The organism is Streptomyces diacarni, from assembly GCF_003323715.1.
GTDB lineage: Bacteria > Actinomycetota > Actinomycetes > Streptomycetales > Streptomycetaceae > Streptomyces > Streptomyces diacarni.
In genome coordinates, this window is the sequence record NZ_QOIN01000046.1 from 344,791 (window position 1) to 401,725 (window position 56,935).

50 protein-coding genes (1 of these 50 cut by a window edge) are annotated in these 56,935 nt (G+C 72.0%); 20 read left to right on the forward strand and 30 right to left on the reverse strand.

Annotated elements, in window-relative coordinates:
* From narJ to DTL70_RS18415, 10 genes are all read right to left on the reverse strand, one after another.
* Positions 1–89: the beginning of a nitrate reductase molybdenum cofactor assembly chaperone gene (narJ, locus tag DTL70_RS18370; RefSeq protein WP_114023035.1), read on the reverse strand. 553 nt of this gene lie to the left of the window's left edge; 89 of the gene's 642 nt are visible here — the first part of the coding sequence; its start codon is at positions 87–89; its stop codon lies off the left edge, out of view.
* Positions 86–1,735, reverse strand: coding sequence for a nitrate reductase subunit beta (narH, locus tag DTL70_RS18375; protein ID WP_114023211.1), 1,650 nt, complete (start codon positions 1,733–1,735; stop codon positions 86–88). The genes narJ and narH overlap by 4 nt, the downstream gene beginning before the upstream one ends.
* Positions 1,736–1,894: 159 nt before the next feature.
* Positions 1,895–5,731, reverse strand: coding sequence for a nitrate reductase subunit alpha (locus DTL70_RS18380; RefSeq protein WP_245979450.1), 3,837 nt, complete (start codon positions 5,729–5,731; stop codon positions 1,895–1,897).
* A gap of 198 nt (positions 5,732–5,929) precedes the next feature.
* On the reverse strand, positions 5,930–7,234 hold the full coding sequence (locus DTL70_RS18385; RefSeq protein WP_114023036.1) for a PP2C family protein-serine/threonine phosphatase: 1,305 nt from the start codon (positions 7,232–7,234) through the stop codon (positions 5,930–5,932).
* Positions 7,235–7,631: 397 nt separating this feature from the next.
* Positions 7,632–8,153 carry an STAS domain-containing protein gene (locus tag DTL70_RS18390; protein WP_114023037.1) on the reverse strand — a complete coding sequence of 174 codons (522 nt, stop codon included), beginning with the start codon at positions 8,151–8,153 and terminating at the stop codon, positions 7,632–7,634.
* 215 nt (positions 8,154–8,368) lie between these two features.
* The gene (locus DTL70_RS18395; protein ID WP_114023038.1) at positions 8,369–9,460 is read right to left on the reverse strand and encodes a YihY/virulence factor BrkB family protein; all 1,092 of its coding nucleotides are present in this window, start codon (positions 9,458–9,460) and stop codon (positions 8,369–8,371) included.
* 267 nt (positions 9,461–9,727) lie between these two features.
* Entirely contained in the window at positions 9,728–10,324 is a 597-nt protein-coding gene (locus DTL70_RS33255) for a hypothetical protein (protein ID WP_147266791.1), read from the reverse strand.
* Complete coding sequence (locus DTL70_RS33585) at positions 10,308–11,459, reverse strand: DUF6286 domain-containing Asp23/Gls24 family envelope stress response protein (protein ID WP_181860979.1); 1,152 nt, start codon at positions 11,457–11,459, stop codon at positions 10,308–10,310. Before DTL70_RS33585 ends, DTL70_RS33255 begins: the two co-directional genes overlap by 17 nt.
* Positions 11,456–11,641, reverse strand: coding sequence for a hypothetical protein (locus DTL70_RS18410; protein ID WP_114023041.1), 186 nt, complete (start codon positions 11,639–11,641; stop codon positions 11,456–11,458). Before DTL70_RS18410 ends, DTL70_RS33585 begins: the two co-directional genes overlap by 4 nt.
* Before the next feature lie 124 nt (positions 11,642–11,765).
* Entirely contained in the window at positions 11,766–12,260 is a 495-nt protein-coding gene (locus DTL70_RS18415; protein ID WP_114023042.1) for an Asp23/Gls24 family envelope stress response protein, read from the reverse strand.
* Positions 12,261–12,432: 172 nt separating this feature from the next.
* On the opposite strand from DTL70_RS18415, the gene DTL70_RS18420 reads away from it, so the two are divergent.
* The 5 genes from DTL70_RS18420 to DTL70_RS18440 all read left to right on the forward strand — a co-directional run bounded on the left by DTL70_RS18420 (position 12,433) and on the right by DTL70_RS18440 (position 15,448).
* The gene (locus DTL70_RS18420; RefSeq protein ID WP_181860980.1) at positions 12,433–13,017 is read left to right on the forward strand and encodes an RNA polymerase sigma factor; all 585 of its coding nucleotides are present in this window, start codon (positions 12,433–12,435) and stop codon (positions 13,015–13,017) included.
* Positions 13,018–13,124: 107 nt separating this feature from the next.
* Entirely contained in the window at positions 13,125–13,856 is a 732-nt protein-coding gene (locus tag DTL70_RS18425; RefSeq protein WP_181860981.1) for an Asp23/Gls24 family envelope stress response protein, read from the forward strand.
* A complete protein-coding gene (locus DTL70_RS18430; protein WP_114023043.1) occupies positions 13,846–14,181 on the forward strand; it encodes an Asp23/Gls24 family envelope stress response protein in 336 nt (111 codons plus the stop codon). The genes DTL70_RS18425 and DTL70_RS18430 overlap by 11 nt, the downstream gene beginning before the upstream one ends.
* Positions 14,182–14,391: 210 nt before the next feature.
* Positions 14,392–14,820, forward strand: a complete 429-nt coding sequence (locus DTL70_RS18435; protein WP_114023044.1) for an ATP-binding protein — start codon at positions 14,392–14,394, stop codon at positions 14,818–14,820.
* A 112-nt stretch (positions 14,821–14,932) separates the two neighbouring features.
* Complete coding sequence (locus tag DTL70_RS18440; RefSeq protein ID WP_114023045.1) at positions 14,933–15,448, forward strand: VOC family protein; 516 nt, start codon at positions 14,933–14,935, stop codon at positions 15,446–15,448.
* 606 nt (positions 15,449–16,054) lie between these two features.
* On the opposite strand, the gene nrfD is transcribed toward DTL70_RS18440, so the two are convergent.
* The gene (nrfD, locus tag DTL70_RS18445) at positions 16,055–17,062 is read right to left on the reverse strand and encodes an NrfD/PsrC family molybdoenzyme membrane anchor subunit (RefSeq protein ID WP_114023046.1); all 1,008 of its coding nucleotides are present in this window, start codon (positions 17,060–17,062) and stop codon (positions 16,055–16,057) included.
* Positions 17,059–18,003, reverse strand: a complete 945-nt coding sequence (locus DTL70_RS18450) for a 4Fe-4S dicluster domain-containing protein (RefSeq protein ID WP_114023047.1) — start codon at positions 18,001–18,003, stop codon at positions 17,059–17,061. Before DTL70_RS18450 ends, nrfD begins: the two co-directional genes overlap by 4 nt.
* A gap of 123 nt (positions 18,004–18,126) precedes the next feature.
* On the opposite strand from DTL70_RS18450, the gene DTL70_RS33260 reads away from it, so the two are divergent.
* The gene (locus tag DTL70_RS33260; protein WP_147266792.1) at positions 18,127–18,366 is read left to right on the forward strand and encodes a hypothetical protein; all 240 of its coding nucleotides are present in this window, start codon (positions 18,127–18,129) and stop codon (positions 18,364–18,366) included.
* Here DTL70_RS33260 and fdh read toward each other — a convergent pair.
* Positions 18,312–21,578, reverse strand: a complete 3,267-nt coding sequence (fdh, locus tag DTL70_RS18455) for a formate dehydrogenase (RefSeq protein ID WP_114023048.1) — start codon at positions 21,576–21,578, stop codon at positions 18,312–18,314. The two genes, DTL70_RS33260 and fdh, sit on opposite strands and share 55 nt — an antisense overlap.
* Positions 21,579–21,629: 51 nt before the next feature.
* Positions 21,630–22,712: a non-homologous end joining protein Ku gene (gene ku, locus DTL70_RS18460; protein ID WP_114023049.1), complete on the reverse strand. Its 1,083-nt coding sequence runs from the start codon at positions 22,710–22,712 to the stop codon at positions 21,630–21,632.
* 337 nt (positions 22,713–23,049) lie between these two features.
* On the opposite strand from ku, the gene DTL70_RS18465 reads away from it, so the two are divergent.
* A complete protein-coding gene (locus DTL70_RS18465; RefSeq protein ID WP_114023050.1) occupies positions 23,050–24,129 on the forward strand; it encodes a polyprenyl synthetase family protein in 1,080 nt (359 codons plus the stop codon).
* Between the two features lie 153 nt (positions 24,130–24,282).
* Positions 24,283–25,854, forward strand: coding sequence for a CapA family protein (locus tag DTL70_RS18470; RefSeq protein WP_425470381.1), 1,572 nt, complete (start codon positions 24,283–24,285; stop codon positions 25,852–25,854).
* Positions 25,855–25,869: 15 nt separating this feature from the next.
* Here the strand turns inward: DTL70_RS18470 and DTL70_RS18475 are convergent, their stop codons facing one another.
* From DTL70_RS18475 to DTL70_RS18515, 9 genes are all read right to left on the reverse strand, one after another.
* A complete protein-coding gene (locus DTL70_RS18475; RefSeq protein WP_114023051.1) occupies positions 25,870–27,162 on the reverse strand; it encodes a S8 family peptidase in 1,293 nt (430 codons plus the stop codon).
* Positions 27,159–28,022, reverse strand: a complete 864-nt coding sequence (locus tag DTL70_RS18480) for a hypothetical protein (RefSeq protein ID WP_245979467.1) — start codon at positions 28,020–28,022, stop codon at positions 27,159–27,161. The genes DTL70_RS18475 and DTL70_RS18480 overlap by 4 nt, the downstream gene beginning before the upstream one ends.
* A gap of 519 nt (positions 28,023–28,541) precedes the next feature.
* Complete coding sequence (locus tag DTL70_RS18485) at positions 28,542–30,089, reverse strand: GntP family permease (RefSeq protein WP_114023052.1); 1,548 nt, start codon at positions 30,087–30,089, stop codon at positions 28,542–28,544.
* Positions 30,090–30,250: 161 nt separating this feature from the next.
* Positions 30,251–31,123: a glycoside hydrolase family 16 protein gene (locus DTL70_RS18490; RefSeq protein ID WP_114023053.1), complete on the reverse strand. Its 873-nt coding sequence runs from the start codon at positions 31,121–31,123 to the stop codon at positions 30,251–30,253.
* A gap of 315 nt (positions 31,124–31,438) precedes the next feature.
* Positions 31,439–32,434, reverse strand: coding sequence for a methylmalonyl Co-A mutase-associated GTPase MeaB (gene meaB, locus DTL70_RS18495; protein ID WP_114023054.1), 996 nt, complete (start codon positions 32,432–32,434; stop codon positions 31,439–31,441).
* Between the two features lie 4 nt (positions 32,435–32,438).
* Positions 32,439–34,784, reverse strand: a complete 2,346-nt coding sequence (scpA, locus tag DTL70_RS18500; RefSeq protein ID WP_245979451.1) for a methylmalonyl-CoA mutase — start codon at positions 34,782–34,784, stop codon at positions 32,439–32,441.
* On the reverse strand, positions 34,781–36,676 hold the full coding sequence (locus DTL70_RS18505) for a methylmalonyl-CoA mutase family protein (RefSeq protein ID WP_114023055.1): 1,896 nt from the start codon (positions 36,674–36,676) through the stop codon (positions 34,781–34,783). Before DTL70_RS18505 ends, scpA begins: the two co-directional genes overlap by 4 nt.
* A 216-nt stretch (positions 36,677–36,892) precedes the next feature.
* Positions 36,893–37,615, reverse strand: a complete 723-nt coding sequence (locus DTL70_RS18510; protein WP_114023056.1) for an endonuclease V — start codon at positions 37,613–37,615, stop codon at positions 36,893–36,895.
* Positions 37,616–37,637: 22 nt separating this feature from the next.
* Positions 37,638–38,153 carry a hypothetical protein gene (locus DTL70_RS18515; protein ID WP_114023057.1) on the reverse strand — a complete coding sequence of 172 codons (516 nt, stop codon included), beginning with the start codon at positions 38,151–38,153 and terminating at the stop codon, positions 37,638–37,640.
* A 226-nt stretch (positions 38,154–38,379) separates the two neighbouring features.
* Here DTL70_RS18515 and DTL70_RS18520 point away from each other — a divergent pair, with 226 nt between their 5' ends.
* Together DTL70_RS18520 and DTL70_RS18525 are read left to right on the forward strand one after the other, a co-directional pair.
* Positions 38,380–39,177, forward strand: coding sequence for a MerR family DNA-binding transcriptional regulator (locus DTL70_RS18520; RefSeq protein WP_114023058.1), 798 nt, complete (start codon positions 38,380–38,382; stop codon positions 39,175–39,177).
* A gap of 13 nt (positions 39,178–39,190) precedes the next feature.
* Positions 39,191–41,392, forward strand: a complete 2,202-nt coding sequence (locus tag DTL70_RS18525; protein WP_245979452.1) for a nucleotidyl transferase AbiEii/AbiGii toxin family protein — start codon at positions 39,191–39,193, stop codon at positions 41,390–41,392.
* A gap of 206 nt (positions 41,393–41,598) precedes the next feature.
* Here DTL70_RS18525 and DTL70_RS18530 read toward each other — a convergent pair whose 3' ends face one another.
* Both DTL70_RS18530 and DTL70_RS18535 read right to left on the reverse strand, forming a co-directional pair.
* Positions 41,599–42,081, reverse strand: a complete 483-nt coding sequence (locus DTL70_RS18530) for a MarR family winged helix-turn-helix transcriptional regulator (protein ID WP_114023059.1) — start codon at positions 42,079–42,081, stop codon at positions 41,599–41,601.
* Positions 42,082–42,156: 75 nt separating this feature from the next.
* The gene (locus tag DTL70_RS18535) at positions 42,157–42,591 is read right to left on the reverse strand and encodes an ATP-binding protein (RefSeq protein ID WP_114023060.1); all 435 of its coding nucleotides are present in this window, start codon (positions 42,589–42,591) and stop codon (positions 42,157–42,159) included.
* 187 nt (positions 42,592–42,778) lie between these two features.
* Between DTL70_RS18535 and DTL70_RS18540 the strand changes: the two genes are divergently transcribed.
* The 5 genes from DTL70_RS18540 to DTL70_RS18560 all read left to right on the forward strand — a co-directional run bounded on the left by DTL70_RS18540 (position 42,779) and on the right by DTL70_RS18560 (position 47,414).
* The gene (locus tag DTL70_RS18540; protein WP_114023061.1) at positions 42,779–43,624 is read left to right on the forward strand and encodes a helix-turn-helix domain-containing protein; all 846 of its coding nucleotides are present in this window, start codon (positions 42,779–42,781) and stop codon (positions 43,622–43,624) included.
* Entirely contained in the window at positions 43,621–43,869 is a 249-nt protein-coding gene (locus DTL70_RS18545) for a DUF397 domain-containing protein (RefSeq protein ID WP_114023062.1), read from the forward strand. Before DTL70_RS18540 ends, DTL70_RS18545 begins: the two co-directional genes overlap by 4 nt.
* A 108-nt stretch (positions 43,870–43,977) precedes the next feature.
* A complete protein-coding gene (gene paaI / locus DTL70_RS18550) occupies positions 43,978–44,430 on the forward strand; it encodes a hydroxyphenylacetyl-CoA thioesterase PaaI (RefSeq protein WP_114023063.1) in 453 nt (150 codons plus the stop codon).
* Positions 44,427–45,740, forward strand: coding sequence for a phenylacetate--CoA ligase PaaK (paaK, locus tag DTL70_RS18555; protein WP_114023064.1), 1,314 nt, complete (start codon positions 44,427–44,429; stop codon positions 45,738–45,740). Before paaI ends, paaK begins: the two co-directional genes overlap by 4 nt.
* Positions 45,741–45,821: 81 nt before the next feature.
* Positions 45,822–47,414, forward strand: coding sequence for a hypothetical protein (locus DTL70_RS18560; protein ID WP_147266793.1), 1,593 nt, complete (start codon positions 45,822–45,824; stop codon positions 47,412–47,414).
* 113 nt (positions 47,415–47,527) lie between these two features.
* Here DTL70_RS18560 and DTL70_RS18565 read toward each other — a convergent pair whose 3' ends face one another.
* Together DTL70_RS18565 and DTL70_RS18570 are read right to left on the reverse strand one after the other, a co-directional pair.
* Complete coding sequence (locus DTL70_RS18565) at positions 47,528–48,718, reverse strand: zinc-dependent alcohol dehydrogenase (protein WP_114023066.1); 1,191 nt, start codon at positions 48,716–48,718, stop codon at positions 47,528–47,530.
* A 76-nt stretch (positions 48,719–48,794) separates the two neighbouring features.
* Positions 48,795–49,715 carry an SDR family NAD(P)-dependent oxidoreductase gene (locus tag DTL70_RS18570; protein WP_114023067.1) on the reverse strand — a complete coding sequence of 307 codons (921 nt, stop codon included), beginning with the start codon at positions 49,713–49,715 and terminating at the stop codon, positions 48,795–48,797.
* A gap of 187 nt (positions 49,716–49,902) precedes the next feature.
* Here DTL70_RS18570 and DTL70_RS18575 point away from each other — a divergent pair, with 187 nt between their 5' ends.
* Both DTL70_RS18575 and DTL70_RS18580 read left to right on the forward strand, forming a co-directional pair.
* Positions 49,903–50,874: a TIGR03557 family F420-dependent LLM class oxidoreductase gene (locus tag DTL70_RS18575; protein WP_114023068.1), complete on the forward strand. Its 972-nt coding sequence runs from the start codon at positions 49,903–49,905 to the stop codon at positions 50,872–50,874.
* Between the two features lie 267 nt (positions 50,875–51,141).
* Positions 51,142–51,549: a RidA family protein gene (locus DTL70_RS18580; protein ID WP_114023069.1), complete on the forward strand. Its 408-nt coding sequence runs from the start codon at positions 51,142–51,144 to the stop codon at positions 51,547–51,549.
* 34 nt (positions 51,550–51,583) lie between these two features.
* On the opposite strand, the gene DTL70_RS18585 is transcribed toward DTL70_RS18580, so the two are convergent.
* Entirely contained in the window at positions 51,584–52,843 is a 1,260-nt protein-coding gene (locus tag DTL70_RS18585; protein ID WP_114023070.1) for a DUF1266 domain-containing protein, read from the reverse strand.
* Between the two features lie 203 nt (positions 52,844–53,046).
* The gene (locus DTL70_RS18590) at positions 53,047–53,928 is read right to left on the reverse strand and encodes a helix-turn-helix transcriptional regulator (RefSeq protein WP_114023071.1); all 882 of its coding nucleotides are present in this window, start codon (positions 53,926–53,928) and stop codon (positions 53,047–53,049) included.
* Positions 53,929–54,041: 113 nt separating this feature from the next.
* Here DTL70_RS18590 and DTL70_RS18595 point away from each other — a divergent pair, with 113 nt between their 5' ends.
* Together DTL70_RS18595 and DTL70_RS18600 are read left to right on the forward strand one after the other, a co-directional pair.
* Positions 54,042–54,749 (forward strand): SDR family NAD(P)-dependent oxidoreductase, encoded by a 708-nt coding sequence (locus DTL70_RS18595; protein ID WP_114023217.1) that lies wholly within the window; start codon positions 54,042–54,044, stop codon positions 54,747–54,749.
* Positions 54,746–55,363 carry a DsbA family oxidoreductase gene (locus tag DTL70_RS18600; RefSeq protein WP_220183633.1) on the forward strand — a complete coding sequence of 206 codons (618 nt, stop codon included), beginning with the start codon at positions 54,746–54,748 and terminating at the stop codon, positions 55,361–55,363. The genes DTL70_RS18595 and DTL70_RS18600 overlap by 4 nt, the downstream gene beginning before the upstream one ends.
* Positions 55,364–55,376: 13 nt before the next feature.
* Here DTL70_RS18600 and DTL70_RS34355 read toward each other — a convergent pair whose 3' ends face one another.
* A complete protein-coding gene (locus tag DTL70_RS34355) occupies positions 55,377–56,219 on the reverse strand; it encodes a phage holin family protein (RefSeq protein ID WP_114023073.1) in 843 nt (280 codons plus the stop codon).
* A gap of 170 nt (positions 56,220–56,389) precedes the next feature.
* Here DTL70_RS34355 and DTL70_RS18610 point away from each other — a divergent pair, with 170 nt between their 5' ends.
* The gene (locus tag DTL70_RS18610) at positions 56,390–56,929 is read left to right on the forward strand and encodes a TerD family protein (protein WP_114023074.1); all 540 of its coding nucleotides are present in this window, start codon (positions 56,390–56,392) and stop codon (positions 56,927–56,929) included.
* Positions 56,930–56,935: the final 6 nt, after the last annotated feature.

Here is a 56,935-nt window from a genome sequence, read left to right on the forward strand (position 1 = left end):
GTCTCGACGGTCAGCACCCTCTCCGGCCAGTTCTCGTCCGGGTAGCCCAGCAGCAGTGAGGCGGCCTGGTGGACCAGCGCGGTCGTCACGCGTGCTCGCCTCCCCGGCGGCGGGGGAAGAGCCCGGCTGGGCGCCCTCTGCCGTTCCAGTTGAGGAGGTTGACCCGCCCGGAGGTGGGGGAGTCCGCCGGAGCACCGGCGTCCGTGCCCGCGTCCGCGCCGGTACCGGCCTGCGCCGGGACGGGGGAGAGCGCGTGGAAGGCGTCGGCATGGCTCTCGTACATGCCGGGGCCGCCCTCGCCCTCCAACCCGCATCCGCTCGCGCCGGGGTCGGCCGGCACCTGCCCCGTGTAGCTGGTGGGGATGACGTACCGCTCGTCGTACTTGGCCAGCGCCAGCAGCCGGTACATCTCCTCCATCCGCCCGGCGTCCATGCCGACGGCTTCGGCCAGACGGGGATCGCGTTCCTCACCGAGGTTGATGCGGCGCATGTACGAGCGCATCGCCGCCAGCCGGCACAGCGACGCCTCGACGGGAACCGTGTCGCCCGCCGTGAAGAGGCCGGCCAGGTACTCCAGCGGGATGCGCAGCGAGTCGATGGCTCCGAACAGCGCCGCGGGGTCCTCACCGTCGTGGCCGTCGCGGCTGAGCGCCTCCACGATGGGTGAGAGCGGGGGCACGTACCAGACCATCGGCATCGTGCGGTACTCCGGATGCAGCGGCAGCGCCACCTTGTACTCGCTGATGAGGGCGCGCACGGGGGAGCGGCGCGCCGCCGTCACCCAGTCGTGCGGGATGCCCGACTCCTCCGCCGCCTTGGCCACGTGCGGGTCCCATGGGTCGAGGAAGCACTCCAGTTGCGCCTCGTACAGCTTTTGCGGGTCCTCCACGGACGCGGCCTCGCCCACCCGGTCGGCGTCGTAGAGCATCACCCCCAGGTAGCGCAGCCGTCCCACGCAGGTCTCCGAACAGACGGTCGGCTCCCCGGCCTCGATCCGCGGGTAGCACAGCGTGCACTTCTCGGCCTTGCCGGTGCGGTGGTTGAAGTACACCTTCTTGTACGGGCACCCCGACACGCACATCCGCCAGCCCCGGCAACGGTCTTGGTCGACCAGCACGATGCCGTCCTCGATGCGCTTGTAGAGCGCGCCGGAGGGACAGACGGCCACGCACGAGGGGTTGAGGCAGTGCTCGCAGATGCGCGGCAGATAGAACATGAACGCCTGCTCGTACTCCAGGCGTACCCGCTCGCCGGCCCGCTCCAGTTGCTGGAGCACCGGGTCGCCTGACAGCCGGCCGGGCCCGCCGCCGAGATCGTCGTCCCAGTTGGGCCCCCAGGTGATGTCCGTCTCCGCGCCGTCGATGAGGGAGCGGGGGCGTGCGGTGGGCAGGTCGTCGCCCAGCGGGGCGCTGGTCAGCGTCTCGTAGTCGTAGGTCCAGGGTTCGTAGTAGTCGGCCAGGGTGGGCAGCTCCGGGTTGGCGAACAGCCGTGCGAGGCGACGGGCGCGGCCTCCGGAGCGGGGGACGAGGCGGCCGTGCTTGAGTTTCCAGCCGCCCTTCCACCTGTCCTGGTCCTCGTGACCGCGCGGGTAGCCCAACCCCGGGCGTGTCTCCACATTGTTGAACCACGCGTACTCGGTACCGGCCCTGTTGGTCCACGTCTGCTTGCAGGTGACCGAGCAGGTATGGCAGCCGATGCACTTGTCGAGGTTCATCACCATGGCCACCTGAGCCATCACCCGGCCCGGCGGAGCGTTCTTCTTCCGGCGCTTGCTCTGCTGGTGCGTCTGCTGTGTCTGCTGCGTCTGGTGCGTTTCGTGCTCAAGACGCGTCTTGTGGGACTCTTCCGTCTCTTGTGTCCGGTGCTTCCGGGGTGTCTTCGCGGACATGATGGTTCAGTACTCCACGGGCTCGGTGCGGCGGCGAATGACGGTGACCGCGTCGCGCTGGTTACCGGTCGGTCCGTAGTAGTTGGGCGCGAATGAGAGCTGGGCGTAGCCGCCGATCAGATGGGTCGGCTTGATCAGCAACCTGGTCAACGCGTTGTGGACCCCGCCACGGCGCCCTGTGGACTGCGACTTGGGCACGTTCACCAGGCGTTCCTGCACGTGGTACATGAACACCGTGCCGGTCGGCATCCGGTGCGAGACGACCGCCCGCGCGCTCACCACGCCGTTGCCGTTGACGGCCTCGACCCAGTCGTTGTCGGCCACCCCGATCGTCTCCGCGTCCTCGACGCCCATCCAGATGACGGGGCCGCCGCGCGCCAGGGTCTGCATCAACAGGTTCTCCTGGTACTCGGAGTGGATGGACCACTTCGAATGCGGCGTCAGGTACCGGACGGTCACCGCGCGGGCCCCGCCCCCGCCCCCCGCGTCCGTCTGCTCGCCCAGCGCTGCCAGGTCGAGCGGTGGCCGGTAGACGGGCAGTTGCTCCCCCAGCTCGGCCATCCAGTCGTGGTCCAGGTAGAAGTGCTGGCGCCCCGTGAGGGTGTGCCAGGGCTTGCGGTGCTCGGTGTTGACCGTGAACGGGGAGTAGCGGCGGTCCGGGGCCTCCTTGCCCGACCACTCGAAGCTGGTGCCGACCTGCACGGGCCGCGCCTGGGTGTCGGAGAAGACCACCCGCCACTCGGTCACCGAAGCGGCCAGCTCGCCCAGCCCGCTCTGGTGGCCGCAGCGTTCGGCCAGCGCCGCCAAGCCCTCGGCGGCCAGCCGTCCGTTGGTCGTCCCGGACAGCGCCAGGATCGCCTCGCACAGCTTGACGTCGGTGTCCAGGGAAGGCCGCCCCTCGGCGGCACCCGTCCGCGCGGTGCCGCACCGGTCCGCCAGCCAGCGGCTCTCCGCCTCGGGACGCACGGTGACCCCCCGCACGGTCATGCCCCGGCTCTCCGCCAGCGGTCCGAGCGTGCCCAGTTTGTCGGCGATCGCGGTGTAGTCACGCTCGACGACCGTGAAATCGGGCAGGTTGCGCCCGGCGACCGGCAGTTCATCGCCCTCCCGCCAGTCGGGCGCCGTGCCGCCCGGTTGCGCGACCTCACCCTGGGTGTCGTGCTGGAGCGCGGTCGCTACCAGATCGTGCGCGGTGTCCAGACGGCCCTCGGCCAGTTCGCCGACGCGGGCGGCCAGACTGTGGAAGATCTCGAAGTCGGTGCGGGCCTGCCAGGGCGGACTGATGGCGGGCGAGAAGGCGTGCACGTACGGGTGCATGTCCGTGCTGGACAGGTCGTGCTTTTCATACCAGGTGGCGGCCGGTAGCACGAGGTCGGCGTGCAGCGTGGTCGACGTCATCCGGAAGTCCAGCGCCAGCAGCAGATCGAGCTTGCCGCGCGGCGCCTCCGCGCGCCACGCCACCTCGCGCGGCCGCTCGCCCGGCGGCGCCTCGCGCGCGCGGGCGTTGTCGGACGCGCCCAGCAGATGGCGCAGGAAGTACTCGTTGCCCTTCGCCGACGAGCCGATCAGATTGGCCCGCCACACGGTCAGCACCCGCGGCCAGTTGACGGGCGCGTCCGGGTCCTCGCAGGCGAAACCCAGCCTTCCCGCGGCCAGCTCGCCGGCCACCCAGGCCCCCGGTTCCGCACCGCTCTCCCGCACCCGCCGCCCCAGCTGAAGCGGGTTCGCCGCGAAGGTGGGGTACGAGGGCATCCATCCCAGCCGCGCGGACTGCGCCACCAGATCGACGGTGTGCCGCCCGGCGAACACGCCGCGTGCCGAGGGAGCGGCCAGCGCGTCCGCGCGGAAGCTCTCGTACCGCCACTGGTCGGTGTGCAGGAACCAGTACGGCGTGCCGGGCACCTGCCGGGACGGCCGCACCCAGTCGGCGGCCGACTGCAACTGCTGCCACCCCGTGTACGGACGCACCTTCTCCTGCCCCACGTAGTGCGCCCAGCCGCCCCCGTTGACGCCCTGGCACCCGGTGAACGTCAGCAGCGCCAGGAAGGAGCGGTAGATCGTGTCCGAGTGGAACCAGTGGTTCGTCCCGGCCCCCATGACGATCATGCAGCGGCCCCGGGTCTTCTCCGCCGTGGTGGCGAACTCCCGCGCCGCGCGTACCACCGCCCCCGCGGGGACGGACGTCAGCCGCTCCTGCCAGGCGGGGGTGCACGGCTGCTCCGCGTCCTCATAGTCCGCCGGCCACCGTCCCGGCAGGCCGGGGCGGTGCACACCGTAGCGGGCCAGCAGCAGGTCGAAGACGGTGGTGACGGTGCGGCCCGCCACGGTCGTCACAGGCACCGAGCGCCGTACGGCGCCCTGCTGAGCCGGGCCGTCACCCGGCTCGCTCTCGAAGCGCGGCAGCAGCGTCTCCACCGTCCGGCATCCGCCGGCGCGGTAGAGACTGAGCCGCGGCTCCACCTCGCCCAGGTCGAGGTTCCAGCGCCCCTCGTCGCGCGCGGACCACCTGTCGCCCAGCGTCCCGCCCGGGGCAACCGGCTGGTCCGTCCGGGCGTCCAACAGGACGGGCCGCCACCGGTCGGCGGGCTCGCCCGACGGGGTGTGATCGTCGCGCGGAGGGTGCCCGCCCGGCAAAGGAGGCTCGTCTCCTGGCGGGTGCGCGCCCGGCATCCTCCGCTCGCCGCACCGTGCCGGCCGCTCGTCGGCCGCCAAGTCGGCCGCGGTCACGAACTTGCCCGGCACATGGGTGCCGTCGGGCCGCTGCTCCATCTCCACCAGGAACGGCAGGTCGGTGAAGCGCTTGACGTAGTCGGTGAAGTACGGCACCTGGCGGCGCACGAAGAACTCCGTCAGCACCACGTGCCCCATGGCCATCGCCACCGCACCGTCGGTGCCCGGATGGGGGTGCAGCCACTCGTCGGCGAACTTCGTCGCGTCCGCGTAGTCGGGCGAGACGACCACGACCTTCTGCCCCCGGTAGCGGGCCTCCGCGATCCAGTGCGCGTCCGGGGTCCTGGTCACCGGGACGTTGGAGCCCCACAGCATCAGATACGCCGCGTCCCACCAGTCACCCGACTCGGGAACGTCCGTCTGGTCCCCGAAGACCTGCGGCGAGGCGATCGGCAGGTCCGCGTACCAGTCGTAGAACGAGACCATCGGCGCGCCGATCAACGACATGAAACGCGCACCCACCGCGTGCGAGGCCATCGACATCGCCAGAATCGGCGAGAAGCCCGCGACCCGGTCGGGACCGTAGGCGCCGATCGTGTGGACGTGCGCGGCCGCCGCGATCTCCAGTGCCTCGTCCCAGCCGATCCGCACCAGCCCGCCCTTGCCCCGCGCCGCCTGGTAGCGCCGCCGGCGTTCCGGGTCACCGGTGATCTCGGCCCAGGCGGCGACCGGGTCACCCAGCCGCTGTCTGGCCTCCCGGTACATCTCGACCAGCACCCCGCGGGCATGCGGGTAGCGCACCCGCGTGGGGGAGTAGGTGTACCAGGAGAACGAGGCTCCCCGCGGGCAACCGCGCGGCTCGTACTCGGGCCGGTCCGGACCGACCGAGGGGTAGTCGGTCTGCTGGGTCTCCCAGGTGATCAGCCCGTCCTTGACGTACACCTTCCACGAACACGACCCCGTGCAGTTGACCCCGTGAGTGGAGCGCACGACCTTGTCGTGTGCCCAGCGTTCCCGGTACGGACTGTCGTTGACCCGCTGCTCGGGGCGGTAGGCGGCACGCAGGTCCGCGGTCGTCTCCGTGCGTCGCAGGGAGGCCCCCGCTCTCAGCAGCCGGTCCGTCGCCGCCATGGCGGCCTGATCCGCTTTCTGACGCGCCTTCGGGCGTCCCATCGAAACCAACCCTCCCGGGGGCGTCGCGCCGACCTCGCGCGGACAGCCACCCTTCCGCCATCCGGAACTCCCCCGCTCCGGACGACAGCCTCTCCCTCTTTCCTGTCGAAAACGCGCGGTTTTTGGGTTGGTTGGAGAACACCTATACCGACTTTTCCGTGGCCTTTACAGTAATTGCGTCGTACATGCACCAGGGGTTCACTCGCCGTCATCCCCCGCCGACTGCACGGCAGGTACCGACAGGCGCTCCAGCGTGAGAATCGCGAGGTCGTCCTGCTGATGCGGGTGAGTGAAGGCCCGTACGTCTTCCCTGAGCGCCTGCGCCAGCCCCACCGCGGAGCCCTCTGACCGCCCCGCGGCCTCGCCCCTCCCACCCCCTCTCTGCGCCCCCTCCCCGGCCTTCTCTTGGGTCTCCTCGGTCTCGGAGGGCGTCGAACCGGCAGCCTTCGACTCTTCCACCAGGGCGGCGAGCCGCTCGGCCAACGGATAGAACAACCCGTCCCCGTCCCTGGCCTCCGACAGCCCGTCCGTGTACAGCAATAGCGTCGATTCCGGCGGAAAACTGAAACCGTCCGCCACACGGCCCTCGCTGACCAGCGACGCCAGACCCAACGGCACACCGATGTCACCCAGCTCGACCTGGACGGGAGCGCAGGAATCCCGCACCAGGAAGGGCGGCAGGTGACCGCAGTTGACGGCCTGCGCCGTCCCCTGGTCCACCGGGTCCACGCACACCACCAGCGCCGTCACGAACCGCTCCGGCTCACCCGACTGGCGGGCATAGGCGTTGTGCCGGACGACGGACATCTCCAACGCGTCCACCAGCCCGGCCGGCGTCGGCTCCCGGTGCGCCGCCTCACGGAAACCCCCCAGCACGGCGAACGCCACCCCCACCGCCGACAGCCCCTTCCCCTGCACGTCACCGATCAGCACCCGGGTGCCGTAGCGGGTGGCGGCCACGTCGTAGATGTCGCCACCGAAAAGCTTGTCCTCCTGTACCGGCTCGAAGATCCCGTCCACCCGCACCTGCGACGTCAGCTCCGGCAACGGATGCAGGATGTGCTGCTGGACGACGGCCGCCGTCGAGCGCAGCCGCAGCAGTTCGGTGTCCCGCGCGATACGCCAGCGACTGCCGTAGACCGCGAGTCCCGCGAAGACCAGCGTCAACGCCAACGTGATGCCGTCGTCCAAGTGATAGCCGGGCGACCGTGCGAGGGAAGCGGTCACCGCGGCCAGTGCCCACACGGAGGCCACCTGCGTCTGCCGCACCGTCCCCAGGCTCGCCGCGATCGCCGGCAGAAAGATCAACAACCCGATCAGCCGAACCTCGGACCCCGCCGCCAGACTCAGGACGAGCACCAGCAGGGTCAAGGCCGCCAGCCACGCAGCGAACACGCGCGTCGAAAGGGACTTCGGCCGCTGCTGCTCAACACTGCTCTGCGTCTGCAGCGCGGTCGGCCGAAGCCGGTCCACCACCTTGTGCTGCTGCCCCAGCTGCTCCATGGCCCGTTCCTAGCGTGAGACGCTCCGGTTGCGAGGTCCGGCCCCCATCCTCACCCGGACCCGGCCCGTCGCTCGTCGCGACACCGCGACACCCGTGCGATGCCGTGGTACCTGTGCGGTGCTGTGGCACTTGTGGGGTGCTGTGGCACTTGTGGGGTGCCGTGGCGCCCGTGCGAGGACCGTGCGGGGTGAGAGGGCGAGGGATCTGAGGTGCAACAGGGGAGGGGGCGAGGCGGGCGTACCACGAGGAGCGGGATTCGGGCCGGTGCCGCTCCGTGGAGGACGGGCCGGTCGAGGACAGCTCGGTCGAGGTGGCCGGACTCGTGGCTCTGCCGGGGGGCTCCGCCTGCGAGGGGCTCCGCCGGGGGAGCAGGGAAGGGGATGGAAGCCGCTGGGCTCAGGCCCGGGTGTCCGGGCCCCTGGAGTCCAGGCCCATCTGGTTCAGTGGAAGGTGCGGGTTCGCATCCTGCTGCCACGAAGTCTCCAGTGGCTCCGGGCTGTGCAGCGGAATGCCCGGGTCGACGCTGCCGACTGGCGGCCACTCCGGTCGCTGATCCGCGGGTAGCGTGCGCAGGGCTTCGCTGACACTGGTGAAGACCGGCAGTACCTCGGTGCTGCCCGTGAGGGCGAGCACCGCGGCCAGCCGTCGCCCCACGCAGGCGAGCAGGAGACTGCCCTCTCTTCTGTGCAGCAGCCAGCGCAGCGCGAGCAGGCAGTTGAGCCCTCGCGAATCGCAGAAGACCAGAGCGGTCACATCCAGCACCAGATGGCGATACCCCGAGGTGACCACGGCCCCGATGCGGTCCAGGTAGAACTCTTCCGATGCCCTGTCCAGTTCACCGCTGAACCGCAGTACCGCGCACTCGTCCTTAACGGTGAGCGGGGTGATGGTCAGACGGTCGTTCTCCCGCGACCTCACTCCGCCTCCGTCCCCCGGCAGAGTGCCGGTGCTCTGTGCGCGCCTGCCCGATCACAGACCCGCGCTCTCCGAGTATCCCAAACCCGACCATTCGAACAGGCCTCCCCGGAGTGGAGCCCGACAAACCCGGCAGCCAAGCCAGCGCGCATCAGACACCCCCACACTGCCGCGCACAAGCGAGCCGGTGAGGGAGGGGCTGTCCCCGCCCGCCGCTCTCAGTGCTCGCTCGGTACCACTTCTTGCGTACGTTTCCGTCGTTCCCGTCCACGGAGATCGTACGTCCCGCCGACCGCATGTGACGGCGCGTCGGCCGAGTCACTTTCCTGCGAGTCACGCTCCTCGGTGTCGCTCTCCCGAGGACCTCCACCTCCGTCGGACTTGCTCTCCCGTCGACCTTCGCCTCCGTCGGGCGGAGCCGTGCGCGCCGCCCGCATGCCCGTCTTGCCGTGTGGGCGGGTCAGTTCCGCCATGAACTGCGCACCGGCCAGCAGGGACAGGTTGGACAACCACAGCCAGATCAGGAAGACGACGATCCCCGCCAGTGAACCGTACAGCCTGCTGTACGCGCTCAACGACGCGTACAGGGTGAACCCCGCCGAGGCCACCAGCCACAGCAGCGCCGCCAAGATCCCGCCCGCGAGTCGGTAACGCCGCGCCAGGGGTGTCGCGGGGCCGGTGCGGAAGACCACCACGACCAGCAGCGTGACCAGGCACAACAGCACCGGCCACTTGAACAGCGCCCACACCACGGCGCCCGTGCCGCCCATTCCCATCCAGCGTCCGATCGTCTGCGCCACGGGCCCCGAAAGAGTGAGCACCAGCGCGCTGGCCACCAGCAGTCCCAGCGCGGCGAGCGCCGTCAGTACGATCCGGTGCGCCTTGCGCAACACCGGCCGCTGATCCTCCACCGCGTGCATCGCGTGCAGCGCCCGCCGGAACACCGCCAGGTAGCTCGACGCCGACCACATCGCGCTGACCCCGCCCACTATGACCACCGTCAGCGCCGCCGACCGCTCATCCGCCATGTTGCGCAACACCTGGTGCAGCGATTCACCGGCCTGTGCCGGCGCCCATGCCGTGATGTGCTCGATCAACTCGTCGGTGGCGGCCGGGCTGACCAACCCGATGAGCGAGACCGTCACCAGCAGTGCGGGAAGCAGCGCGAGGATCGCATAATAGGTGAGCGCGGCTGCCCAGTCCGACACGTCGTCGTTCCACATCGAGACGGGCGTGCGACGCAGTGCCGTCCGCCAGTCCCGGTGCGGCGGTGGCGTGGTTCCGCCGGTGGGTGGCTGGGGTCTTGCCATGCTTCCTCTCTCGCCTGTCGCTCGGGGCTGTGGTGGTGCGGGGCAGAGGGCGGTGGTGCCGGGGGGCGCGGGTGCGCCGCGCCGGTCGGCATCCGGGCCTGTCGGTCGGCGTCTGAGTTGCATCGCTGGGGCCGTCGTCGATCGGTCGACGATCGGCTGCCGAGGGGCTGCCGTCGTTGCTGCTCGGTGGTCGGGGGAGGGCTGGTGCGGATCCCCGGCCGGACGTATCCGCCGCCGGGGGTCGGCCGTTCGGGATGGCTGAGCTCGTTAGGCGGCGCGCTGGGAACGGTGTGAGCGTACGCTTATCCGGACGTCCGCTCTGACCGGACGGGGCGCTGCCGTGGAACGAGCCTGGGCGAGCGGTTCGTCGAACAATTGTCTGAGTACTGTCTCGGGTCGGGCACCGGGCTCCAACCGGAGATGGATGTGCGCTCGCAGCTCCCGCGCCCTCGCCCGCACCCGTACATGGGCGCCCGCTACCGAAGGCAAGGCGCGCACCTCACGCGTCAGCGCGTCCGCCAGGGCATGCGTCCGTACAGTGACTTCCGGGTGGGAAAGCGGAAGCACCCGCAATCCGCCTCGTCTGGCCTGGGCAAGAAGCCCCAGCAAGAGCGCCACGAGCAGCAACGCCGTGCCGGTGATGATCACAGGCGTCCACCACGCCCGCTCTCGCAGCTCATTCAGCCCCGGCCGATCCAGCAGCACCGATCCCGGTTCGGCAGTGGGCCACCAGGGCGGCAGGTGGTGGCCCACCCGGTCGGCAACCCAGGACGACGTACTCAGCAGCCACACGCCACCGGCAAGCAGCGCGACGCCGGTCAGGAGCAGCAGTGTCCTGTTGGTGGCCTTACGTGGACTGCTCATGCCCTGTTTCCTCCTCTCCTTCGTTTCCCTCGCCGCCGGCACTCCGGCCCGGGGCGTCGGCTTCCGTGGCGGAGTCGCCCGCCACATCCTGCGTCGTCGTGGTCGCCCTGCCAGAGTTTCCGCCCGGCGCGGCCTCGTCGCCCGGAAGCCCTGGACCGGCGGGGGCTGGGGTGGAGCCGCTGCCTGGCGCGGGGGGTGACCCGGCCGGGGTGGGGGTCTCCCCGGGCGGGCGCCAGTGGGGCTCGGGTCGGACGGTGACCCGTAGCCGTGGCGGGCGGGCCAGGCCACAGCCGCGCAAGGCTTCAGCGGCCGCGCCCCGCGCCGCCTCCCGCGCGGCCACCCGCTCGCCGAAGCTCACTGCCGCGCGGACCCGGACCCGGCGGCGCCCGCACCGGACCGCGACGCGGGCGACACCTTCCACCGTGGAGACCGCGTCCCGCACGAGGACCGCCACGGAGGAGCGCTCCAGCGTGACATGTGTCCGCTGCCCGGGAGGGGAGGCCGGCAGGAGCCGCCGCAGCCCGGGGGTGAGAGCCAGCCACGCCAGCCACAGTCCGGCCACGGCGGCCACCGCGCCACCGACGGTGACGGACGCGTCGCCCGGGCCGTGACCGGAGAGCCACTCGACAAGATCCCGGCGCCAAGGGGACGGGGAGCGGCCCGATGCGTGCACGGACACCACGTCGGCGAGCAGGACGGCGCACGCCAGCAGTCCCAGCAGAATGAGCAGAGCCATGGGCACGCTCCGCTGCGACCAAGGCCGTGCCGCCCGGCGCCGTGGAGCGGTGGACGGTTCCTCGGGCGTGTCGGCCGGCTGGCGCGTCAATCTGTCGGCCGCCGGGCGGCTCGCCAGGGTGCCCACCCGGACCCGGGCCTTGGTCACCGTCAGCCCCGTCAACCACGCGGTCCCTTGCGTCAGATGCTGCTGCACCCGGGAGCTGGTCTCCTCCAGTGCCGTCGGATAGGGCAGTGTGACGTCGACAGCGACGTGGGTGCGCTGCCCCTGAACGGAGGCTGACGTGCCCGTGACCTCGACCTGGCCCTCGGGCAGTGCTTCGGCGGCGGCCCGCTGGGCGATCCGTCGCACCGCGCGGTCGGCGACGGTGGTGGAGCCGCGTCGGCCGGGCTCGATCACCGGCGCCTCCGATCAGCGCCGCGCAGGAACTCCCGCCAGTCAAGGCCGTCGTCCACCATCCGGCCGACCGCGAACCCGATCGCTCCCAGCGCGGCCACCAGCAGAAAAGCCCCGAAGCCGCCGAACCACGCGGCGAACGCCAAGGCCATGCCGACCACCAGGCCGATCAACGCTCCGTTCACCCTTGTCTCCCCTCACCTCGTCCGTCAATCGCCCCGTATGTCCCGCCGACCGCCTCCAGACCGAGTCGCGGCGACCGTGAGACCGGGCCACGCGCCCGCCGCGAGAGGCAGGACGCCCGTCGGGTCACTCGACGCGGGTGTCCGAGCCGGTGTCTTCCTCCTCGGGCAGGTGGATGTCGTTGACGGCAACGTTGACCTCGACGACCTCCAGACCGGTGATGCGCTCCACCGCCGAGATCACGTTCTCCCGCACGTCACGGGCGACGTCCATGATCGGGACGCCGTACTCCAGCACCAGGTCGAGATCGATGGCGGTCTGCCGTTCACCGACCTCCACCTTGACGCCCCGCCCCACGTTGGGGCGGCCGCCGGGCACCCGGTCGCGGACTGCGCCGATCGTGCGGGACAGACCACCGCCCATGTCCCACACGCCGGGGATCTCCCGCGCGGCCATCCCCGAGATCTTGACGACCACGACATCCGCGATCGACGTCTTGCCGCGGGTGGGCGCGGGCTCCGCGGCGCCCGGGGCGCCACCGCTCACCGTCGTGGAGCCGGGCGTCTTCGCCTGGTTCAGCTTGCTCTCCGCCGGGTTGAGGGTCTTCTGCGGCGTGGTCATCGTTGCCTCCTCGATGAGTCGGGATCGTGCCTGTCTACTGCTTCCGACACACCGGGCGCCGATCCGTTACGCAGTTGGGGGAAGAAAATTTTTGAAAATCGCCGCCGTGACCGCGTAACGCGATCGGGAGCCGACGTGTCCAACCCGCAGAGGCGAGTGAAAGGAGCCGCCGTTGCCGGGGGATGAGAAGACGAGGTCGCCAGCGGACGCGGAGGGCGTGTTGCGCGACGCGCTGCTGGCCGTGCGGGCGGGGCAGGGTGATGAGGAGGCTTTCGAGGCCCTCGTACGCCGCTACGCGCCCGCGCTGCTGCGGCTCGCGACGCGGCTGCTCGGCAACCGAGCGGAGGCTGAGGACGCGGTGCAGGAATCATTGGTGAGCGCGTGGCGGAAGCTGCCGGAGTTCCGGCAACAGGCCGGCTTCCAGACGTGGATATACCGCATCGTGAGCAACCGCTGTCTCAACGTGCTGCGCAGTCGTAGGCCCCTCACCGGCCTGGACAGCATTCCCGAGCCCGCCGCGCCCGACCACCTGGTCTCCCCGGAGCGGTCGGCGGAGTCGCAGGCGGCGGCCAAGGCGCTGTTCGAGGCCCTGGCGCGGCTCTCGCCCGAGCAACGCGTGTGCTGGGTGCTCAGGGAGATGGACGGGCTGTCCCACGAGGAGATCGCGGAGACGGTCGGTATCCGCCCCGAGGCGGTTCGGGGACGGGTTTTCCGCGCGCGGCGCTGTCTGACGGAGGCGATGGGCGCATGGCGATAAACGACGGGACCTATCCGGCACACGGAGCAGACGGAATCCAGGACGGGCTCCTCCCGCAGGAGGGTACCGCTCCGGCAGGAGCGATCAGTCCGGCAGAAGTTCCCACCATGGGCGAAGAGGATGCCGCTATGGAGGAGATCGAGGACGAGGGGGTCGATGAGCGCCTGCCGTGCGGCCGGCTGCTCTCGGAGGTGTGGGAAGCGGATGACCAGGGGGCGGGTGATCCGCATCTGCGCGAGTGCCCGCACTGCTCCACGGCACGTGCGGAGCTCGGTCTGCTCGGTGACACGGTGCGGGACGTGCTGGCCTCGGAGCCGGACGACGGAGACGGGCGGGGCTGGGACACCACGGCGCTGACCGCGCGAGTCATGGACGTGGTGCGGCTGGAGCTGCGCCCCGGCCGCCCTCTTCCGCTGGGGGAGACGACCGAGGATCTGTGGATCATGGAGGCGGCGGCCGCGAAGACGGTGCGGGCAGCGGCCGAGTCACTGGAGGGGGTACACGCGGGCTCCTGCCGCATCGGCCCGCCGCCAGAGCAGTTCGTCCCGGCCCGGGCGCCGGAGGAGCGGCGCAGCCCGACCCACGTGCAGCTGGAGGTGGCCGTCTCCGATCTCGCTCCGCTGCGGGAGGTGGCCGACGGGGTGCGTGAGCAGGTGCGCATGGCGGTGGACCACGAACTGGGGATGGATGTCGCCGCCATCGATATCCGGATCACCGACATCTACGCCGACGAGGACGACGACGAGGAGATAGGCATGCCGGGCCGGGCGGATCACGGGAGGACTGGGTCGGGGCGGCCCCCGGTCGGTGGCTGGGAGGTGACCCTCGATGACCGGTGACGAGCGGGAACAGCGCGTCGCAGCCGCGGCGGCAGCCGCTCTCCAGGTTCCGGGTGTCGCCTTTCTGAAGCCTGGCCTGGCAGGCAGGCTGCGGGCCTCCGCCTCGGCTCTCGCCAGGACGGGGAAGGGTCCGGACCGTCGCCGGGCCGACCCGACGGCGGGCGTGCGGGTGCGCCAGGGCCCGCCGTGGACGGCGGAGGTGCACATCGTGCTGCAGCGCGGTCACCGGGCGTTGGACGTCACTCGCGCGGTGCGGTCCGCGGTGGCGGATTCCTTCGGCGAAACCCCGGTGCGTGTCACCGTCACGGTCTCCGGAATGGTCTGACCTCTCCCAGGCTCGCGCGGGTCGATGCATGAAGACGGAGGCGCCGGGTAACTGACCCTGCATCCGTTCGAGCGTTCAAGCGGGGCACCGCTCGGCGGGCGGCGCAGTAGCACGCTTTGCGTACTACTGCGCCGGGGAGAGGAAAGACCCCCACATTCGCGGGGGCCGGCCGTTTTCCACGGTGAGCGACCGCGAAGACGGGAGACAGACATGGATCAGGCAACAGCGCTTCAGGACGAGGAGGAGCGAACTCTTCCGGCGGCCATGGCACAGACCGCTTACGTGAGCGGCAGTTTCGAGGCCCGTCAGCTCACTCGGGAATTTCTCACCACTCTCGTGCCAGAACCCTCGCAGGAGACCACGGAGACGTTCCTGCTGGTGGTGTCCGAGTTGGTGACCAACGCGCTGCGGTACGGGAACGGCGTCACGGACTTCCAATTGGGAGCCACGCGCGACACCCTCACAGTCGACGTGGGGGATTCCAATTCCGCGCTTCCGCGGGAGCGGCCCCCGGGAAGCCTTGAGGGCGGGGAAAACGGAGGATTCGGCTGGCCCATCATCCGCCACCTGGCCCACGACATCACCATTCGGCTGCGTCGCAACAATGGGAAGATCATTCACGCGGGTATTCCGATGTGAGGAGGCGAAGAGCTCGCGGGAATCACCGCGGGCGGCGGCAGCGGCCACGGCCACGTCGCGCGAAGCCCGATGCGGCTCGGTGACGGCTACGCGGGTGAGGGTGGTACGGGAAATGCATGTCGTACGGGGAATCGACCATGTCGGAGTGACCGTTCCCGATATCGATGCCGCGACGGAATTCTTCGTTCGGGCGCTCGGGGCTGAGAAACTGTATGACACGCTGCCGCGGGAGGAAGGGCCCAAGAGGGGTGAGGAGACCGTGCGGCGCCTGGGGGTACCAGCGGGCACCGAGCAGGTGGCCATGCGGATGCTGCGTCTGCCGCACGGCCCAGGTCTGGAGCTGTTCGAATTCCGCGGTCCCCGCCGACGGGAAGCGGCGGTTCCGAGTGATCTGGGCTGGCAGCACCTGGCGTGCTACGTCGAGGATCTGCCCGCCGCTTGTGAGGCCGTGCGTGAGGCGGGCGGGACCGTGCCGGATGAGCCTCGTCCCCTGCCGGGCCCCGAGGCTGGTCCCCGCAACCGATTCCTCTACTGTCGCACCCCCTGGGGGAGCACTTTGGAGCTGCTGACCTACCCCGATCCCATGCCCTACGAGGAGACCACCGAGTTGCGTCGCTGGCATCCGTAGAGCTCTCAGGCGGCACGCACGGTTGGCTCGTGGGGGCGCACGCGTGCTCGCGGCGTGGTCGTCGGTCGTCGCCCCCCTCCGCGCTCCGCTCCAGCTGGGACCGGCCGGAGCGTGCCGGCCCCCGGCACGAGGTAAGGATGCATGAGCGCGCTTGAGGTCGACCCCGGCATGCTCCCTGGTGAGCCGGGTTCGGGCGGGTGGCTCCTGGTGGTGAACCCGGCCGGGGCAGGTCGCTCCTGGTTGTGAGTGCGGTTCGCGCAGGCGGCTCCTGGCCATCGGCCGACCCGGCCCGAGCAGGGCTTTGCCGGGTGTCAGCTGAGGTGGGGCGCACGGGAAGGGCTTTGGCGGGCGTCAGCTGGAGTCCGGAATGCGGACCCTTGTCGTCAGCCCGCAGGAGGCGGGCGGTCTTCCCCGTATCGGTTCAGATGCGTCGGCGGTCAGCCAGTCAGTCGGTCAGGCAGCCGACCAGCCGACCAGCCGACCAGCCGGCCAGCTGACCAGCCGACCAGCTCATCAGCCGAGAGCCGGCCAGTCGACCAATCGGACAGACGGGTGCCGGCCGGGTCGGGCGGCGGGCTCACCGGCTCAGCCGGTCGGTGAGCGGGGTCAGGTCGGATCGGTGGGTGGTGCGTGGTCGGTCGCCGGGGTGGACTGGGCGGCTTCGCGGGCGCGGAGCCGTTCCCGTTGCGGTACCACGGTGTACTTCGGATCGGCCAGTGTCGCGCGGCCCGCGTGGAAGACCCCCAGGCGGGTGCAGACCGATCCGGCCAGCAGGGCCGCCCCGCTCAGCGCTGCCAGGCCGCGGTTGCGGCCGCCTGTCGCGGCGCCGGCCAGTGCGCCGGCCGCGGTGAGCACCTTGGCGGAGCGCATCAGCCGTCCCGCGAGCCCCTCGCGGTACGTCTCGGCGACCATGCCCAGCCTGGACTCCATCCGGTGGGTCGCGGCGGCCTCCAGCGCGGCGCCGAAGAGGGCGGCGTGCCGCGCGGGCCGGTTCTCCCGCAGGGGTGCGGTCAGCAGCGCGGTGCCGGCCGCGGCGGCGGTGGCGGATCCGGCGAAGACGAAGGGCAGTTCGCGGTAGCCGTCGTGCCAGGCGGGCGTCGCGGTGTCGGAGGCCAGTACGGCCGTGTAGGTGGCGACGGCGGGTCCGAGCAACGCGGCGCCCGCGGTGGCGGTGTGCCCGGCGCGTGGCAGGACGCCTGTCATGTCCGAGATGGCGGCGGCGCCGGCCAGCGGCCCGTAGGCGGCCAGCAGCCAGGAGCCGACGCTCATCGGGGAGGTCGGTTTGAGAACGCGCAGCATGTTGGCGAATCTGGCGGGTTTGCCGAGGTCGTGGATGAGCGCTGCGGCGGAGCCCGCGATGGCCACCGTGGAGGTGATCTTCATGGAGCGCGCCATCACGGGCCGCTGTGTCGCCGTGGCTCCGGCGGCCAGCAGCGAGCCGGCTCCGGCGAGTCCGCCGAGGAAGAAGTAGCCGCCGATGTTGAGGGGTTTCCACTCGGGGGTGTTGAGGATGGGCTTGCCGTAGTAGGAGGTGAACTCCGCGTCGGGGACGACCGTTTGTTCGCCGCGGCGCTTGCGGCGCCGCTTGCCGCCGTTGAGCGGGGCCGTCGTCATAGCCGCCTCCTTGCGAACGGGCTGCGTGTGGTCTTCGGTTTGCCGCTTGTCGCGAAGGCGGCGGCGAGTCCGCCCAGCAGGGTGAGTGCGGCCGCGCCTGCCTGCTTCCACATGGCGGGCAGGTCGCGGGTGGTCACCACCGGATCGGGTGGGAGGCCGTAGACCTCGGGTTCGTCGAGCAGCAGGAAGAACGCGCCGTCGCCGCCCACGCCGTCGTCGGGGTCGTGGCCGTAGAGCCGGGCGTCGGGGACGCCCGCGCGGTGCAGTTCCTCGACCCTGGCTGCTGCTCGTTCGCGCAGCTCGTCCAGTGGGCCGTACTGGATCGACTCGGTGGGGCACGCCTTGGCGCAGGCGGGCGTCTGGCTTTCGCCGAGCCGGTCGTAGCACAGGGTGCACTTGAAGGCGCGGCCGTCGTCGGGGCGCTGTTCGATGACGCCGTAAGGGCAGGCGGGTACGCAGTAGCCGCAGCCGTTGCAGATGTCCTCTTGCACCACCACCGTGCCGAACTCGGTGCGGAAGAGTGAGCCGGTCGGGCAGACGTCGAGGCAGGCGGCGTGTGTGCAGTGCTTGCACACGTCGGAGGACATCAACCAGCGCAGTTCGGAGGAGCCGGAGCCTTGGGCGGCCAGGGCGAAGACGTCGGCGTCGTCCTCCGCCCCTTCGCTTTGGGGATTTCGAGAGCCGTCCCCTTGGTGCTGGTGCTCACCCTGGTGCCGGCCCTGGTGGGTCTTGGGCACGACCGGCTTGCTCTGTTCGATGAAGGCGACGTGTCTCCAGGTGGAGGCGCCGAGTCCCTGGGTGTTGTCGTAGCTCATCCCGGTCAGCTCCATGCCGTCTTCCGGGATGGCGTTCCACTCCTTGCAGGCCACCTCGCATGCCTTGCAGCCGATGCACACGGAGGTGTCGGTGAAGAAGCCGACGCGCTCGACGGTGGCCGTCACCTCACGCGTCCCCGTACCGCCGGCAGCGGCCGACCCTGTGCTATCGGCTGCGGCCACCCCAGCGCCCCCGCTGCTCGCGCCACTCCTGCTGCCTTCGGGGCCTCTGCGACCTTCGTGACCTCCGTGATCCTTGTGACCGCCATGGCCGCCGTGGCCGCTGCCCCCGGCGGCACCCGCGCCACCCCCGGCGGCACCCGCGCCACCCCCGGCGGCACCCGCCTTGCCACCAGCGGCACCCGCGGCGCCTCCAGCGGCCCCCGTACCGCCGTGACCGTCGTGACCGTCGTGACCGCCGTGACCGCCGTCCGTCATCCCCGTACCTCCGTCCCGGTGTGCTCGGTGATGCCTGCTCGTTCGCGGTAGTCCGAGAGGAGGGTCAGCAGTTCGGGGCCGCGTGGGCGGCGGCCCGGCCTGATGTCGGCGGTGAGGGCCTTGACTTCCTGGATGTGGACGTTCGGGTCCAGCGCGATGGAGGTGAGTTCGTTGGCGGCGTCGCCGCGTGCGTAGCCGTTGCGACCCCAGTGGTAGGGCAGTCCGATCTGGTGCACGGTGTGGCCGCCCACTCGCAGGGGGCGCATCCGTTCGGTGACCAGGACGCGTGCTTCCACGGCGCCGCGGGCGGTCACGACGGTGGCCCATCCCGTGTGTTCCAGGCCGCGCTCTGCGGCGAGTTGGGGGGAGATCTCGCAGAAGAACTCGGGCTGGAGTTCGGACAGGTACGGCGACCATCGGCTCATCCCGCCCGCGGTGAAGTGTTCGGTGAGCCGGTAGGTCGTCACCACGTAGGGGAAGACGCCGGTGCCCGCCTCGTGGCCGCTGGGGTGGTAGGCGTTGGCCGGGTGGGGGTGGGTCTCGCGGACGGGGCTGCGCTGCTGGTCGGGGTGGAGCGGGTTGTGGACGGGGGAGTCCTGTGGCTCGTAGTGGGTGGGCAGGGGGCCGTCCATCAGACCGGCCGGCGCGTAGAGCCAGCCCTTTCCGTCGCCCTGCATGATGAACGGGTCGATGCCCGAGAGCGCGTCGGGCCCGGTGGCCTCCGGGTCGGGCCGGTGGGAGGGCGGGCGGTCGGCGACGAAGTCCGGCACGTCGTAGCCGCTCCAGGTGGATCGCTCCGCGTCCCACCACACCAGGGCCTTGTTCGGGCTCCAGGGGGCGCCGTCGGGGTCGGCGGAGGCGCGGTTGTAGAGGGTGCGCCGGTTGGACGGCCAGGACCAGGCCCACTCGGCGGCGATCCAGTCCTGCTGGGTGTGCGGCTTCTTGCGAGCGGCCTGGTTGACGCCGTCCTTGTAGACGCCGCAGTAGATCCAGCAGCCGCAGGAGGTCGAGCCGTCGTCGCGCAGTTCCTGGTAGCGGGTCAGCGGACTGCCGTCGGCGTGGCGGCCGTTGATCTCGGCGAGCACCGCGTCAGCGACGGGCTCATCCAGCGGTCCGTCGACCGGGTAGTCCCAGGTCAGGTCGAGTACCGGCCGGTCGATCGGGTCGGTGGAGCCGCGTAGCTTCTCGCGGATGCGGCGGCCCAGGTGGTACATGAACCACAGGTCGCTGCGGGCTTCGCCGTCCGGTTCCTTGGCCGGGTAGTGCCACTGGAGCATCCGGTTGGTGTTGGTGAAGGAGCCGGCCTTCTCGGTGTGCGAGGCGGCGGGGAAGAAGAAGACCTCGGTGGCGTTCTCCTCGGTCTTCAGCTCGCCGGTCTCCGTCTCCGGGCCGTCTTTCCACCAGGTGGCCGACTCGATGAGGGAGAAGTCGCGCACCACCAGCCATTCGAGGTTGGCCATGCCCATGCGCTGCATCTTCGCGTTCGCGGAGCCGACCGCCGGGTTCTCGCCCATCAGGAAGTAGCCCTTGCACCGTCCCGCGAGCTGATCGAGGACGGTGTCGTAGGTGCTGTGCGAGCCGGTGAGCTTGGGCAGGTGGTCGAAGCAGTAGTCGTTCTCGGCGGTCGCGGCCTCGCCCCAGTAGGCCTTGAGCAGGCTGACGACGTAGTTGCGCATGTTGCCCCAGTAGCCCTTGTCGGTGCGCATGGCCTCGACGAAGGTGTCCAGGTCCTCCGCCTTGTGCGCGTGGGGCATCGGGATGTAGCCGGGCAGCAGGTTGAAGAGGGTGGGGATGTCGCTGGAGCCCTGGATGCTGGCGTGTCCGCGCAGTGCCTGGATGCCGCCGCCGGGCCGGCCGATGTTGCCGAGCAGGAGTTGCAGTACGCAGGCGGCGCGGATGTACTGCGCGCCGACGGTGTGCTGCGTCCAGCCGACGGCGTAGGCGAAGGCGGAGGTGCGGTCGGGGCCTGAGTTGTCCACCAGGGCGCGGCACACGCCCAGGAAGGTCTCGGGCGGGATACCGCAGGTCTCTTCGACCATCTCGGGCGTGTAGCGGGCGTAGTGGCGCTTGAGGATCTGGAAGACGCAGCGCGGGTGTTGCAGCGTACGGTCGTGTGTCCGGTTTCCGGAGACGGGGGCGCCGCCGGAGCCGTGCGATTCGGAGCCGCCCGCGGTGGCCACCGAGCGGCCCTGGCGGGTGCGCTCCTCGTAGAGCGCGTCGCGCTCTCCGGAGGCGGCCTGGACGACGTCGCCTTCGTACTGCCAGCTGGCGGTGTCGTAGTGCCCGGTCTCCTGGTTGAGTCCGGAGAAGACGCCGTCGAGGTCCTCGGTGTCGCAGAACTCCTCGCCGACGAGGGTGGAGGCGTTGGTGTAGTCGAGCACGTACTGGCGGAAGTCCGCCTCGTGGGACAGCACGTAGTTGATGATGCCGCCGAGGAAGGCGATGTCGGTGCCGGCCCGGATCGGCACGTGCAGATCGGCCAGCGCACTCGTCCGGGTGAAGCGCGGGTCGACGTGGATGATCGTGGCGCCGCGTGCCTTGGCCTCCATCACCCACTGGAAGCCGACCGGGTGTGCCTCGGCGAAGTTGGAGCCCTCGATGACGATGCAGTCGGCGTGCTGGAGGTCCTGGAGGAAGGTGGTGGCGCCGCCCCGCCCGAACGAGGTGCCGAGCCCGGCGACGGTGGAGCTGTGGCAGACCCGCGCCTGGTTCTCGATCTGCACTACGCCGAGGGCCGTGAGCAGCTTCTTGATGAGGTAGTTCTCCTCGTTGTCCAGCGCCGCGCCGCCCAGCGCCGCGAGGCCCATGGTGCGGTTGACGCGGACGCCGTCGCGTTCGTCTTCCCAGCCCTGGCGGCGCGTGCGGAGGACACGGTCGGCCACCATGTCCATGGCCGTCTCCAGGTCGAGCCGCTCCCAGTCGGTGCCGTGGGGGCGCCGGTAGAGCACCTCGTGGCGGCGGGCGTCACCCGTGGTCAGCTGGAGCGTGGCCGCGCCCTTGGGACAGAGCCTGCCCCTGCTGACGGGGGAGTCGGGATCGCCCTCGATCTGGACGACCTGTTCGTCCTTGACGTACACGTCCTGGCCGCAGCCGACGGCGCAGTAGGGGCAGATCGATTTGACGACACGGTCGGCGGAATGGGTGCGCGGCCGCAGGGAACGGGTGTACGAGGAGGAGGCGGCCGCGCCTCTGCCCGTCGGATCGCCGCTGCCCATGGCCTGCCGGTACACGGGCCAGTCCTTGATCCAGGTACGTACGCCCATTCCACGTCCTCTCAGCGGGTCGGCCTCATGCGGGGGCTCTGATGTACGGGCTCAGGCGGCTTTGCCGGAGCTGCCGCTGCCGGTATGCGCTTCGAGTGCTTCGAGCAGTTGTTCGCGGGTCATCTTCGAGCGGCCCTTCACGCCCTGGTCGCCTGCGCGCCGGTACAGCTCGTCCTTGCTCAGATCACGGAGCGGGGGAGTGTTCCTCGAAGCGCCTGCCCGGCTCCGCCCCTTCGAGGCGCCAGTCCCGCTCTTGGACCCGCTCTCCCGCCTCTTCGCAGGACGCGTGCGGTCCCCGGTGGCGGGTTTCCGGCGGCCGCTTCCGGTCTTCCGGCCTCCGCCGCCCCCCTTCCCGGAACGGGCCCGTTCGATGCTGCGGTTGAGAGCCTCGCTGAGGTCCACCACGTTGGTGGCCTCCGGAGGGCCCTCCTCGGGGGTGAGTTCCTCGCCCCCGGCCTTGGCCTCGACCAGCGCACGCACCCGGGCCTCGTAGCTGTCGCTGTAGTCCTCGGGGTGGAAGGCGGTGCTCATGCTGTCGATGAGCTGCCGCGCGGTCTTCAGCTCCTTGCTGTCCGACCGCTGACGTCCTGGCAGCCCGGACAGCTCCTCCTCGGGGTCGCGGACCTCGTCCGCCCAGTGCAGGGTGTGCAGGGCCAGGACGTTCTCGCCGGCGCGGAGGGCGACCAGGTACTCCTTGCTGTGCATCACGAAGGTGGCGATGCCCGTCTTCGCGGAGGATTCCAGAGCGGCACGGAGCAGTTCGTACGGCTTGCGGTACTTCTCGTCGCCGGGCGAGAGGTAGTAGGAGCGCACGTAGTAGACCGGATCGACCTCGTCCGCTTCCACGAAGCCGCTCACGTCGATGACCTGGGACTTGCCGGGGGCGATCTCCTCCAGCTCCTCCCGCTCGACGGTGACGTACTCGCCGTCGGCGATCTCGTAGCCCTTGACGATGTCGTCGAAGCCGACGCTCTTTCCGGTGCGTTCGTTCACCCGCTTGTTGCGCACCCGGTCGTTGGTGCCGCGCTGCAACTGGTGGAAGTGGGTGGTGTGGTCCTCGGTGGCGGCGTACATCCGTACCGGGACCGTGACCAGCCCGAAGGTGATCACTCCGCTCCAGACCGGGCGTGCCATCGCTTCTCCTGCTCCTGAGTGGCCCCGGGCCGAAGGGATCCCGGGCCCGGGGCGAGCGCGCTCCCACTGTCGCCCGAGGTGCGCTCCGCCGCATCCCGGGCCGTGCGTTCGTGTGCCCGGGTTTCACGCCCCCGGCGCCTCACACCCCTCATTTCGACGCACCGATCCGCCGGGCCGCGCCCCTGCGCCCCGCGTGCTTCGTACGGAATCGGTGCCGTGGGAGTCGAGGGTCCCTCGGTGGGGAAAGCCGATTACTGAGAGCACACCGTTCCCGCACGCTTCGCATCCGCCCGGCGACCCGGGTGTCCGGCACGGAGAGATCAGGAGGCGCTCCGGTATGACGACTGAGGAACTCTCCGACACGCACGGTCTGCCCGCCGCCCCGTCCCTGCTGTCCACCGCACACGAGCGGATCGAGCCGCTGCTGCGGGAGGCGGTCGGCGCGCTGCAGCCCGAACTGCGCCGCGTGTGCGGCTACCACTTCGGCTGGAGCCAGCCGGACGGCAGCCCCACCTACGGTGTCGCCCCCGAGCCCCCGCTGCGCGCGGCCCTGACGCTGTGCGCGGCGGGCGCGAGCGAGTCCGGACGGGACGGCTCCGCCACGCACTCCACGGACGCGGCACTGCCCGGGGCCGCGGCCGTGGAACTGGTGCACAACTGGGCGGCCCTGCACGACGACGTGATGGACGGTGAGGCGCTCCGGCACGGGCGCTCCGCCGTGTGGGCCGTCTACGGCACCGGCTGGGCCGTGCTGGCGGGGGACGCGCTCCTGGGCGCTGCCACCCGCCGCGTGCTGCCCACAGGGGCCGACCCCGAGGCGGAGGGCGCCGTGCTGCGGCTGCTGACCCGCACCACCTCGCGGCTGGTCAGCGGCCGGTCGGCCGAACTCGCGCTGCGGCGCCGCGCGCCCGAGGGCATCAGCGTGGAGGAGTACGCCGTGGTGGCCGGCGCGCGCCGCAGTTCGCTGCTGGAGTGCGCGCTGGCCGGTGGCGCGCTGCTGGCGGGGGCGGACGAGCGGGTGGTCGAGGCGCTGACGCGCGCGGGACACCACCTGGGTGTCGCGGCGCAGGTGGCCCGCGACATCGAGGACCTGTGGTCGGGGACGGCGCTGAGCGGACGGCCCGTCATGAGCGGGCTGCGGGAGGGCGGCCCGAGCCTTCCGCTGATCGCGGCGCTGCGCGCGGGCAACCCCGCGGCGCGGACGCTCGCCCAGTCGCTGGGCGGCGGCCCCGCCTGCCCGCCGCCCCCGGACGAGCTGGCCGCTCTCATCGACCACGCGGGCGGGCGCGCCGCCGCCGACGAGATATCGGCCTGGCAGCTGACGGAAGCGCTCACCCAACTGGACAAGGCCGCGCTGCCAGCCGCCACCCACGCCGCTCTCAGGGCGCTGTTCCGTCACACGGTCGCCCGGGGCTGAGGGGGCGCTTCCCGGAGCGTCGTTACGGAGCCCGGGTGCTCCCTGTGGGCCGGTCGGGGGACAGGCGCTGTGTCGCTGCCGGGGAGCGAGGGCGAGTCGTCATCCAGTGCGTTTATCGCACTTGTATGACTGGCTCACCCCGCAGGAGCACTCATGCGCACAGACGTCCCCTCTGGTCGCGGCTTCGGTCGCCGCCTCGGCCGCCGTCGGGCCCCGCGCGACGCCCGCCTCGCCCCGCCGACCCGCTTCTTGCCTCCGCTTCGCCTCTTCCTCCGCTCGGTCCTCGTCGCCCGCGCCCGCCTCTTCCGGCGCGCCCGCCTCGCCCCGCCCATGCACCTCGTCCCGTGCGTCCGACCCGAGGCGCGCGTCCGCACCGCCGTACACGTCCGTCCCGCCGTACACGTCCGTCCCGCCGCACACGCCCGTCCCGACGCGCACGTCCGCCCGGAGGCGCGCGTCCGGCCCGAGGCGCGCATCCACCCCGAAACGCGCGTCCGCCCCACTCGCGGTCGTACCCGCGGACGCGGACTCCTCGCCGCTGTCGCCGTCACCGCGCTGCTCGGCGGCGTCGCCGGATGTGGAACGGCCGAGGACGGCGCGCGCGCCGGGTCGGCGGGGGACGGGGGGCGCGCGGAGCGCGGCGACGGACAGCAGGCCCGGCACGAGCGGGGGCAGGGCGACGCGGACGGCTTCTCCCTGGTGGCCACCGGCGACCTGCTCGTGCACGACTCGATCATCCGGCAGGCGCGCGCTGATGCGGGCGGCTCGGGCTACGACTTCGGCCACATGATCGACGCGGCGAAACCGATGGTGAAGAAGGCCGACCTGGCGATCTGCCACATGGAGACGGTCTACGGGCCCGACGGCGGACCGTTCTCCGGGTACCCGCTCTTCAAGACACCGCCGCAGCTGGCGCGCTCCGTCAAGAACGTGGGCTACGACTCGTGTTCGACCGGCTCCAACCACACGCTGGACGACAGCAGTGACGGTGTGCACCGCACGCTGGGGGCCATGGACTCGGCCGGGCTCCAGCACGTGGGCTCCGCCCGTTCGGCCCGCGAACGCGGGCGGCCCGCCGTGCTGCGGGCCGGTGGCGCCAAGGTCGCCCAACTCGCCTACACCTACGGCACCAACGGAATCTCCGTGCCCGAGAGCAAGCCCTGGCTCGTCAACCTGATCGAGCCCCAGCGCATCATCCGGGACGCCCGTGCGGCACGGCGGGCGGGCGCCGACGTGGTCGTCGTCAGCATGCACTGGGGTACCGAGTGGCAGCAGGAGCCCGACCAGCTCCAGCGGTCCATGGCCGAGACGCTGACCGCCTCCCGCTCCCACGGCCGCCGGGACGTCGATCTGATCCTCGGCACCCACGCTCATGTGCCGCAGGCGTACGAGAAGGTCAACGGCACCTGGGTCGTCTACGGCATGGGCGACCAGATCGCGGGCAAGATGAACGACCCCCGCGGGTCCATGGGCACTGCGGCGCGCTTCCACTTCGTCCCGCCCGGCCGCACCTCCGACCGGGGACACAGGGGTGCCTGGACGGTCGACAAGGCCTCCTTCACCCCCTTCCTGATGCGGTCCTCGCCCCGCTACACGCTCGTCAACCTCGCGTCCGGCAGCAGCAGGTCGGCCGGTGACCCCGCGCAGGACAAGGCCTACGACACCATCCGCGAGGCCGTCTTCAGCCGGGGCGCCAAGAAGGACGGCCTGCGCATGGTGTCGTAACGGCCCGGCCCGGGCCTACGCCGGGCCGGAGTGTCCCGGGCCGGGGCCTGCCGGACCCCCCGTGGACGTGGGCAGACCCGGGACGGCGACGGGTCCGGCGGGTCCTCCGGGTCCTATGGGACCGGCGGGTCCTCCGGGGCCCGCGGGTCCCGCGACGGTGGCGGCGCGGCGGCGTCCGGCGCGGCCGAGGAGGACCGCCCCCACGACCATCACCAGGCCGACACCGCCCCCGACGAGGCCGATCGTCAACTCGGTGGTGTCCAGCGGCGGGTGCTGGGTCGGTTCCACACCGTTCGGCGGGGTGAGGAACGTCTTGCCCTGGTACTTGGCGGGAGCGGCGCCGTCGGCCGGCGGGTCGGAGACGGCCCGTACGGCCGCCGCCGCGTTGACCACTCCGTGGCCCACCAGCGGGTTGTACCCACCCGGCGGGTGCGCCGCCGTGCTGGTGAGGATGGCGCGCACCTGGGACGGCTTGAGCTCGGCGTCCTTGCCCAGCATCAGGGCCACGACCCCCGAGGTGAGCGCCGCTGCGGGCGAGGTGCCGTTGACGGGCGCGTAACCGCCGGTGTTCTTGGCGCTGACGATGCCGAAACCGGGAGCGGCGATCGTGTTGTACGTCCTGACGGTCGAGAACTCGGCGCGGCTGCCACCCTTCTCGACGGCGGCCACGGTGATCACGCTGGGGTAACCCGCCGGGTAGGACGAGTCGTTGAACATGTCGCCCTCGTTGCCGGCCGAGGCGATCACGGGCACGCCCTTGTGGGCCGCGTGTGCGAGTGCCGTGGTCTCCTGCTCGTTGAAGCTGGAGCCGAAGGTCTCGCCACCCAGCGACATCGAGATCACGTCGGCGCCGTGGTCGACCGCGTAGGTGATGCCCTGGGCCACCGGGCTCGGCCCGTTCGTCAGGTCCCCGTCGTTGTCCTTCTTGTTGTCGATGACCCGCACCGACAGGATGCTCGCTTGGGGAGCGACCTTCAGCACGTCGGAGGCCATGGCCGTACCGTGCTCGCCCCACCGCGGATCGCCGGAGTGGAGGCCGTCCTTGACGTAGTCGGGGCCCGTGGTCACCTTCCCGGCGACGGCCGGATGGTCCTTGACGAGGCCGCTGTCGAGCACGGCGACCTTCACGCCCTTGCCCCGGGTCGTCTTCTGCGCCGAGGACAGGCCCAGCGCCTCCGACTCCCAACTCGCAGGCGTCTTGGCCTGGGCCGGGGTCGCCGAGCCGACGCACAGCAGCGCGCTGATGCCCGCGGCGGCGAAGGATGTGCCGATGCGCAGGCCGGCCCTTCGGACCTTCGGGTGTGTCATGAGGGCTTCGTCTCCTCGAGCAGCAGGTTCTCCAGGTGCTGGTCCAGGTCCGAGGCGAGCGTCTTGGCCGCCTCCCGCCACGGCAGCCGGTCCGACTTGGCGTCGAACGTGCGCCTGCCCCACTCGCCCGGCAGGTGGCCCGCCTTCCGCCCGTCGACCGAACCGGCCGAGGCGGCGATGGCGTAGGGCATGTAGAGCGTGTCGGTGGTCTGCATGCCGTCCGTGCCGTTGCGCCGGCTGTCCTTCCAGTCCTCGGCGAGCGTGTCGGGCACGGCGAACGCCTTGACGCCCTGGCTGGGCACGTCCTTGTCCCGCTGCTCGCTGAAGAAGCCCTCCATCCCCTTCTCCGGGTCGTCGACCTTCGGCAGGACGAGGACGGCGACGGTCGCCACGAGGTTGCCCGTCGCATCGACGTAGGTGGCGCGCAACGCGGCCTCGCAGCCCCGCTTGTCGGCCTCCGCCGCCAGGTCGCCCGTCAACGCGTCCCCGCAGCCGGTCTCCTGGGCGATGCCGAGGCGGTGCCACTCGGCCAGCTTCGGGTCGGCCGGATCGGACTGCGCGTCGGCCTTCGGGCCGAGGGTCTTGGGGAAGATCTTGTCGACGGGTTCGTTCCGCCACAGGGCGGGCCCGTACGCGGTGCGGTTGGAGACGTTCTGGCTCGCGTTGGAGTAGGTGTGGGCGGTCAACCCGCCGCCCGCGAGGAGGGCGAGACCGCCGACGACGCCGAGGAAGACGGTCAGGCAGGTGCGGCCGGTGCTCTTCTTCGGCCCCGGCCCCGGCGGCATGCCCGCGCCCGGCGTGCCCGCACCTGGCACGCCCGCGCCCGGCATCCCGGGGCCCGGCACCCCCTGCCCTGGCAAGCCTTGTCCGGGAAACCCTTGTCCGGGAAAGCCCTGCCCGGGAAACCCCTGCCCGGGCATTCCCGGCCCCGGCGCGCCCGCTCCCGCTCCCGGCGCGCCGGGCCCCGGTACGCCGACTCCCGGAGCGCCCGGAGCGCCCGGCTGTCCCGGTGGGGGACCTGGCGGCATCGGCGGGGGCGCGCCGGGCGGTGGCGGGACGGGTGGTCGATGCCCGTACGACCCGGGGCTGCCGGGACTGTCGGGCGGGCTCGGGTAGGACATGGCTCCCCTCCTCGGTGTGCGGCGCACGCGCGTGCGCGGGCAGCGGGAGGACGCGAACCCCTGGAGAACGACCGTTCCCTCGCCGGTGCGTAGGAGACCCTACCGGTCACCGACGGGGGCAAGGCGCTCGATCCCCGTCTCGCTTCTGTCACAGAAGAGCAGGTCAGAACAGTTCCGGACATGGCAGGCCCAGTAGAGGGCGGCGAAGACGTACATGCCGGCCACCGCGACGCAGAGGCTGACATGAACGTCGACCTCTCACATCACGAGACTCACCGTCTGTATCAGTCCCAGCGCGATCACGGACGCGCCGGAGACGGTCAGCGTGACCGTCTTGAGCGTGCCCCGCGTCGTCTGTCCGAGCAGCGTCTGCAACAGCCAGAAGGTGTTGCTCGTGGCGTGGATGGCGAACAGTGAGCCAGCACCGGCCGCGAGGGCGATCAATACCGGCTGCACGTCCAGGCTGGGCGCCACGGGGGCGAGGATGCCCGCTGCCGTGATGGCGGAGGTGGTGACCGAACCGATCGCCATGTGCAGGACGGCGGCGATCAGCCACACCAGCGCGAGCGGTGCCCACGTGCCGGCCGAGAACGAGTCCTTGACCAGGTCACCGAGCCCCACGGCTTCCACGACGGCGGCCAGCGAGCCGCCGACCCCGGTCAGTACCAGGATCTGGCCGCTGGTGCGGAAGCCCTGCCCGAACGCGTCTCCGATCGCCCCGGCGGGCAGGCGGCGCCGTGCGACGAGACAGGCCAGGATCAGCCCCGTCAGCAGCCCGACGACCGGGTCGCCGAGGAAGTCGACGACGGGTGAGTCCCAGCCGGCGACCTGGGCGAAGGCGCCGGTCGCGATCAGGACGAGGGCCAGCAGCAGCGGTGTGAGCGAGAGCCCCAACGGCGGTGCGGTGCCGTCACCGTGCGCGGTACCGGCGTCGCCGTCCGCCGCCACTGCGTCACCAACGCCCGCGCCACCACCCCCGGTGGCGCCCTCACGTGGGGCCGCGCCGTCACTCACCCCCGCGCCCTCGTGCACCGCGATGTCCCCGTGGACCGCGATGTCCCCGTGCACCGCGGCGCCGTCGTGGGCGACGGTCCCGTCATGGGCGGCGGCACCGTCATGAACGACTGTGCCGCCCTCGACGACCGCGCCGCCTTCAGCGACCGCGCTCTCGTCCCGGTGCGGGTTCCAGAAGCCGCGCTTGACCAGTGCGCTGAACAGCAGCAGGGTCAGCAGGATCGTCACGGCCGCCAGGGGGAAGCCGTAGAGGAGCATGATGCCCAGCGGGATGTCCAGCAGTCCCGCGAGGGCCAGTGCGCCGATGCCGGGCACCGACAGCGCGATGCCGACCTCGACGCCCAGCGCCATGGCGGCCGCCATCCGGGCGAGTCCGCCGGGACCGATGCGGCTGCCCAGTGACCGGGCGAGCGGGGCGGTCATCACGAGCAGTACGTCGGCGAAGATGGACTGCAGGACGGTGCCCATCGTGATGGCGAAGGAGTAGGGCAGCCGCTTGGGGCCCAGCGTCCGCAGCAGCAGGGTGACCAGTTTCTCGATGGCGCCGAGCGCGGAGAGCAGGGTGCCCAGCAGCACGCCGAGGACGATGAGGAGCCCCACCTCGGCCATCAGGTCGCCGAAGCCCTTGTTGACCGTCTTCAGGGTGCGTTCGGCGCCCAGGCCGCCGGCGAGGCCGAGGTAGACGGCGCCGAGCACGAGCGCCAGCGCGGGGTTGACCTTCGCTTTGAGGATGAGCACGACCACCGCCGCGATGGCGAGGGCCGTGTGCACCAATGGTGCCGGGTTGTCCATCGTTCGTCTCCCGTCCGACCTGCGGAAACCCGATGTTCCGCAGCCGGATCATGGTCAACGCGGCACGCCCTGAGGGGAATGGGGGTCTCACGATGTGGCCCGCACCCCTGCCGGACGGGAGGTCGGCCGGGGCGCGGGCATGGGTGCGCTCGTCGTGCGGGTCAGTCGCCGGCGGTGACGTGCACGTAGTCGACGGTCATCTGCTGCGGGAAGTTCGTCGAGCCGTCCGGGTCGCCGGGCCAGTAGCCTCCCACGGCGAGGTTGAGGATGAGGAAGAACGGCTTGTCGAACACCCACGGGTTGCCGCCGACGTCGGCGGGCGTACGTGTCTGGTAGACGTTCCCGTCCACCGACCAGCTGATGGCGCCGGGGGACCAGTCGATGGCGAAGACGTGGAAGTCGTCGGCGAAGGCCGCGCCGTCCGGAGTTGAGTACGCGGCGCCGATGCCGCCCGAGCCGGAGTAGCCGGGGCCGTGCACGGTGCCGTGCACCGTGTTCGGCTCGAAGCCGACGTTCTCCATCACGTCGATCTCGCCGCAGGCGGGCCATCCGGCGCTTCCGATGTCGTCACCGAGCATCCAGAAGGCCGGCCACATGCCCTGGCCCCGCGGCACTTTGACGCGCGCTTCCACGTGTCCGTGGGTCTGGGTGAACTTGCCCGCGGTGTTCAGCCGTGCCGAGGTGTACTCGCATGTGCCGTACCAGCACTGGTAGTCGCCGGGGTTCTCTTTGCGCGCGGTGATGACGAGGTTGCCGTTGCCGTCGAGTGCGGCGTTGTCGGCGCCGGGGGTGTAGTACTGCCGTTCGTGGTTGTCGACGTTGTCGCCGGTCTCGGTCTGCCACTTGCCGCTGTCGGCGGGGGAGCCGGCGGGGCCGTCGAAGTCGTCGGAGAAGACGACCGCTTGGGTGCCGCTGCCGGGGTGTGCGGTGTCCGCGGCGCCGGCCGATGCGGTGGTGGGCAGCAGTGCGGCGGTCGTGCAGCACAGCAGGGTCGCTCCGCACACCGCTGTGCGGAGCCGCCAGGGAAGTCTCATGTCAGCCCGTCCTTTCGTGGGGGATGGACGTAGGCGTGCCCATGACAAGAGGGCAAGAAAGAACAAGACATCAACGAGAGTGCGCGTAACGCGTCCGCTGAGCCCCGGGCTTTCTTGATGACTTGTTGTAAGCCCGCTCGAACGAGCCGTCAAGGCTTTGGTCCAGACCGATACGTGTTCAAGAGGTGGCGACAGATGTGAGGGGCGCGCCGGCCGTGCACCCGTAAGGCCCGCTCGTGCACCCGTAAGGCCCGCCTGTGCACCCGTCACCACCCGTGCGGCCGTCTTCCAGGACCGCGAGAGGCGCACCGGGGCTCAGTCGGCGGGGCGCCGGCCGAAGGTTTCGACGATCCGCTGGGCGGCGCGTGTGGCCGTCAGGGAGCCTTCGCGGACGCGCTCTTCCAGCAGCGGGGCGAGGCGCCGCACCTCGGGGTGCTGTTCGAGGCGTCCCAGCAGGTCGTCGCGGACCATGGACCACACCCATTCGACCTGCTGGTCGCGGCGTTTCGCGGCCAGCTCCCCGGTGGACTCCTGGACGGCGCGGTGCCGCTCGACGCGCTCCCACACCTCGTCGAGTCCGGTGCCCTCCCGCCCGCTGCACGTGAGCACCGGCGGGGTCCAGGAGGCGTCGGCCGACCGCATCAGCCGCAGCGCGCCCGCCAGTTCGCGGGCGGCGGAGCGGGCGTCGCGCTCGTGAGGTCCGTCGGCCTTGTTGACGGCCAGTACGTCGGCGAGCTCCAGCACGCCCTTCTTGATGCCCTGGAGCTGGTCGCCTGTGCGGGTGAGGGTGAGCAGCAGGAACGAGTCCACCATCTGGGCCACGGTCGCCTCGGACTGGCCGACGCCGACGGTCTCGACGAGGACGACGTCGTAGCCCGCCGCCTCCATCACGATCATCGTCTCGCGGGTGGCCTTGGCGACGCCACCGAGTGTGCCCGCGGTGGGGGAGGGGCGGACGAACGCGTCCGGGTTGACGGCGAGCCGCTCCATCCTCGTCTTGTCGCCCAGGATGGAGCCGCCGGTCCGGGTGGAGGAGGGGTCGACGGCGAGGACCGCCACCCGGTGGCCGCGCTCGGTCAGCAGGGTGCCCAGCGCGTCGATGAACGTCGACTTGCCGACACCGGGTACTCCGCTGATGCCGACGCGCCGGGCGCCGCCCGCGTGCGGCAGCAGCGCCGTCAGCAACTGCTGCGCCAGTTCCCGGTGGTCGGCCCTGCGGGACTCCACCAGCGTGATGGCCCGCGCGATGTACGCGCGGGACCCTGCCAGTACGCCCTTGGCGTAGTCGTCGGGGTCGATGGTCCGGGGCACGCGCTCAGCCCTCACCCTCCGCAGCGCCCTGGGAGCCCGTCACGCCTTCACTCGACTCGGCCGGCGCGCCGGGCTCGGCCAACGCGTCGTGACCGAGCGAGGCGGCCAGCTTGCCCAGCAGGTCGTACGCGGCCTCGGGGATGACCGTGCCGGGTGGGAAGACCGCCGTCGCGCCGGCCTCGTGCAGCGGTTCGACGTCGGCGGGCGGGATCACGCCGCCGACGACGACCATGATGTCGTCGCGTCCGGCCGCCGCGAGTTCCTCCCGCAGCGCCGGTACGAGGGTGAGGTGTCCGGCCGCCAGCGAGGAGACGCCCACGATGTGCGCGTCCGCCTCGACGGCCTGCCGTGCCACTTCGGCCGGGGTCTGGAAGAGGGGGCCGACGTCGACGTCGAAGCCCAGGTCGGCGAACGCGGTGGCGATCACCTTCTGGCCCCGGTCGTGCCCGTCCTGGCCCATCTTGGCCACCAGCAGCCGCGGCCTGCGGCCTTCCGCCTCCTCGAAGGCGTCCACCAACTCCCGGGTGCGGCCCAGGGACGACGACACTCCTGCCTCCTCGCGGTACACACCGGAGATCGTACGGATCTGACCCGAGTGGCGCCCGTAGACCTGCTCCAGCGCCTCGGAGATCTCCCCGACGGTCGCCATGGCGCGTGCCGCGTCCACGGCCAGGGCCAGCAGGTTGTTCTCCAGACCTGGCCCGGACGCCGCTCCTGCGGCCCTCGTGAGGGCCTCCAGCGCGGCGCGGCAGGCGCCCTCGTCGCGTTCTTCCCGCAGCCGCCGCAGCTTGGCCACCTGCTGGGCGCGGACCGAGGAGTTGTCGACCTTGAGGACGTCGATCTGCTCGTCGCTCGCCGCCCGGTACTTGTTGACGCCGATGACCGGCTGCCGCCCCGAGTCGATCCGGGCCTGGGTGCGGGCCGCGGCCTCCTCCACGCGCAGCTTCGGAATGCCCGCGTCGATGGCCTTGGCCATGCCGCCCGCGGCCTCGACCTCCTCGATGTGCTGCCAGGCGCGCGCCGCCAGGTCGTGGGTGAGCTGCTCCACGTAGGCGCTGCCGCCCCATGGGTCGATCACCCGGCAGGTGCCCGACTCCTGCTGGAGCAGCAGCTGGGTGTTGCGGGCGATGCGCGCGGAGAAGTCGGTGGGCAGCGCGAGGGCCTCGTCCAGCGCGTTGGTGTGCAGCGACTGGGTGTGGCCCTGCGTGGCGGCCATCGCCTCGACACACGTACGGGTGACGTTGTTGAAGACGTCCTGCGCTGTCAGCGACCAGCCCGAGGTCTGCGAGTGGGTGCGCAGCGACAGCGACTTGGGGTTCTTCGGCTCGTACTTGTTCACGAGCTTCGCCCACAGCAGCCGCGCCGCGCGCAGCTTGGCGACCTCCATGAAGAAGTTCATGCCGATCGCCCAGAAGAACGAGAGGCGGGGGGCGAACGCGTCGACGTCCATGCCCGCCTCCAGCCCGGCGCGCAGGTACTCCACACCGTCCGCCAGCGTGTACGCCAGCTCCAGGTCGGCCGTCGCGCCGGCCTCCTGGATGTGGTAGCCGGAGATGGAGATGGAGTTGTAGCGCGGCATCTTCTGCGAGGTGTAGGCGAAGATGTCGGAGATGATCCGCATGGAGGGCTGCGGCGGATAGATGTAGGTGTTGCGGACCATGAACTCCTTGAGGATGTCGTTCTGTATGGTCCCGGCCAGCTTCTCGGGCGGTACGCCCTGCTCCTCGGCGGCGACGATGTAGAGCGCCAGCACCGGCAGGACGGCGCCGTTCATCGTCATCGAGACGGTCATCCGGTCCAGTGGGATGCCGTCGAAGAGCTGCCGCATGTCGTAGAGCGAGTCGATCGCCACGCCCGCCATGCCGACGTCGCCCGTCACGCGCGGGTGGTCGCTGTCGTAGCCGCGGTGGGTGGGCAGGTCGAAGGCGACCGAGAGGCCCTTCTGTCCGGCCGCCAGGTTGCGGCGGTAGAAGGCGTTGGACTCCTCGGCCGTGGAGAAGCCCGCGTACTGGCGGATCGTCCACGGCTGGTTGACGTACATCGTCGGGTACGGGCCGCGCAGGTAGGGGGCGACGCCCGGGTACGTGCCCAGGAAGTCGAGGCCGCGGCGGTCCTCGTCGGTGTAGAGGGGCTTGACGGCGATGCCCTCGGGGGTGTGCCACGCCAGGTCCTCGACGGAGTGCCCGGTGCGCTCCTTGACGGCCTCCCGCCACCGCTCGCCGTCCTGCTCGCGCTCCCCGCCGGACCCGAGCTCGGCGCCGGGCTGCGCGGCGGACTCGGCTTCGAGGCCGACGGTGGTGAAGTCGGGGATCGCGGAGGGCTCCTCCGCGCCTGTCGTCTGCCGGCTCATGCGTCGACCCCCATGCGGTCGAGGAGGGAGGTGAGGGCGGCGACGGCGTCACCGCCCGCGTGGACGAACTCGTCGACACCGGCGGCCCGGTACGCCTCGCGCCGCTGAGCGTCGGGTTTCCCCGCGAGGAGCACCCGCGCCGCACCCGCCTGCTTGAGCGCGGTGGCGACCTGCGCCGCCTCCTCGGCGTACAGCGTGTCGCTGGAGCACAGGCACGCCACCGTGGCGCCGCTGGCGGTGAACGCGTCGGCCACAGAGGCGGCGTCCACCGTCACCGGATCGTGTACCGGCTGGATGCCGCCCGCCTGGGCGAGGTTGGCGACGAAGGAGACGCGCGCCGTGTGCGCCGCGGCGGGGCCGAGCGCGGCCAAAAAGAGCTTCGGGCGCGCTCCGGTGGTCTCCAGGTGGTGATCCGAGCGGACGCGCAGCGCCTCGTACGCGTCGTCCCTGCGCACCCGCGGCAGTCCGCCGCCGGGAGGCTGCGGTGCGGGCTCGCGGGCGACGGGCCGCTCGTCCAGCAGCGGGAACTCGCTGACGCCGGTGACCGGTTCGCGGCGCCGGGCCAGTGCGGTGGTGCGCAGCTCCCAGCTCTCGCGCAGCCGCTGCTCGACCAGTCCGTCGCGCAGCGCGGCGGCCATGCCCCCGGCGCCCTCGATCTCCTGGAAGTGCGCCCACGCGGTGTGCGCCAGCTCGTCGGTGAGCGTCTCCACGTACCAGGAGCCGCCCGCCGGGTCGATCACCCCGGCCAGGTGGGACTCCTCCAGCAGGATGGCGGAGGTGTTGCGGGCGATGCGCCGGGCGAAGGCGTCGGGCAGCCCCAGCGCGTCGTCGAACGGCAGTACGGTGACCGCGTCGGCGCCGCCGACTCCGGCGGCCAGCGTGGCAACCGTCGTGCGCAGCATGTTCACCCACGGGTCGCGGCGGGTCATCATCACCGGCGAAGTCACCGCGTGCTGCCGCTGCGCCCCGGCGGGCGCCGGTGCGCCGCAGGCCTGCGCCACGCGCGCCCACAGCCTGCGCGCGGCCCGCAGCGTGGCGATGGTGGTGAACTGGTCGGCGGTGGCCGCGTACCGGAACTCCAGCTGTTCGCACGCCTGTGCCACGCTCAGCCCCGCCCGCGTCATGTCGCGCAGGTAGGCCACCCCGGTGGCCAGCGCGCACGCCAGTTCCCGCGCGGGGGAGCCGCCGGCCTCGTGGTAGGGGAGCGTGTCCACCACGTACGTGCGCAGCCCGGGCGCGTCCCCGGCGCACCCCGCCGCCAGCTCGGCGGCCTCCCGGCGCAGCTCGGGCACCGTGTCGTGGGCGCCGGTACGGGCGGTGTGCCCCAGCGGGTCGGCGCCCAGCACGCTGCCGGGCGCGGGCTCGGCACCCTCGGTCAGCTGCCCGCGCAGCCGCAGCAGTTCGGTGGCCGCGGGCCCGAACGCGGCACCCGGTTCCAGCACGACGGGTGCCAGGTCGAGGTAGACACCCTCCAGGGCGCGCGCCAGCCCGGCGACGGGCAGCCCGGCGGCGCCCACGGTCAGCCACAGTGAGGTGACCCCGCTCGCAAGGTCGTCGAGTACGGCATCGCGGGTGCCCTCGATGTCGGCGCGGGTGTGCCGCTGCCGTACGTCCCACCCCCGGGCCGTGTTCCCCTCGGCGCGGGCGCCGCGGGTGAAGGGGGCGAACCCCGGCAGCCCGGCGGGTCCTCCCGCGTCGCTGCGGGTGTAGAGGGGGTGCACCCTGATGTCGTCGGCGAGCGTCGTGGTGAGGGCGGACTCGGGCGCGGCGTCGTCGAAGGCCGCCGCTCCCGTCTTGCGCAGAACCCCGGCGACGAGCTGCTGCCACTGCTCGTGCGTCGCGTCCGGGAAGTCCTGAGCGAGGGAGAGCCCTTCTTCAGGCGGGACCGTCATGGCCGCAGATTAGGTGAGCCAACTCGCGAGTAGCAGGGGGCACGGGTGTGACCTTGCACTCTCCCGTCCAACGGAGCACGCCCCCGGTCACCCCTGGGCGCGTCCCCGTTCGCACTGCTGGGCCCTTTGCAGCCGGTATCCGGCGCGCTGCGTGAGCGCGTGTGGGGCCGCTTCCGCAGTCGCCGCCCCGCCATGCGGCCCCCTCACCCCTGTCCGTCACCCCTGGCCGGAGGCCGCCAGGTGGCGGCCCGCGAGGTGGTCGGCCCTGCGGGTGGTCTCCGGCTGGCGGTAGGTGGGGGCCAGCCGGAGGGTGAGCGCGGTGGCGTGCTCCAGGCCGATGCCGCTGCCGACGGAGACGAAGACGGGTTTCACGCCGTCCTGGGTGCGCAGCGCGCGGCCCACCTCCTCGCCCTCGATGGTGAGCGGGGAGAAGGAGCCGCGCTCGCGGCCGGGTTGCGCGAAGTCGAAGAGGAAGGGCGTCTTGGCGACTCCGAAGCAGGGGAGGCCGGTCAGCACGCCCAGGTGGACGGCGAGTCCGGCGCGGCGCGGGTGCGCGATGCCGTAGCCGTCGCAGACGATGACGTCGGGGCGGTGGGCCAGGCCGTCCAGTGCCGCGGTCACCGACGGCAGCTCACGGAAGGCCAACAGGCCCGGGACGTAGGGGAAGTCCGTGCGGCCCACGTGCACGGACTCCTCCACGACGTCGAGGCTGGTCGCGTCCAGGGTGACGGCGGCGGCCACCAGGCCGCCGCCGTCCGCGTAGGCCACGTCCACGCCCGCGACGGTGCGCACCTGGTCGGGCGCAGGACCTTCAGCCGTCAGGTCGGCGGCGTCGCGCAGCCGCTCCTGGAGGGCCACCGCTTCCGCCTCTGTAGTGGGCCAGGCCCGCGGCCCGCTGCGGTCTCGGCGGTCCGGGCGTTCCCCCGCTCGTATCCCCATGGGGCTGCTCCGTCTCTCCGTCTCACTCGGCGCACACGACGTCGTGCAACTCGATCGGGTGGGAGTCTAGGGCGACGTAGGCGGTGGAGGTGCTGGTGGTGCCGTCGGTCCAGTAGGCGGTGACGGTGGCCCAGCCGACACCGGCCGACTGTGCGACGGTCACCGGGCCGACCTCGATATTCCGCGGCGCGTTCTGGGCGCACAGGAGGACGTCGTGGTCGGGGTTCTGCCGCTGCTTCGCCTTGAGGAGGTCCGAGACCCACTTCTCGCGCTGCTGGTCGGTCGGCCCGTGTTCCCCGTAGAACCAGCCCAGGAAACGGCGGATTTCGGGGCCCGTGTGGCGGCCCTGTTCCTGGGGCGACGAGGCGGGCGGCGCGTAGATCTGAGGGGTGGGCTCGGAGGGCGCGTGGATCCGGGGCGTGGGTTCGGACGGGTCGGCCTGCGCGGCGGGCGCGGCGAGCGCGAGCGCGGCGGCCGTGGCGGCACAGGCCGCGAGGACGGTCCTGCGGATGCGGCGGCGGGGGGCGGTACGGGGCATCGAACACCTCTTTGCCCGGGCATGACCCGGATCGGGAATGTCGGCGGTATCGTCCGCCTTTCCGGCGCGCGGAGGAACGACAGTGCCGCGATGCGCCCCCATGAATCCCTCGTCCGGGTGTCACCGCGCTCCCGGAACACCGCACCGCCGTATCCCGTAGCGTTCGCCCTCCCGCAAGCCCGAGGGAGGGCGGAAGGGCGAGAGACCGGGAGGGGGAGGACGGGACATGGAAGCCGACGGCACACGGCGCGGCACCCTGCGGTCCGTGGACCTGGCACGGGCGGTGGGGATCTCGACGCAGCAGGTGCGCAACTACGAGGAGGCCGGCGTCCTCCCACCGGCGACCCGCACCCCCGCCGGCTACCGCGCCTTCACCGAGCGCCACCGCGCCGCGCTGCTCACCTTCCGCGCCCTGGCCGGCGGCTACGGCGTCGTTCGGGCCCGGCACGTCATGGTCGCCGTCCACGCGGGTGAGGTGCCCGAGGCGCTCGCTCTCGTCGACGCGGGACACGCCGAACTGCACGAGCAGCGGCTCTCCCTCCGGGCGGCGGGTGAGGCCCTTGCCGAGGTCGTGCGGCAGAGCCCCGGCGGCGAGGCGCCAACGCCGCCGCGAGCCGCGTCCTCGGCGTACGCCTCGCTGCGCGTCGGCGAACTCGCGCACCAGTTGGGCGTCCGTCCCTCCACGCTGCGCGTGTGGGAGTCCGCCGGGCTGCTGCGGCCGCACCGCGATCCGGCCACCGGCTACCGGCTGTTCGGACCGGCGGAGGCGCGTGAGGCCCGCCTCGTCGCCCTGCTGAGGCAGAGCCGCTATCCGCTGCCGCAGGTCCGCCCCGTGCTCGACGGTCTGCGCGAGGCCGGCAGCACCGAGGAGCTGCGGGCCGCCCTCGACCGCCGCGCGGGGGACCTCACGGCTCGTACGACGGCGATGCTGGAGGGCGCGGGCTTGCTGCACGCCTATCTGCGGGACCACGGACCGCGCACGGAGCCTTCGGGGACCGGGCCGGACGGGGAACGCGAAACCTGAGACGATCGCACGCGTGTCCGACACCCCCGCCGCGTCCGCCCACACGCCCGCAGCAGCGGTCGCCCCGCCCGCCTTCGCGGGCGAGTTCGAGATCCATCTGACCGTCGACGCCGCCTGCCCAGGCGTGGCGTCCGGGGCGCTGGCCGCCTACGCGGCGCAGCGGGCGTGGAAGTACGCCCGCATCGTCCTCGACCGCGGGCGCGCCCCGGACCAGCCCATGGTCACGCTCGCGGCCGACGGCGGTCTCGACGCGGTCCGCGAGAGGGCGCGCGCGGCGGCGCGGGAGTTGGCCGACGCGGGCGCTCCCGTGGTCCGGGTGAAGATCGAGGCGGCACCGTGGGCCTCCGGAGTGCCGCGCACGGACGACGAGGGAGCGGCACTCGGCCGGGCGTACTACTTCGAGCACCACGTCAAGCTGCTGCTGCCGCCGGAAGCCCACTCCGGTACCGGCGACTCCGGTACCGGCGACTCCTCCGCCGACAGCGAGAGCGCCCGGCTGGCCCGGCTGGTCGTACGGCACGACGCGCACCTCTCCCGCAACGCGCGCCGGACCCGTGCGGACGGGCGACGGGAGTACTTCGTCACCCAGCGCTGCCGCGAGGTCGGCGACGAGACGGCAGGACGCCGGCTGAACGATCTGCTGGCGAGCCTCTCCTCGCTCCGGCACCCGATCCTCGCCACCGAACGGGAGTTCGTCGTGCACGACAGCGCGGAAGCCCTGGACGAGGGCTGGATAGCGGAAGAGGGAGCGGCGGTCACCAGGCCGCGCGCGTACGCGGCGACGGGCTGGCGGAAGTTCGGCCCCGGGCCGTGGGCGGCGCAGGAGACGGTGCCGCAGCGGGAACTGGACGAGGAGACGCGGGCCGCGCTCGAACTCCCGCGCACACTACGGCCCGTCCTCGGCGGGGAGCACGTGGTGCAGCGCCCGGTGTTCGACCCCTCGGCGGCGCACCACGCCAAGGCGATGCGACTGGGGGACCCGGAGTTCGCCGAAGCGGAGCGGGGGGAGCGCTGGTACGCGGCGCGGCGGAGGGCGCTGGACCTGGCGCTGGCCGCCGTCGCCTCCTCCGGGTGGGCGGAGCACCTGGTGCTGCGCGGCAGTGTGCTGCTGCGCGCCTGGTACGCAGAGGCGGCCCGCGACCCCGGTGACCTCGACTTCGTCGTGGAGCCATCGGACTGGCAGGTGACCGACGAGCGCACCGAGCGCATGCTCGACCAACTCGCCCACGCCGCCGAGGCGGCCTCCCACGCCGCGGAGGCCACCTCCCCCGCGGCGGCCCCCCATGCGGCGGCCGCACCCGCGGCGTGCGGTGCCGTCAGGCTGGACGCGGACCATGCCGCCCGTGACGAGATCTGGACCTACGACCGGGTGCCGGGCCGCCGTCTCGTCATCCCGTGGACCGCCGAGGGGCTGCCCGGCGGCACCGTCCAGCTCGACTTCGTCTTCAACGAGCCCCTTCCTGCCCCCGCCGTCCGCACGCGGATTCCGTGCCCGGCGGGCGCGGCGGGGGAGCCGTTGACCGTCCGCGCTGCGTCCCGCGGACTGTCACTCGCCTGGAAGCTGCTCTGGCTGGTCAGCGACGCCTACCCGGAGGGCAAGGATCTCTACGACGCGATACTGCTCGCCGAGGACCCGTCCGTCGCGCTTCCCTTCGAGACTTTCCGCGCGGTCTTCCGGGACGTCGAGTACGGACTGTACGACCGCAATCCGGTTCTCCTGGGCGACCTCGCCTACGCGGCGCAGTGCGTGGAGTGGTTCGAGTTCGCCAAGGAGCACCCGCACCTCGCGGGACCGCCCGACTTCGCGCACGACGCGCCCCCCGCCGACTGGGTGGACCGGCTCACCACCGCGCTGGCCCCCACGTTCGCTGCCGACGACGGCAGCGGTGCGCCCGCCTCCCACTACCAGCTGTCCGCCCGCTGGCTCGCCCCGCTCGTCGCGCAGTGCCGTACCGCCTTCGCGGACGGCGGCCTCACAGCGGTACTGGAGCGGCTGTTCGCCACCCATGTGCCGCCGCGCTCCGCGCTCGTGGTGGTGCGGGAAGTCCTGGGGAGCACCCGGCACACCGTGGACGGGGTGCTCCCGCTGGTGGCCGCTTTCAGGCCGCCGCCCGACCCCGACCGTCCGTGGCGCCGTGACGGCTGGGACGAGGAGCGGCTGCGGGAGGCAGCGGACGCGCTGCGGGAGCGGACGCAGCCACCGAGCGGGAGCTGAGTCGTACGGAGCGGAGCCGCGAGGCCCCCTCACCCGAACGTGGCACCATGCGGCGGCACGCCAGGCTTCCTGACCCCTGACCAGCTCGCCGCCCGCACGTTCCGTGCTCCGACTTCGAGCTGGTCACCTACGGGCCTCTCAAGTGGGACCTGGCCGCCCTCGGCACCTCGCGGGCCGCGCCGTTCGCCGGTGGCCTGAGCGAGCTGTCAGCCGGCGGCTGACGCCGACGGGCCGCCGGCTGCGGGCGGTGGCCCTCCGGCCGTGGGCGGCGGCCCCCACGGGGCCTCCAGCGCCGCCCGCAGCGCGGCGACGGCCTGCGTGCCGATCCGCTCCGCGAGGCGCGCCTCCAGCTCGTTCAGGATCCGCTCCGCCTGCCCGTGGATCCGCTCGCCCTCCCCGGTACGCCGGATGAGCCGCTGCCGCGCGGACGCCGGGTCCGGGGCCCGCTCCAGCAGACCGGCGGCAACCAGCCCGTGCACGGCCTGGTGCGCCGTCTGCCGGGTGACGCCCATCCGCCGGGCCAACGCGGCGACGGTGGTGCCCTCCTCGTCCAGCGCCGCGAACAACTGCGTCTGGGTCGGCGACACCGGCTCGGCACCCGCCTCCGCCAACGCCGCCAGCAGCGCCTCGTCGAACCAGCGTCTCGCCTCGCCGAGCAGCTGGGGCAGATTGCGGCGGCTGTCGTGCATGGGTACCTCGCGGTGCGGTCCGGCGGGGGCGGTCGCCCCCGCCGGGCAGGTTACCGATCGTGCCGAGATGGGGTGTCACCTCCAGAAGAACATCCGCCCGGCCCCCGGCGGGCACCCGCAGTGCGCCCACACCGTCTTGCCGGGGGCGACGGGCGTACGGGGGCGTACGCCCCAGTCCTTGGCCAGTGCGGAGACCAGCACGAGACCGCGTCCCGACTCCGCGTCCGAGCGCGGCGGCACCGGCGTGGCTGTCGGCAGCGCCTCGCCCCTCGTGTCGGTCACCTCGATGAGGAGCGTGCCCGGCTGGGGCAGGTCCAGGGCGAGTTCGAAGTCCCTTCCGGGCACGCGGCCGTGCACCACCGCGTTCGCGGCCAGCTCCGCGAGGACGGCTGCCGCCTCCTCGGACGCTCTGCTGCCGTACGGCACGCCCCAGCTGTCCCACTCGTGCAGGGCGAGCAATCGCGCCAGACGGGCGCCGCGCGGGGTGGCGGAGAACCGCTGGACGAACATACGCTCGGTAGCGGGTGCGGATACGGGAGTTGATGAGCGACGCTGCTGCATGCGCGCCACGGTCGCGGCTCCGCCGCCTCCTGAACCAGGTCAGCAACCCCTACGCTGCGCGAGCGTAGGGGTACGGAGTGTGGACAGAGCGCTCCGAGAGCCGTAACCCTGGGTCAGTTCAGGGAGGTGGCGTGAAATGACCGACGAGGAACAGGGCCCGGACGGCTGCGGCAAGGAACCCGAACGCTCCGACAGTCTGCGGACGTTCGGCGCCGTTGTGAAGGCTTTCCGCGAACGCGCGGGTCTCACCCAGGAGGCCTGGGCGGAGCTGTCCGGATACTCGCTGAGTACGTGCGCGGGCGTCGAGCAGGGGCGGCGGTTCCCGCCGCCGGGGTTCATCGAGCGGGCGGAAGACGTCTTCGACGCCTTCGGTGCGTTGCGGAAGGCGTCGAAGTTCCTGTCGCGCGGGCACGGGTTGGCGGCCTGGTTCCGCCAGTGGGCCAAGATGGAGCTGACGGCACGCAGTTTGTACACCTACGAGTGCCGAGTGGTACCCGGTTTGTTGCAGACGGAGGCGTACGCGCGGGCGTTGATCGTTGAGATGCCGCCACTGCCTACAGAGGATGAGATCGAGCAGCTGATTGCTGATCGCATGGCGCGGCGGGAACTGCTTCGCAGGGAGCGGCCAGTCACCCTCAGTTTCATCGTGGAGCAGGCCGTGCTGGAACGTCGCACTGGAGGCGACGACGTCGCAGGAGAGCTACTGGACCACCTCATCGGCTGTGCGAAGTTGCCCAATTTGGAGCTTCAAATCGTGCCACTCGTCCAACCAGCGCATGCTGGCGGAGCCGGGCCTTTCGCGTTGCTGGAGAACCCGGATCACCGTTGGTTCGGGTACGTCGAAGGTCAGGAGACTGGGCAATTGATTGCGGACGAGGCAGCCCTCAGTAGGTTGCACATGCGGTATGCAAAACTGCGCTCACAGGCTCTGACCCCGGCGGACTCCCTGGGCCTGCTGAAGCGAATGCGAGGAGCGTTATGAGAAACAACGCCGACCTGGACTGGTTCAAGAGCAGCTATAGCAGTGCCCAGGGCGACAACTGTGTCGAGGTCGCACTGGACTGGACGAAGAGCAGCTACAGCGGCTCGCAAGGCGATGATTGCGTGGAGGTCGCCACTACCCCCGCCACCATCCATGTGCGCGACTCCAAGGACACCGCCATTCCGGCCCTCATGGTCTCCCCCTCCGCCTGGGCGGCGTTCGTCGGGCACGCGTTCCGGGACTGACGCGACGGGCACGCGCACCGCACCCACCAGGGGCCCACACCGCACGGTGTGGGCCCCTGCGCATGTCTTGACACGCGCCGTGCGCCACTGCGTTACTGACCGCACCGAATGATCGGTCGGCGTGAAACGGGAGGTCAGAGCGTGGGGAACGGGCCCGTGGAGGAGATGTGGGAGGCCGACAGGGCCTCCGCCGCGCTCGGTATCGAACTGGTCGACAAGGGGGCCGGTTCTGCCACCTGCCGGATGACGGTGACGGGTGCGATGGTCAACGGGCACGGCACCGCGCACGGCGGCTACGTCTTCCTGCTGGCGGATACGGCGTTCGCCTGCGCCTGCAACAGCCACGGTCCGGTCACCGTCGCGGCGGGTGCCGACATCACGTTCGTGTCGCCCGCGTGGGAGGGCGACGAGTTGCGCGCTGTCGCCCAGGAGCGCACGCGTTATGGCCGCAGCGGCCTCTACGACGTGACGGTGCTGCGCGGAGAGCGCGAGATCGTCGCGGAGTTCCGGGGGCGCAGCCGTACGGCGACACCGTCCCGCACGGCGGGGGAGGCGGCGTGACGGGCGACCTTCTCGACGCGGGGGAGCAACTGTCGAAGGGTGAGCTCCAAGCCCTCCAGTTGCGACGGCTCCAGGCCACCCTCCGGCACGCGTACGACGACATCGAGCTGTACCGCAGGAAGTTCGACGCGGCCGGTGTGCGCCCCGAGGACTGCCGTGCGCTGGCCGATCTGGCGAAGTTCCCGTTCACGACGAAGGCGGACCTGCGGGACACGTATCCGTTCGGGATGTTCGGCGTGCCGATGGAGAGCGTGCGCCGGCTGCACGCGTCCAGCGGTTCGACGGGGCGCCCGACGGTCGTCGGCTACACGCAGCGGGACCTGGACACGTGGGCGGACCTGGTCGCGCGGTGCATCCGTGCGGCGGGTGGCCGCCCCGGCGACAAGGTGCACGTCTCCTACGGGTACGGGCTGTTCACCGGTGGGCTGGGGGCGCACTACGGTGCCGAGCGCGCCGGGTGCACGGTCATTCCCGCGTCGGGCGGGATGACGGCGCGGCAGGTGCAGCTCATTCAGGACTTCCGTCCGGACATCATCATGGTCACGCCGACGTACATGCTCACCCTGCTGGACGAGTTCGAGCGCCAGGGCGTCGATCCGCGTACGACGTCGCTGCGGGTGGGCATCTTCGGCGCGGAGCCGTGGACGGAGGCGATGCGGCGGGAGATCGAGGAGCGGTTCGCGCTGCACGCGGTGGACATCTACGGCCTCTCGGAGGTGATGGGGCCCGGTGTCGCACAGGAGTGCGTGGAGACGAAGGACGGGCTGCACCTGTGGGAGGACCACATCTATCCGGAGCTCGTCGACCCGCTGGGGGAGGAGACCTGCGGCGATCAGGGCGAGCGCGGCGAGTTGGTGCTGACGACGCTGACCAAGGAGGCGCTGCCCGTCATCAGGTATCGCACGCGGGATCTGACGCGGCTGCTGCCCGGGACGGCGCGGCCCGCCTTCCGCCGGATGGAGAAGGTCACCGGCCGCAGCGACGACATGATCATCCTGCGCGGGGTGAACGTCTTCCCCAGCCAGATCGAGGAGATCGTGCTGGGGCTGCCCGCGCTGGCCCCGCACTTCCAGCTCCTGCTCACCAGACAGGAGAGGAGGGACCACCTCAGCGTGCTGGTCGAGGCACGGGCGGACGCGACGGGTGCCGAACGCGAGACGGCCCGCGCCGCCCTCGTGCGGGGCGTGAAGGACGGGGTCGGAGTGAGCGTCGAGGTGCGGGTCGTGGACCCGGAGACGGTCGAGCGTTCCGTCGGCAAGTTCCGCCGCGTCCGCGACCTGCGTCCCCAGGGGGCGGGCGTCCCGGTGTAGCGGCCGCCGGCCCCGCACCACCGCCGACCCGTTCGCCCTCCTGGGGACGCGGTCGGCGAGAAGTGCCGGTTTACTGCCGGTATGAGCGTCCTTCCCGGCCATGCCCGTCCCAAGAGACGATTCGCCCTGCCCACGCGTGCCCGCAGACACCGGGTGGGGGCGCGGTCCTTCCATCAGGTGGAGGACACCCTCACCCATGACTCCACCACCGGCGGCGTGCCGGGGGACAACGAGGCGGGCGTCATCGGCTGGGGCACCTCCTGGCGGATGCAGGGCTACCTGCTGATGGCCGAGCGGACGGGCAACCCCGCCTACGCCACCCGTCTCGCCGAGCTCATCGACCACGTGCTGGCCGCGCGCGACGACGTGCGCGGGATCGCCGACCACGGTGGGGTCTCCGCTCCCGTGTGGAGCACGGCGACCAAGTTCACCGCCGCCACCGCGAGCGTGCCCGACGAAGCGGGCGAGATCGCGCTGGAGGTGACCGTCTGCCCTCCGCGCGCGCTGGACGCGCGCGTGACGGTGCGGCCCGAGGGGAGCGAGGGCCGCTTCGCCCTCACGGTGGCCGGGCAGGGGCGGCAGGCGTCCACGGTCGAGGGCCTGAGCCTCGACCCGGCCGACGAGCGCCGCGCCGACCGCGTGCTCTACGCGGCGTACGAGCAGCGCAGCGCGGTCACCGGGCGGCTCGTCGCCGCGGGCGAGCGGTCCGGAGGGCGGCTGCGGACGGGGCTGCGCCCCGACGCCGCCCCGTCGCGGCGCGTACAGCCCGGCACCTACCCCGTCCGTCCCGCACGGGTCGCCCTCGCGGCACAGACAGGCATGATCACCTACCCGATCGCCGGCCTCGTCAGACTGGCCCGCCAGGACCCCTCCCACAAGACCGTACCGGCGTCCGTACGGGCACGTCTCGACGGCTACCTCGACGCCGTCCAGCGGGCCGTCCAGGCGCACGACCACCAGTGGCAGTCGGCGTCCGGACGGCGTGGCTGCTACCGGTGGCTGCCCGAGGAACCCGTCTCCTTCGCGGGCGCGGAACTGCCGACCAACGAGTTCCTGGCGATGGGCCGCACCTACGTGCACCTCGCCGCGCTCACGGGCGACGAGGAGCACGCGGAGCGGGCCGCCGCCATGGCCCACTCCCTGCGCGCCGACCTGGTGCGCCAGGACGGGCGGGGGGAGGGAGCCGCGACCTGGCCCTACTGGCCCGCCTTCGGGCGGGTGCACTGCGGCTGGAGCGCCACCGGCAGCCCGGACACGGACGGTTCGGCCTACCGTCCCGCCTACGCGCCCGTCACCGCGCCGGAGGACGTCACCCACGCCCTCATCGACCTGGACTTCCTGCACCTCTACCACAGCCAGCCGGCAGGACTGCTGCCGCCGGTCTTCGACGACGGCGACCTGCGGTCCGTGGCGGCGACCTTCACCCGCCACGTCGTGGAGCGGACGCCCGGGACGGACGGCCGTCCCGGGCGCCCGCGCATGCGGCACGACGTCAGCGGCGGCGGCCGGCCCGGCACCGACCGCGAACAGGCCCACGTCGCCGCGTGGCTGCCGCTGCGGAGCTGGTCGGACGAGGTGGCCGACCTCGTCCACGCCATCCACCCGCCGACCCCACCGCCGCCGGCGATGGGGGTCGACGCCTACTGCGCGGCGTTGTTGGCCCGCTGGGCCTGATGCGGGCCTTCCGGGTAGGGGGTGCCACTGGTCGCTGTGTGCGGCCTGCGGGTGGGATGTGGCTGGTCGCGCCGTTCCCCGCGCCCCTTCGGGTCGCCGCCCCTTCGGGGCGCCTAGGCAGCGGACGGTTTGAGTACCGTCTTGACCATTCCGTCCTCCTTGCGCTGGAAGGTTCCGTAGGCCTCAGGGGCCTTCTCCAGCGGCAGGGTGTGGGTGGCGAAGGTGTCCACACCGAGCGGGTCCTCGTCGGTGAGGAGCGGCAGGATGTCGTCCACCCAGTGGTGCACGTTCGCCTGGCCCATGCGCAGCTGTATCTGCTTGTCGAACAGCTTCAGCATCGGCAGCGGGTCGGCCGCGCCCCCGTAGACGCCCGATAGGGACACCGTGCCGCCACGGCGCACCACGTCGAAGGCCGCGTTGAGCGCCGACAGCCGGTCGACACCCGCGCGCTGCATCATCTTCTGGCCCAGCGCCTCCGGCAGCAGCCCGACAGCCTGGTGCGCCGCCTTGGCGACCGGCGCCCCGTGCGCCTCCATGCCGACCGCGTCGATCGCGGCGTCCGTGCCCCGGCCGTCCGTCAGCTCCCGTACGGCCGGCCCGAGGTCGTCGTGTTCCCGCAGGTCGAGCGTGTGCACTCCGCGCAGCCGCGCCCGCTGGAGACGCTCGGGCACCAGGTCGACGCCGATGACCTGTCCCGCGCCCTGGTGCAGCGCGATCCGGCACGCCATGTCACCGATCGGGCCGAGGCCCAGCACGGTGACGCTGCCCCCCTTGGGGATCTCCGCGTAGGCCACGGCCTGCCAGGCGGTGGGCAGCACGTCGGACAGGTACACGAAGCGCTCGTCGGGTGGCCCGTCGGGCACCTTGATGGGCAGGTGGTTGCCGAACGGCACCCGAAGGAACTCCGCCTGCCCGCCCGGCACCTGGCCGTAGAGCTTGCTGTAGCCGAACAGGGACGCGCCGGTGCCGTACTCGCGCACCTGCGTGGTCTCGCACTGGGACTGGAGTCCCTGCTCACACATCCAGCAGGTGCCGCAGTTGACGTTGAACGGCATGACGACCCGGTCGCCGGGGGACAGCGCGGCGACCTCGGGGCCGACCTCCTCGACCACGCCCATGGTCTCGTGCCCGAGCACGTCGCCCTGGTCCAGGAACGGTCCCAGCACCTCGTACAGATGCAGGTCGGAACCGCAGATCCCACTCGTGGTGACCCGGACGAGGACATCGTCCGGCTGGGTGATCTCCGGATCGGGGACGGTCTCCACGCTGACGTTGCGCTTGCCTTGGTAGGTGAGGGCCCTCATCACGTCTCCTCGGATCGCGGGCGGTACCGCCCCTGCGGCCCCGCCCGACGGGTGGCTTGCAGTCCGCTGGTGGCTTTCAGGTCTGGTTGAGGCGGCGCGCCGCCCGGTCGTTGAGTGCGCTGACGGTGGACTGCCAGCGGGAGCGGCCCTGGCGCCCGGAGGGCTGCGGCCCCGGCATCAGCCGGGCCACCAGCTCGTTGGTGCGGGTCACCAGCGTCGGAGCCATGCCGTACGCCTTCGCGCCGAGCTGTGCCGCCGGGGTGAGCACCACCCGGGTCCGCCGCTGTTCGACGGCGTGCACGATGCGCTCGGCGGCGCGCAGCGCGTCCATGGACAGCCCCGGCAGACCCGCGAGCGTCGCGAACCAGGCGTACTCCTTGCCCTTGTCACCGGTGAGCTCCACCTGATTGTGGGACCCCGTCCGCATCAGGCCCGGGTGGACGCCGGTGACGCTGACGCCGTCCTCGGCCACTTCGGCGCGCAGCCCCTCGGCGAGCGCGGCGACCGCCGACTTCGCACACGAGTACGGCAGCAGATGCGGCACCGGCAACAGCCCGCCCACCGAGCCGATCAGCCCAAGACGGCCGCCCGCCGGACTCTCGCGCAGATGCGGCAGCGCCTCCATGGAGGTGTGCAGCGCGCCGAAGAACATGGTGTCCATGGCGCTGCGGAACGCCTCGGTGCCCGCCTCCTGAGCGGGCCCCACCTGGATGTTCCCCGCGTTCGCCAGGACCACGTCGAGGCCCCGCTGGTCGGCGGCGGTCCGCTCCACCAGCGTGCGGACGGCCTCCCGGTCGGTGACGTCGCACACCCGTCCGGTCACCGTGTTGTCGCGTGTTCTGCGGCGCAGCAGCCCGACCGCGTGATCGAGCTCCTCCTGGTCACGGGCCGCGACCGTCACATCGCAGCGCCGCTCCACGCACTGCCGGGCCAGCAGCAGCCCCAGCCCCCTGGAACCGCCTGTCACCAGCACCGACAGATCCGAGAGTGCGTCCATCACCTGCCTCCTCAACGACGGGCGGCCGGCGGCTCTGCCGAGCCGTCGCTCTCCGGCGGTTCCCCTCATCGGCCGAGTCACACCCGCACCCAGCCGCCATCCGCCCGCACCCACCCGCAGGACAGTGCGCATGCGCGTCGGACCCAGGAGGTACCCGTGGGACGAGAGCGACGAAGGAGCAGCACACATGCAGATCGGTTACAAGCTCGCGACCGAGCAGTACGGGCCCCAGGAGCTGATCCGGCAGGCCATCGCCGCCGAGGCCGCCGGATTCGACTTCGTCGAGATGAGCGACCACTACCACCCGTGGCTGAACGAGCAGGGCCACTCCGCCTTCACCTGGAGCGTGCTCGGCGCCATCGCGGCCAGGACCGAGCGCATCGGCCTGGTCACCGGCGTGACCTGCCCCAGCATGCGCTACCACCCCGCGATCGTCGCCCAGGCCGCCGCCACCATGGCGCTCGTCTCCGAGGGGCGCTTCGTCCTCGGCGTCGGCTCCGGGGAGCGCCTCAACGAACACGTCACAGGACGCGGCTGGCCCGCGGTCTCCGAACGGCACACCATGTTCCGCGAGGCCCTGGAGATCATCCGGCTGCTGTGGCAGGGCGGCTACCGCTCCTACGAAGGCACCTACCTGCGCCTTGAAGACGCCCGCGTCTTCGACCTGCCACCCGAGCAGCCGATGATCGCCGTCGCCGCCAGCGGCGCCGCCTCCTCCAGGATCGCCGCCGAACTCGGCGACGCGCTCTTCGCCACCGAGGAGAAACCCGAGATCGTCCGCCACTACCGCGAGGCCGGCGGCACCGGGCCCGGCTACGCCGAAGTGCCGATGGCGTTCGCCGGGAGCGAGAGCGAGGGCGCCCAGTCGGCGCTCACCTACTTCCGCTGGGCGCTCAGCGGCTGGAAGGTCATGAGCGAGCTGCCCAACCCGGTCAACTTCGAGGCCGCCACCGCGCAGGTCCGCGAGGAGGACATCCGCGAGCGCTTCGCCTGCGGCAACGACCCCGCGCGCTACCTGGAGGTCGCCAAGCCCTTCGCGGACGCCGGATTCGACCGCCTGGTCCTGATGAACGCGGGCCCCGACCCGCGGGCCTTCCTCGACTTCTGCGACGCGGAACTCATCCGCCGCCTCCGGGAGCTGACGCCCGCGAAGAGCTGACTCCCACGAAGAGCAGCCGTCCGCCCGGCCCCGCCACCGAAGTTCCCCTCCGCGGTCACAAGTGCAGTCGCACTTTTCGTCACCGGTCAAGCGGGTGACGGTCTCGAGAGGTCTGCGGGCGCTACCGCAACCCGTGGTCGCTGCCGCCGCTCAGTCAATACGGCGGCCCGTCAGTCAATACGGCGGCCCGAAATTGCGTTGCGGCCGTGCGCGGGCATGGTCTGTGCTGTGCGCGCACCCCTGTCGAGCACCTGTACGAGGAGCACCATGCCGCGCGCCGTCAGCCTCATCCGCTCCAGCGCCCTGTCCGACGTGGCCGAGTACGCCTACGCCGCGACGGCACCCGCCGAGGCCCGCCTCGTCTTCCTCGCCGGTGCCTGCCCGCTGGACGCCGACGGGGCCGTCACGCCGCTCGGTGACCACGCGGGCCAGGCCGCCACGGCGGTGGACAATCTGCGCACCGCCCTGCGGGAGGCCGGTGCGGGGCTGGAGGACCTGATCAGCACCCGAGTTCTGGTCGCCTCCGGCCGCCAGGAGGACCTGGTGGCGGCCTGGGAGGTCTACCGGGACGCCATGGGGGAGCACGACGTCCCCAGCACGCTGATGGGGGTCACCGTCCTCGGCTACACCGGACAACTGGTCGAGATCGAGGCGGTGGCGGCCGTCCTCGACTGAGGGGGGAGCGACGCTCGCCCGGTCGGCGGTTGCCTCAACTGGTCGGCAGCTGGAAGGGCACCACATTCCACGGGCTGCGCGGCGCCCGCGTCAGGGCGTGGTGGGCCTGGAGGACGGAGGTGTACCAGTCGCCGAAGTGCTCGTCGTCGAAGTGCAGGCAGCGGCCCATCACGTACGCGGCGGAGAACTCGGCCCAGGACGTGTAGGTGCCGCGCACGCCCGCGCTCACCCGCCCGAGCGCGTCGTACATCTCCGCGCGGGTCGCGAAGCGGGCGCCGCGGCCCCAGCGGGCCATCTTCGAGCCGCGCCCCAGGTCCCACGCGGCGATGGTGCGGACGCTCTCGTCCGGCCCGAGCAGTCCGTCGGCACGGAAGCGTGCCTCGTAGCGGAGGATCTTGCCGACCATCTCGCGCATGTCGGCGATGAACGTCTCGAACTCCGTTCCCTCGGGCGCCTCGACGACGCGCCGCAACGTGCTCTCCACGCAGTCCCGCCACAGCCCCGCGTCCACCGGGCCGCGGTCCCCGTGCTCCTCGCGCAGCGCCAGCCGCGCGCCCAGCACGAAGTCCCAGTACCAGGGGCTGACCTCGCACTCCAGCAACCGCTGCTGGATCTCCAGCCAGTCCTCCCGGTCACCGACACCCCAGAAGTCCTCCAGGCGTTCGACCTCGCTGCTGTAGCCGGCGCCGTGCCAGTCCAGGGTGTTCCACGGATCGCCGTTGTAGTAGCACAGGTGCGCGCCGCAGGCCAGGCCGTGCAGCAGCGGTCCGGACCCGGGCGCGCCCGTGAAGCGCGTGACCACACGGTTGAGGAGCCCCTCCGGATCGAACAGCTCCTCGTGCAGGTCCGACCACACCTCCCGCTCCTCGTCGTCCACCTGGAACATCACCTGGCACGGTGTCGCCGCGTTGACCACCAGCACGTCCACCTCGGGCGGCACGATGTCCGCCAGAGTGCCCAGGGTGATGAACTCGTAGACCACGTAGGGGTGCGGAGGAGGTAGCACCCCGTCGGTGTAGACCTGCGTCATCGTGCGCACCACGCCGTCGGATCCGGTGACCTCGCTGGTCCACAGCCGCCGCTCGCCGGGCGCGCGGGTGGTCTGCTCGATCGGCATCGGGTGGTACACACCGTGGTGCGCGAGGGCACGCAGATAGGTGTAGCTCTCGTCGACCTCGGTCAGCTTGTAGAGCCGCCGCTCCAGGTCGGCCGGTGCCTGCCAGTGGCCGCCGCCCGCGTTCTCGACGACGGGGAAGATGTCCTCGTGATCGTCCTGCTCGCCTACCGCGTACACCTTCGCCCCGTTCCGGCCCCGCGCCCTCGCCCCGATCCGGCTCCGTGCCGCGCCGAGGCCCCGTGCATGATCCAGTTGGTCACGCTACCGTCCGTTCCGGGCCCGGCGGGGGCCGGGTGGGAACGGCCCGGGGACCGCCACGCGACCGTGGCGGCGCGTCCGAGTGACGGCGTCAACCACTCGGTGACGGCGTCGATCTGCGCTCACGACCACACCCGTTGGGTGCCCAGCACCTCCAACAGCGCGAGCCGCTCCGCGGCCTGCGAGCCCCGAGCCGCCGTGTAGAGCACCACCCGCAGCCCCTCGGCCGAGGAGAGGACGTCGCAGTCGAGCACGAGAGGGCCGACCTCCGGATGCTCGACCGTCTTGGTCGCCCTCGTGTGCGCCCCCACCGCGTGCGCGTCCCACAACCGTGCGAAAGGACGGCTGACCCCGTGCAGTTCGGTGATCAGGCTCCGCAACCCCGCGTCGTCCGGGTAGCGGGCGGTCGCCGCCCGCAGATCGGACACCGCCGCCGCCTCGAAACGGACCCGCTGCTCCTCGCTGTGCCGCACCCGGCCCGGCGGCTGCGTGAAGTGCCGCCACACCACATTGCGCTCCCGCCCCCGCAGCCCCGAAGGATCGCCCATGAGAGCCGCGAACAGCGGGTTCCACTCCAGCAGCGTCCACGCCGCGTCGAACACCCCCACAGGGGTGGCCGGCAGCTGCTCCAGCAGCCGCGCCACCCCCGGTGACACCTGCGAGGGCATGCGTCCCGTGTCCGGCACGGCGCGGCCCGCAAGCAGGAACAGATGCCGCCGCTCCTGATCCGACAGCCGCAGCGCACGCCCCAGCGCGGTGAGGACCTGCTCGGACGGGGACGTCGCCCGGCCCTGCTCCAGCCGTACGACGTAGTCAACCGACACGCCCGCCAGCGACGCCACTTCCTCCCGCCGCAGCCCGGCCGCCCTGCGGGGCCCTCCCGCGGGCAGCCCGGCGTCGGCCGGATCCGCGCGATCCCGCCACCCGCGCAGCGCCCTGCCCAGGTCGCTGCCGCTCGTCCGCCCCGCCGCGCCACCGCGCCGGGCTCCCACCGATCGGTCCACCCCTCCAGTGTCCGGTGGCGACGGCGGTGGGCAAGAGCCCGCCCTGGTACCGCTGTTCCCAGGAAAACGCGGCCACTCCCCGGCACCCCGTCCCCGGCGGCAGTGTGCAGTCCATGACCACCACACTGATCACCGGGGCCACACGTGGCCTCGGCCTGGAGACCGCACGCGCGCTGTCGGCCCTCGGGCACACCGTCTACCTCGGCTCCCGCGACGCGGCACGCGGCGAACGGGCCGCCAGACAGACCGGCGGGCACGTCCTCCCCCTCGACGTCACCGATGAGGCCTCGCTCCACGCGGCCACCGCGCTGCTGCACGAGCGGGAAGACCACCTCGACGTGCTCGTCAACAACGCGGGCATCCCGGGCCCCTTCACCGAGGCGACCGAACTGACCGGCGACGACCTGCGCACCGTCTACGACACCAACGTCTTCGGCGTCGTCCGCACCACCCGCGCCTTCCTGCCGCTGCTGCGCGCGGCTGCGAACCCCGTCGTCGTCAACGTCAGCAGCGGCCTCGGCTCCCTCACCGCCGTCGGCGACCCCGAAGCACGCGCGAAGGCCGTGCCCGACTGGATGCCGGGCCTCGCCTACGCCTCGTCCAAAGCCGCGCTGAACATGGTCACGGCGCAGTACGCGCACGCGCTCCCCGGCTTCCGGATCAACGCCGTCGACCCGGGCTACACGGCGACCGACTTCAACGGGCGCACCGGCCACCGCACGGTCGAGCAGGGCGCGCGGATCATCGTGCGCATGGCCTGCGCCGGCCCCGAGGGACCCACCGGCAGCTACCTCGCCGACCACGGGCGCCTCCCGTGGTGAGCGGCCGCACCCCCCACCGGATCGCACTCGTCCACGACTTCGTGTGCGCCCGCTCCTACCTCGCCTTCACCCGGCTGCGGCGGGCCCACGCCCTGCACCGCGCGGAGGGCGGCACCGCCCGGCTCGTCCTGCGCCCCTACCAGATCCGCCCCGACGCGCCGGCCGAGGGCGAGCCGCTGTTCGACCTGCACCGTCGCGAACGCGGTGAGGCCGTCGCCCGCGCCATCCGTGCCGACCGCACACTCGGCGCAGCCGACGGCCTCGACCTGCGCTTCGACCGCGCCGTCTTCACCAACACCCGCGCCGCCCACCACCTCACCGCACAGGCCGCCGCCCAGCACCGGGCCCTCGACATGGCCGCACGTCTCTTCCGTGCCTACTTCACCGACGGCCTCAACATCGCCGACCCGCACGTCCTGGCCGACTTGGCCGCCGAGGTGGGCGTACGCCCTGAACCCGACCTCGGCGGACACCTCACCGCCGAACTCGCCCGCACCCGGCACCTCGGCAGCCCCACCGGCCCCGTCCTCCTGGCGGACGGCCACCCCGTGCTGTCCGAGGAGCCGACCGAGGAGGAACTACGCAACTGCCTGCGCACCGGAGCGCCGCGATGAGAGCCGCGCCCTGCTACCTCCTCCCGGTGTCGGTCCCGGACCGCGGACGGGGCCGGGGACGCGCGCGGCGCTTCGCGGCCGCGGGCGGCGTCGGTGCGCCGGTCTCGTGCGGGTCACCTGCCGTGGCCGGCGGTGTCGTGGGCGGCAACGGGACCGAGGCGGGCGCACCGCCGGACCGCGCGGGTGGCGTGGGCGGGCCCTGCGGCGGCGGAGGCACCCGAGGACCGTCCTCCGCCGAACCGGAGCCGCCCGCGGGCGGCTCCGTGCCGGAGCGTTCCGTGGCGGGCGGCTCCGTGGCGGGGCGTTCAGGGGCGGAAGGCGGGGTGGAAGGCTTCGGGGCGGAGGGCTCCGCGGGACGGGGCGCGGCGGCACGGGGCTCAGCGAGGGGAGACTCCGTCGCTCCCGAAACATCCGGCACAGGCCCGTTGGGCACAGGCCCGTGGGGCACCGCCCCGTCGGGCACCGCACCATGGGGCACCGTGCCGTCGGGTGACGGCACGGGCGCCGTACTCGGCCGGGCACGCGTTCCGCCCCGTGCCGCGTTGCGCAACGCCAGCGCGCCCGCCGCCAGCAGCGCCGTGACGACCAGGGCGGCCGCCCAGCCGGGCATCACCGTCGCCAGCAGCAGGCCGATGGCCACCGCCAGCGCCGCACCCGCGTAGAGCGCGAGGACACCGGCGCCCGTGCTGAGTTTCAGGGCACGGGCGCCCAGCCTGGCGCGGAACTCGGCGCGCAGCTCGTTGTCCACGGACTCCAGCTGCTCGCGCATCAGGCGCGCCACCGGCTCGGACAGGTCGCCCGTCGAGCCGGGGCCCGGGGATGCGCCGCTTCTCGGATTGGTCGCCTTGGCACTCATGAGGCGCCGGGTACCCCGCCGCGAAGGGCTATGCCGCCCGCTGCCCGTGCGCCCACTCGGGCGCAAACTCTCCTGAGCCGACCGGCGTTGACGTGGCAAGATGGAGACGCCACACGGATCGGCGTACGGCGATCGGCCGCGCGAGGAAGCGGGACGAGGAGGGGTGCACGGTGAGCAGTCTCAACAAGGGCCTCGAAAAGGTGGAGGTCACCCTCAAATGGGATCCCAGTCCCATGGGGGAGCCGGATCACGACCTGGACATAGTGGCCGGCACCTACACCGCCGACGCACCCTTCGGTGAGCCCGACTACCTCGTCCACTTCGACAGCCGCTCGCCGGACGGCACCATCACGCTGAACCGCGACAGCAAGACCGGACAGGGCTTCGGCTCGGACGAGGTGATGACCCTCGAACTCGACCGGCTCGCCGAGACGTACGTCCGCGTCGTGGTCGGCGTCGCCATCCAGCAGGGCGAGGGCCGCAAGACGTTCGGCCAGATCGAGAACACCGCGGTGCAGATCCGCGAGGGGTACGAGGACCTGTCGGAGAGCGACCTGGCGGGCGTCGAGGGCTCCACTGCCGCCACCGTCGCGGAGTTCGTCCGGGGCGAGTCGGGGGAGTGGCACCTGAAGATCGTGCTGCGCGGCTACGACGGCACTCCGGAGGAGTTCACCGCCCACATGGGACTCCCGGAGCAGGGCCGGGCCTGACGTCCG

Bases quoted from the DNA above. Each gene is read 5' to 3' on its own strand.
- narH (WP_114023211.1), bottom strand. From the start codon at position 1,735: ATGGCTCAGGTGGCCATGGTGATGAACCTCGACAAGTGCATCGGCTGC.
- DTL70_RS18380 (WP_245979450.1), bottom strand. From the start codon at position 5,731: ATGGGACGCCCGAAGGCGCGTCAGAAAGCGGATCAGGCCGCCATGGCG.
- DTL70_RS18385 (WP_114023036.1), bottom strand. From the start codon at position 7,234: ATGGAGCAGCTGGGGCAGCAGCACAAGGTGGTGGACCGGCTTCGGCCG.
- DTL70_RS18395 (WP_114023038.1), bottom strand. From the start codon at position 9,460: ATGGCAAGACCCCAGCCACCCACCGGCGGAACCACGCCACCGCCGCAC.
- DTL70_RS33255 (WP_147266791.1), bottom strand. From the start codon at position 10,324: ATGAGCAGTCCACGTAAGGCCACCAACAGGACACTGCTGCTCCTGACC.
- DTL70_RS18415 (WP_114023042.1), bottom strand. From the start codon at position 12,260: ATGACCACGCCGCAGAAGACCCTCAACCCGGCGGAGAGCAAGCTGAAC.
- DTL70_RS18425 (WP_181860981.1), top strand. From the start codon at position 13,125: ATGGGCGAAGAGGATGCCGCTATGGAGGAGATCGAGGACGAGGGGGTC.
- DTL70_RS18430 (WP_114023043.1), top strand. From the start codon at position 13,846: ATGACCGGTGACGAGCGGGAACAGCGCGTCGCAGCCGCGGCGGCAGCC.
- DTL70_RS18435 (WP_114023044.1), top strand. From the start codon at position 14,392: ATGGATCAGGCAACAGCGCTTCAGGACGAGGAGGAGCGAACTCTTCCG.
- DTL70_RS18440 (WP_114023045.1), top strand. From the start codon at position 14,933: ATGCATGTCGTACGGGGAATCGACCATGTCGGAGTGACCGTTCCCGAT.
- nrfD (WP_114023046.1), bottom strand. From the start codon at position 17,062: ATGACGACGGCCCCGCTCAACGGCGGCAAGCGGCGCCGCAAGCGCCGC.
- fdh (WP_114023048.1), bottom strand. From the start codon at position 21,578: ATGGGCGTACGTACCTGGATCAAGGACTGGCCCGTGTACCGGCAGGCC.
- ku (WP_114023049.1), bottom strand. From the start codon at position 22,712: ATGGCACGCCCGGTCTGGAGCGGAGTGATCACCTTCGGGCTGGTCACG.
- DTL70_RS18465 (WP_114023050.1), top strand. From the start codon at position 23,050: ATGACGACTGAGGAACTCTCCGACACGCACGGTCTGCCCGCCGCCCCG.
- DTL70_RS18470 (WP_425470381.1), top strand. From the start codon at position 24,283: ATGCGCACAGACGTCCCCTCTGGTCGCGGCTTCGGTCGCCGCCTCGGC.
- DTL70_RS18475 (WP_114023051.1), bottom strand. From the start codon at position 27,162: ATGACACACCCGAAGGTCCGAAGGGCCGGCCTGCGCATCGGCACATCC.
- DTL70_RS18485 (WP_114023052.1), bottom strand. From the start codon at position 30,089: ATGGACAACCCGGCACCATTGGTGCACACGGCCCTCGCCATCGCGGCG.
- DTL70_RS18490 (WP_114023053.1), bottom strand. From the start codon at position 31,123: ATGAGACTTCCCTGGCGGCTCCGCACAGCGGTGTGCGGAGCGACCCTG.
- scpA (WP_245979451.1), bottom strand. From the start codon at position 34,784: ATGAGCCGGCAGACGACAGGCGCGGAGGAGCCCTCCGCGATCCCCGAC.
- DTL70_RS18505 (WP_114023055.1), bottom strand. From the start codon at position 36,676: ATGACGGTCCCGCCTGAAGAAGGGCTCTCCCTCGCTCAGGACTTCCCG.
- DTL70_RS18510 (WP_114023056.1), bottom strand. From the start codon at position 37,615: ATGGGGATACGAGCGGGGGAACGCCCGGACCGCCGAGACCGCAGCGGG.
- DTL70_RS18515 (WP_114023057.1), bottom strand. From the start codon at position 38,153: ATGCCCCGTACCGCCCCCCGCCGCCGCATCCGCAGGACCGTCCTCGCG.
- DTL70_RS18520 (WP_114023058.1), top strand. From the start codon at position 38,380: ATGGAAGCCGACGGCACACGGCGCGGCACCCTGCGGTCCGTGGACCTG.
- DTL70_RS18530 (WP_114023059.1), bottom strand. From the start codon at position 42,081: ATGCACGACAGCCGCCGCAATCTGCCCCAGCTGCTCGGCGAGGCGAGA.
- DTL70_RS18535 (WP_114023060.1), bottom strand. From the start codon at position 42,591: ATGTTCGTCCAGCGGTTCTCCGCCACCCCGCGCGGCGCCCGTCTGGCG.
- DTL70_RS18540 (WP_114023061.1), top strand. From the start codon at position 42,779: ATGACCGACGAGGAACAGGGCCCGGACGGCTGCGGCAAGGAACCCGAA.
- DTL70_RS18545 (WP_114023062.1), top strand. From the start codon at position 43,621: ATGAGAAACAACGCCGACCTGGACTGGTTCAAGAGCAGCTATAGCAGT.
- paaI (WP_114023063.1), top strand. From the start codon at position 43,978: ATGATCGGTCGGCGTGAAACGGGAGGTCAGAGCGTGGGGAACGGGCCC.
- DTL70_RS18560 (WP_147266793.1), top strand. From the start codon at position 45,822: ATGAGCGTCCTTCCCGGCCATGCCCGTCCCAAGAGACGATTCGCCCTG.
- DTL70_RS18565 (WP_114023066.1), bottom strand. From the start codon at position 48,718: ATGAGGGCCCTCACCTACCAAGGCAAGCGCAACGTCAGCGTGGAGACC.
- DTL70_RS18570 (WP_114023067.1), bottom strand. From the start codon at position 49,715: ATGGACGCACTCTCGGATCTGTCGGTGCTGGTGACAGGCGGTTCCAGG.
- DTL70_RS18575 (WP_114023068.1), top strand. From the start codon at position 49,903: ATGCAGATCGGTTACAAGCTCGCGACCGAGCAGTACGGGCCCCAGGAG.
- DTL70_RS18580 (WP_114023069.1), top strand. From the start codon at position 51,142: ATGCCGCGCGCCGTCAGCCTCATCCGCTCCAGCGCCCTGTCCGACGTG.
- DTL70_RS18595 (WP_114023217.1), top strand. From the start codon at position 54,042: ATGACCACCACACTGATCACCGGGGCCACACGTGGCCTCGGCCTGGAG.
- DTL70_RS34355 (WP_114023073.1), bottom strand. From the start codon at position 56,219: ATGAGTGCCAAGGCGACCAATCCGAGAAGCGGCGCATCCCCGGGCCCC.